Annotated in this window: 53 protein-coding genes and 1 pseudogene (1 of these 54 running past the window's edge); 50 read left to right on the forward strand and 4 right to left on the reverse strand. The window is 27.1% G+C overall.

The features are described 5' to 3' along the window. Nucleotides 1-20: 20 nt before the first annotated feature. The 9 genes from yhfZ (at nt 21) to nagB (ending at nt 8803) form a co-directional block, all read left to right on the forward strand. Nucleotides 21-947 carry a GntR family transcriptional regulator YhfZ gene (gene yhfZ, locus ABDZ71_RS01335; RefSeq protein ID WP_343758067.1) on the forward strand — a complete coding sequence of 309 codons (927 nt, stop codon included), beginning with the start codon at nt 21-23 and terminating at the stop codon, nt 945-947. 119 nt (nt 948-1066) lie between these two features. Then, nucleotides 1067-1420: a PRD domain-containing protein gene (locus ABDZ71_RS01340; protein WP_343758069.1), complete on the forward strand. Its 354-nt coding sequence runs from the start codon at nt 1067-1069 to the stop codon at nt 1418-1420. Nucleotides 1421-1459: 39 nt separating this feature from the next. After that, nucleotides 1460-1819: a DUF2620 domain-containing protein gene (locus tag ABDZ71_RS01345; RefSeq protein WP_343758072.1), complete on the forward strand. Its 360-nt coding sequence runs from the start codon at nt 1460-1462 to the stop codon at nt 1817-1819. Nucleotides 1820-1847: 28 nt separating this feature from the next. Continuing rightward, nucleotides 1848-3143, forward strand: a complete 1296-nt coding sequence (locus ABDZ71_RS01350) for a YhfT family protein (protein WP_343758074.1) — start codon at nt 1848-1850, stop codon at nt 3141-3143. 69 nt (nt 3144-3212) lie between these two features. Continuing rightward, nucleotides 3213-4085, forward strand: coding sequence for a phosphotriesterase family protein (locus ABDZ71_RS01355; RefSeq protein ID WP_343758076.1), 873 nt, complete (start codon nt 3213-3215; stop codon nt 4083-4085). Nucleotides 4086-4133: 48 nt separating this feature from the next. After that, a complete protein-coding gene (locus ABDZ71_RS01360; protein ID WP_425544677.1) occupies nt 4134-5276 on the forward strand; it encodes an aminotransferase class V-fold PLP-dependent enzyme in 1143 nt (380 codons plus the stop codon). Nucleotides 5277-5321: 45 nt separating this feature from the next. Further along, nucleotides 5322-6482 (forward strand): YhfX family PLP-dependent enzyme, encoded by a 1161-nt coding sequence (locus tag ABDZ71_RS01365; RefSeq protein ID WP_343758078.1) that lies wholly within the window; start codon nt 5322-5324, stop codon nt 6480-6482. 120 nt (nt 6483-6602) lie between these two features. After that, nucleotides 6603-7811 (forward strand): phosphopentomutase, encoded by a 1209-nt coding sequence (locus tag ABDZ71_RS01370; RefSeq protein WP_343758080.1) that lies wholly within the window; start codon nt 6603-6605, stop codon nt 7809-7811. A 260-nt stretch (nt 7812-8071) separates the two neighbouring features. Next, nucleotides 8072-8803, forward strand: a complete 732-nt coding sequence (gene nagB / locus ABDZ71_RS01375; protein ID WP_343758082.1) for a glucosamine-6-phosphate deaminase — start codon at nt 8072-8074, stop codon at nt 8801-8803. A 54-nt stretch (nt 8804-8857) separates the two neighbouring features. On the opposite strand, the pseudogene ABDZ71_RS01380 reads toward nagB, so the two are convergent. Beyond that, a pseudogene (locus tag ABDZ71_RS01380) lies at nt 8858-8998 on the reverse strand (benzylsuccinate synthase); the annotation flags it as partial. Nucleotides 8999-9083: 85 nt separating this feature from the next. Between ABDZ71_RS01380 and ABDZ71_RS01385 the strand changes: the two are divergent. From ABDZ71_RS01385 to ABDZ71_RS01400, 4 genes are all read left to right on the forward strand, one after another. Then, nucleotides 9084-9503: an RrF2 family transcriptional regulator gene (locus tag ABDZ71_RS01385; protein ID WP_343758084.1), complete on the forward strand. Its 420-nt coding sequence runs from the start codon at nt 9084-9086 to the stop codon at nt 9501-9503. Nucleotides 9504-9669: 166 nt separating this feature from the next. Next, the gene (gene cooS, locus ABDZ71_RS01390; RefSeq protein ID WP_343758086.1) at nt 9670-11553 is read left to right on the forward strand and encodes an anaerobic carbon-monoxide dehydrogenase catalytic subunit; all 1884 of its coding nucleotides are present in this window, start codon (nt 9670-9672) and stop codon (nt 11551-11553) included. 284 nt (nt 11554-11837) lie between these two features. Continuing rightward, nucleotides 11838-12404 (forward strand): class I SAM-dependent methyltransferase, encoded by a 567-nt coding sequence (locus tag ABDZ71_RS01395; protein ID WP_343758089.1) that lies wholly within the window; start codon nt 11838-11840, stop codon nt 12402-12404. A gap of 112 nt (nt 12405-12516) precedes the next feature. Then, the gene (locus ABDZ71_RS01400) at nt 12517-12687 is read left to right on the forward strand and encodes a hypothetical protein (protein WP_343758091.1); all 171 of its coding nucleotides are present in this window, start codon (nt 12517-12519) and stop codon (nt 12685-12687) included. 69 nt (nt 12688-12756) lie between these two features. Here the strand turns inward: ABDZ71_RS01400 and ABDZ71_RS01405 are convergent, their stop codons facing one another. Continuing rightward, the gene (locus tag ABDZ71_RS01405) at nt 12757-13134 is read right to left on the reverse strand and encodes a hypothetical protein (protein WP_343758093.1); all 378 of its coding nucleotides are present in this window, start codon (nt 13132-13134) and stop codon (nt 12757-12759) included. A 305-nt stretch (nt 13135-13439) separates the two neighbouring features. On the opposite strand from ABDZ71_RS01405, the gene ABDZ71_RS01410 reads away from it, so the two are divergent. After that, nucleotides 13440-14273, forward strand: a complete 834-nt coding sequence (locus ABDZ71_RS01410; RefSeq protein ID WP_343758095.1) for a metallophosphoesterase — start codon at nt 13440-13442, stop codon at nt 14271-14273. 158 nt (nt 14274-14431) lie between these two features. Beyond that, entirely contained in the window at nt 14432-15751 is a 1320-nt protein-coding gene (locus ABDZ71_RS01415; RefSeq protein WP_343758097.1) for a hypothetical protein, read from the forward strand. 247 nt (nt 15752-15998) lie between these two features. On the opposite strand, the gene ABDZ71_RS01420 is transcribed toward ABDZ71_RS01415, so the two are convergent. Then, nucleotides 15999-16772, reverse strand: a complete 774-nt coding sequence (locus tag ABDZ71_RS01420) for a permease prefix domain 1-containing protein (RefSeq protein ID WP_343758099.1) — start codon at nt 16770-16772, stop codon at nt 15999-16001. Between the two features lies 1 nt (nt 16773). Next, nucleotides 16774-17106, reverse strand: a complete 333-nt coding sequence (locus ABDZ71_RS01425; protein WP_343758101.1) for a PadR family transcriptional regulator — start codon at nt 17104-17106, stop codon at nt 16774-16776. Nucleotides 17107-17354: 248 nt separating this feature from the next. Here ABDZ71_RS01425 and ABDZ71_RS01430 point away from each other — a divergent pair, with 248 nt between their 5' ends. The 35 genes from ABDZ71_RS01430 to ABDZ71_RS01600 all read left to right on the forward strand — a co-directional run. After that, on the forward strand, nt 17355-18167 hold the full coding sequence (locus ABDZ71_RS01430; protein WP_343758103.1) for a hypothetical protein: 813 nt from the start codon (nt 17355-17357) through the stop codon (nt 18165-18167). 974 nt (nt 18168-19141) lie between these two features. After that, nucleotides 19142-19666, forward strand: a complete 525-nt coding sequence (locus tag ABDZ71_RS01435; RefSeq protein WP_343758105.1) for a hypothetical protein — start codon at nt 19142-19144, stop codon at nt 19664-19666. 131 nt (nt 19667-19797) lie between these two features. After that, complete coding sequence (locus ABDZ71_RS01440) at nt 19798-24084, forward strand: hypothetical protein (RefSeq protein ID WP_343758107.1); 4287 nt, start codon at nt 19798-19800, stop codon at nt 24082-24084. A gap of 549 nt (nt 24085-24633) precedes the next feature. After that, a complete protein-coding gene (locus ABDZ71_RS01445; RefSeq protein ID WP_343758109.1) occupies nt 24634-25356 on the forward strand; it encodes a nitroreductase family protein in 723 nt (240 codons plus the stop codon). A gap of 270 nt (nt 25357-25626) precedes the next feature. Next, nucleotides 25627-25875 carry a hypothetical protein gene (locus tag ABDZ71_RS01450; RefSeq protein ID WP_343758111.1) on the forward strand — a complete coding sequence of 83 codons (249 nt, stop codon included), beginning with the start codon at nt 25627-25629 and terminating at the stop codon, nt 25873-25875. Then, nucleotides 25814-26206 (forward strand): hypothetical protein, encoded by a 393-nt coding sequence (locus ABDZ71_RS01455; protein WP_343758113.1) that lies wholly within the window; start codon nt 25814-25816, stop codon nt 26204-26206. Before ABDZ71_RS01450 ends, ABDZ71_RS01455 begins: the two co-directional genes overlap by 62 nt. A gap of 152 nt (nt 26207-26358) precedes the next feature. Beyond that, nucleotides 26359-26910 (forward strand): sugar O-acetyltransferase, encoded by a 552-nt coding sequence (locus ABDZ71_RS01460; protein WP_343758115.1) that lies wholly within the window; start codon nt 26359-26361, stop codon nt 26908-26910. A 351-nt stretch (nt 26911-27261) separates the two neighbouring features. Then, the gene (locus ABDZ71_RS01465) at nt 27262-27723 is read left to right on the forward strand and encodes a DUF1847 domain-containing protein (RefSeq protein WP_343758116.1); all 462 of its coding nucleotides are present in this window, start codon (nt 27262-27264) and stop codon (nt 27721-27723) included. Between the two features lie 768 nt (nt 27724-28491). Next, the gene (locus tag ABDZ71_RS01470; RefSeq protein WP_343758118.1) at nt 28492-30204 is read left to right on the forward strand and encodes a methyl-accepting chemotaxis protein; all 1713 of its coding nucleotides are present in this window, start codon (nt 28492-28494) and stop codon (nt 30202-30204) included. A 203-nt stretch (nt 30205-30407) separates the two neighbouring features. Then, complete coding sequence (gene rpsD / locus ABDZ71_RS01475; RefSeq protein ID WP_343758120.1) at nt 30408-31007, forward strand: 30S ribosomal protein S4; 600 nt, start codon at nt 30408-30410, stop codon at nt 31005-31007. Between the two features lie 137 nt (nt 31008-31144). Next, on the forward strand, nt 31145-31819 hold the full coding sequence (locus ABDZ71_RS01480) for a hypothetical protein (RefSeq protein ID WP_343758121.1): 675 nt from the start codon (nt 31145-31147) through the stop codon (nt 31817-31819). A gap of 274 nt (nt 31820-32093) precedes the next feature. Next, nucleotides 32094-32930: an MBL fold metallo-hydrolase gene (locus tag ABDZ71_RS01485; protein ID WP_343758123.1), complete on the forward strand. Its 837-nt coding sequence runs from the start codon at nt 32094-32096 to the stop codon at nt 32928-32930. Nucleotides 32931-33286: 356 nt separating this feature from the next. Beyond that, nucleotides 33287-33583, forward strand: coding sequence for a DUF1648 domain-containing protein (locus ABDZ71_RS01490; RefSeq protein ID WP_343758125.1), 297 nt, complete (start codon nt 33287-33289; stop codon nt 33581-33583). Nucleotides 33584-33781: 198 nt separating this feature from the next. Next, complete coding sequence (locus ABDZ71_RS01495) at nt 33782-34321, forward strand: nitroreductase family protein (protein WP_343758127.1); 540 nt, start codon at nt 33782-33784, stop codon at nt 34319-34321. 258 nt (nt 34322-34579) lie between these two features. Continuing rightward, nucleotides 34580-35569 (forward strand): hypothetical protein, encoded by a 990-nt coding sequence (locus ABDZ71_RS01500; protein WP_343758129.1) that lies wholly within the window; start codon nt 34580-34582, stop codon nt 35567-35569. Nucleotides 35570-35732: 163 nt separating this feature from the next. Then, entirely contained in the window at nt 35733-36122 is a 390-nt protein-coding gene (locus ABDZ71_RS01505; RefSeq protein ID WP_343758130.1) for a hypothetical protein, read from the forward strand. 1 nt (nt 36123) lies between these two features. Further along, nucleotides 36124-36339, forward strand: a complete 216-nt coding sequence (locus tag ABDZ71_RS01510; protein WP_343758132.1) for a helix-turn-helix transcriptional regulator — start codon at nt 36124-36126, stop codon at nt 36337-36339. Between the two features lie 234 nt (nt 36340-36573). Then, nucleotides 36574-38526 carry a GTP-binding protein gene (locus ABDZ71_RS01515; protein WP_343758134.1) on the forward strand — a complete coding sequence of 651 codons (1953 nt, stop codon included), beginning with the start codon at nt 36574-36576 and terminating at the stop codon, nt 38524-38526. A 105-nt stretch (nt 38527-38631) separates the two neighbouring features. Further along, on the forward strand, nt 38632-39624 hold the full coding sequence (locus ABDZ71_RS01520) for a DUF4003 domain-containing protein (protein ID WP_343758136.1): 993 nt from the start codon (nt 38632-38634) through the stop codon (nt 39622-39624). 292 nt (nt 39625-39916) lie between these two features. Next, nucleotides 39917-41650 carry a sigma-54 interaction domain-containing protein gene (locus ABDZ71_RS01525; RefSeq protein ID WP_343758138.1) on the forward strand — a complete coding sequence of 578 codons (1734 nt, stop codon included), beginning with the start codon at nt 39917-39919 and terminating at the stop codon, nt 41648-41650. 446 nt (nt 41651-42096) lie between these two features. Further along, nucleotides 42097-43437 (forward strand): aminotransferase class III-fold pyridoxal phosphate-dependent enzyme, encoded by a 1341-nt coding sequence (locus ABDZ71_RS01530; protein WP_343758140.1) that lies wholly within the window; start codon nt 42097-42099, stop codon nt 43435-43437. 170 nt (nt 43438-43607) lie between these two features. Continuing rightward, the gene (locus tag ABDZ71_RS01535; RefSeq protein WP_343758142.1) at nt 43608-44099 is read left to right on the forward strand and encodes a helix-turn-helix domain-containing protein; all 492 of its coding nucleotides are present in this window, start codon (nt 43608-43610) and stop codon (nt 44097-44099) included. 184 nt (nt 44100-44283) lie between these two features. After that, nucleotides 44284-44661, forward strand: a complete 378-nt coding sequence (locus ABDZ71_RS01540) for a metal-dependent transcriptional regulator (protein WP_343758144.1) — start codon at nt 44284-44286, stop codon at nt 44659-44661. Between the two features lie 39 nt (nt 44662-44700). Next, on the forward strand, nt 44701-44985 hold the full coding sequence (locus tag ABDZ71_RS01545) for a FeoA family protein (protein ID WP_343758146.1): 285 nt from the start codon (nt 44701-44703) through the stop codon (nt 44983-44985). Between the two features lie 288 nt (nt 44986-45273). Beyond that, entirely contained in the window at nt 45274-47280 is a 2007-nt protein-coding gene (gene feoB / locus ABDZ71_RS01550) for a ferrous iron transporter B (RefSeq protein ID WP_343758148.1), read from the forward strand. Between the two features lie 12 nt (nt 47281-47292). Next, a complete protein-coding gene (locus ABDZ71_RS01555) occupies nt 47293-47445 on the forward strand; it encodes a FeoB-associated Cys-rich membrane protein (protein WP_343758149.1) in 153 nt (50 codons plus the stop codon). 525 nt (nt 47446-47970) lie between these two features. Further along, nucleotides 47971-48774 (forward strand): transporter substrate-binding domain-containing protein, encoded by an 804-nt coding sequence (locus ABDZ71_RS01560; protein ID WP_343758150.1) that lies wholly within the window; start codon nt 47971-47973, stop codon nt 48772-48774. Nucleotides 48775-48885: 111 nt separating this feature from the next. Then, entirely contained in the window at nt 48886-49536 is a 651-nt protein-coding gene (locus ABDZ71_RS01565; RefSeq protein ID WP_343758155.1) for an amino acid ABC transporter permease, read from the forward strand. Then, complete coding sequence (locus ABDZ71_RS01570) at nt 49529-50251, forward strand: amino acid ABC transporter ATP-binding protein (RefSeq protein ID WP_343758156.1); 723 nt, start codon at nt 49529-49531, stop codon at nt 50249-50251. The genes ABDZ71_RS01565 and ABDZ71_RS01570 overlap by 8 nt, the downstream gene beginning before the upstream one ends. A gap of 149 nt (nt 50252-50400) precedes the next feature. Next, the gene (locus ABDZ71_RS01575; protein WP_343758159.1) at nt 50401-51486 is read left to right on the forward strand and encodes an NAD/NADP-dependent octopine/nopaline dehydrogenase family protein; all 1086 of its coding nucleotides are present in this window, start codon (nt 50401-50403) and stop codon (nt 51484-51486) included. 457 nt (nt 51487-51943) lie between these two features. Then, nucleotides 51944-52897, forward strand: coding sequence for an aldo/keto reductase (locus tag ABDZ71_RS01580; protein ID WP_343758161.1), 954 nt, complete (start codon nt 51944-51946; stop codon nt 52895-52897). Nucleotides 52898-52993: 96 nt separating this feature from the next. Further along, nucleotides 52994-55129 carry an ADP-ribosylglycohydrolase family protein gene (locus ABDZ71_RS01585; protein WP_343758163.1) on the forward strand — a complete coding sequence of 712 codons (2136 nt, stop codon included), beginning with the start codon at nt 52994-52996 and terminating at the stop codon, nt 55127-55129. 31 nt (nt 55130-55160) lie between these two features. Continuing rightward, nucleotides 55161-56270 carry an ABC transporter substrate-binding protein gene (locus ABDZ71_RS01590; protein ID WP_343758165.1) on the forward strand — a complete coding sequence of 370 codons (1110 nt, stop codon included), beginning with the start codon at nt 55161-55163 and terminating at the stop codon, nt 56268-56270. 14 nt (nt 56271-56284) lie between these two features. After that, nucleotides 56285-57280, forward strand: coding sequence for a FecCD family ABC transporter permease (locus ABDZ71_RS01595; RefSeq protein ID WP_343758167.1), 996 nt, complete (start codon nt 56285-56287; stop codon nt 57278-57280). Further along, on the forward strand, nt 57273-57671 hold the 5' end (the start) of the coding sequence (locus ABDZ71_RS01600; protein WP_343758169.1) for an ABC transporter ATP-binding protein. The gene runs 405 nt beyond the window's last position; only the first 399 of its 804 coding nucleotides appear in the window; the start codon lies at nt 57273-57275; its stop codon lies beyond the right edge, outside the window. The genes ABDZ71_RS01595 and ABDZ71_RS01600 overlap by 8 nt, the downstream gene beginning before the upstream one ends.

The following is a 57671-nucleotide window of genomic DNA, read 5'->3' on the forward strand; positions in this document are numbered from 1 at the left end:
TACATTGAAAGAGTGAGTATATGGATATAAAATCAAAGCTAATGCAAAAAAATGGATTAATGGCTATGACTTTGGCAAAAGAATTTTTGCCTATGGAGGAAGGAGATAGAATCCTTACAGTAGCCCAAATATCTGAAAAATACAAGACTGCTAGGGGAACAGTGCAGTCAGCTTTGAAATTCTTACAAGAGAATGATGCAATTGTATTAGAACCAAGAGGTCATTTAGGAACTTTTATAAATAGAATATCTTATGAAAAATTATTAGAAATAGCAGATATAAAAACTATAGTAGGTGTTATGCCATTACCTTATTCTAAAGGTTATGAAGGATTAGCAACTGGTCTTTATAATACTTTAAGTGGTACATCTTTTGATATATCTTTAGCATATATGAGAGGAGCTAACAATAGACTTCAAGCTTTAAAAGAAGAAAGATATGATTTTGTAGTTATGTCTAAACTAGCTGCTCAGCATTATATAGATGCTGGTGAAGATATAGAAATAGTTTTAGGATTCGAACCTCATAGTTATGTAAATGAGCATGTAATTGTATTTAAAAGTAAAGAGGATGAACAAATAAAAGATGGAATGAGTGTAGGAATAGATTATTCTTCCATAGACCATCAGATTTTATCTCATTATGAATGTGGAAATAAAAAAGTTAAATATGTGTCTATGATTTATAGTCAAATTTTAAATAAAATTTTAAGCGGTGAAATAGATGCAGCTATATGGAATAAAGATGATGTAAAAGATAGTGGTAAGAAGTTTAATTTTCATTCAATTAGTAATGAAAAATTTAAGTATGCTGATACAGAAGCAGTTATAGTGGCAAATAAAAGTAAAGAATATTTAATAAAAATATTGAATAAATTTATAGATAAAAGTCAAATACTAGATATACAAAAGAAAGTTGTAAATGAAGAAATGATTCCTAATTATTAAAGTGTTAAATTATCCGATTATTAAAAAAAAAAAGAAAAAGAAGTTATTAATTCAATTTAGTTAATTTTTTTAAAATTAATATACAAAATTCAGTATATTGTACAAAAGGAGGAGAGAGAATGGATTTAACGGTAAGATTACAAATATTAAAGGATTCAGGACAAATTGATGAAGAGATTTATAATAATTTATTAAAAGTAATTGAGAGTTTTAATAACAATTTTCAAATCAAGCTTTTAGAAGAAAATGGTGGTATGTTTATAACTCATCTTGCAGTAGCATTAGCTAGAATAAAAAATAAGGAATTAGTAGAACCTATAGAAGAACTTATATTTGAAGAAATTAGAAACGATAGTAATTTTGAAAAAGCTAAGGAAATCTTAACTAAAATGGAAGAAGACATAAATATTTCAATTCCTGAAGTAGAAAAAACTTTTATTTTAATGCATATAGTAACTCTTCTTAGTAAATAAAATATTTAATTTAATATATAAATTTAGGAGGAATTATAAATGGTGAAAATAGTTATTGGGGGACAGATAGACAAAGAAAAAGTTGCAAATATTACAAGACAAATAGCTGGTGATAAGGCAACTGTAGAAGTGAAAACAGATATTGAAGCTGCAATGGCAGTAAAAAATGGGCAGGCAGATTATTATTTAGGTGCTTGTAATACTGGAGGGGGAGGAGCATTAGCAATGGCTATAGCACTTTTAGGTATGAATCTTTGTGCTACAGTTTCTATGCCTGGCAATGTAAGAAGCGATGAAGAAATCATTAAAGAAATAGAGTCTGGTAAAAAAGCTTTTGGATTTACACCACAACATGCAGAACAAGTAATACCTGTAATAATAAATAAAATTTTAACTTAAAGATAAAAAATAGGAGGAGGATTTTCTTATGGAGTTTGTATTAAAATATGTAATCATAGCTTTATTAGGTGCATTGGCATCAATTCTTGCCAATAAGGGTGTTGCAGTATTTAATGATGGATTAAGACCAATAGTTCCAGAATATCTTGAAGGAAGAATGGACAAAAAAGCTTTAGCAGCTACTTCCTTTGCATTAAGTTTTGGATTGGTTATTGGATTTGGTATACCAGTTTCAGTAGCAGCTTCTATAATACTAGTACACAGTATATTATTAGGAACAGATATTATAGGAACTTGGTGTCCTAAAGGAAAAACTGGAATAGTTGTAGCTGGTGTAGTGGGAGCTTTATATGGAGTAGGTCTTGTATCAGGACTTGAATTTATAGTAGATGCTTTTGCAAAACTACCAGTTAACTTTTTACCTCAACTTGGACAAGTTGGATCACCAGTAATTGCAGCTTTTGCTGTATTCCCAGCATTAGTTGTAGCTTACCAATATGGGGCTAAAAAAGGTGCTATAACTTTAGTAATATCATTTTTAGTAAGACAATTCACTTTATATTATGGAAAATTGAATTTTGATGGAGCTACAATAAAAATTGATCAAGAAGGAATGGCATTACTTGCAGGTATGATAATAATGCTTGTTTTTGCAATAAGAGAAAAACCAGACCCTAATGCACCTAAAGTAGATTTAGTTTCTATATTTAGTGAAAGGGTTGCAAAAATTAAGAAAAATCTTCCTATATTAGCTGTTATGGGCGGATTAATTTCAGCAGCTACAAGCTTGACTTTATTAGCAGGAGATCCTATCTCATTAAATCTTCTTAAAGAAGGAAAAAACATAGAAGCAGCTATGACAGCTTTTGCAAGAGGTATTGGATTTATACCATTAGTTGCAACTACAGGTATAACTACAGGAGTTTATGCTCCAGCAGGAATGACTTTTGTATTTGTAGTAGGTCTTTTAGTTAAAAACCCAATAATATCTTTTGTTGGTGGTGCAGCAGTAATGGCTCTAGAAATACTTTTACTTGATGTTTTAGCAAAAATGTTAGATAAATTCCCAGGAGTTAAAAAATGTGGTGACAATATAAGAACTGCTATGAGTAGAGTTTTAGAAGCAGCATTACTCTTCGGTGGTATGATGGCAGCAAATGCTATGGCTCCAGGATTAGGATTATTCGTAGTTGTAGGTATATACGTTATAAACAAAACTTCTAAGAAACCAATTGTTGATATGGCAGTAGGTCCAGTTGGAGCAATATTTGTAGGTATATTAATAAACGTACTTTATATATTAGGATTATACTTACCAGTTTAATAGAGAGTAAAAATAATATATTAGGGGGTGGATTCACCTCCTAATATTATGAAATTAGGAGAGAGTGCTATGAAACTAAAGGATGGTATAACTTTTCATCATGAGCATGTAACTATAGATTTGTCTGGTGTAAAGAAAAATGATGATTGTAATGTAAATTGTTTTGATGAAACAGCTACTGAATTTAAAGAATTAAAAAGTAAAAATGTAAATAACATTATTGATGTTACTAATAGAGGGATTGGAAGAAATATAGAATATATTTTAAAGATGGAAAAAGAAACAGGAATGAATATTTTATGTTCAACTGGATATTATAAAGAACCTTTTTTCCCTAAGGAAGTTTACGATTTATCGGAAAAAGAGTTATCTAAAACAATGATAAAAGAGATAACTTGCGGTATTGAAAATACAGAAATAAAAGCAGATGTTATTGGTGAAATAGGTACTAGTAAAGATAAAATTACAGAATCAGAAAAAAAAGTATTTAAAGCAAGTTCAATGGCACATGTTGAAACAGGGAATCCAATAGTAACTCATACAACTTTAGGAACTTTTGGGTTAGAACAAATAGAAATTTTTAATAGTTATGGAGTTAATTTAGATAAGGTAATAATTAGCCATGTAGATTTAACTGGTGATTTAGAATATATTTTAAGATTAATAGATAAAGGCGTTAATGTGGCTTTTGATACTATTGGAAAAGAAAATTATAAGCCAGATAAACTTAGAGTAGATTTACTTAAAGAAATATGTAGAAGAGGGCTTAGCGAAAGAGTTTTAATGTCTATGGATATAACTAGAAAATCTAATTTAAAAACAAGAGGTGGAATAGGATATTCTTATTTAATAGATAACTTTATTCCAAAATTAAAAGAAGCAGGATTAACTTCTAAAGAAATAGACAATATGACAAAAAATAATATTAGGAGAATCATATAATCTATAACATAAAACCAATAATCTGAGAATACACAAGGATTTTTCAAGGTGGATTACAGAAAGGAATGGATAAAAATGAAGACATATCCCTTAGAATCTATATCACTACAGGATGCAAAAACTTTTCAATTTAAAATGGTAGATATAATAAGTAAACATTTTAGAGGTAAGGAAATTTTATCTTTAGGTGACTTAGGTGTGGTAAAAGGATTAAATAAACCTAGGTACACAAAAAAAGCAGAGAGGGTTTTAGCAGAATTTTTTAATGGAGAAAGTGCAGCTTTTGTTAGGGGAGCTGGTACAGGAGCATTAAGATGGGGAATTATTAGTTTTATGGAAAGTAAAGATACAATTCTAGTACATGACGCTCCAATTTATCCAACTACTGAAGTTACTATTAAAACTATGGGTATTAAAGTAGTTAAAGCTAATTTTAATGATAAAGATGAAATAAAAAGAGTGCTTTCCAAAAATAAAGATATAAAAGGAGCTTTAGTACAATATACAAGACAGAAAATTGATGATAGCTATAGCATGGAAGATGTAATAAAAACTATAAAAGAATTTAATAATGATATAAAAATAATTACTGATGATAACTATGCTGTTATGAAGGTTAACAAAATAGGAACTCAATGTGGAGCTGATTTATCTGCATTTTCATCTTTTAAGCTACTAGGTCCTGAAGGTGTTGGTATATTAGTTGGAAAAAAAGATCTTATAGATAAAGTAATAAGTTTGAATTATTCAGGAGGAAGCCAAGTACAAGGGTTTGAAGCTATGGAAGCTTTACGAGGATTAGTATATGCTCCAGTATCTTTGGCACTTCAAGCAGAAGTTAATGAAGAACTTGTAAGTAGATTAAATTCTGGTGAAATAGAAGGAGTAAAGAGTGCTTTTCTTGCTAATGCACAATCAAAGGTTTTATTAGTTGAACTAGAAGAAGAAATTGCAAAGGATGTTCTTTTAGAAGCAGAAAAACTTGGGGCAGCACCAAATCCTGTAGGTGCAGAATCAAAATATGAATTTGTTCCTATGGTTTATAGAGTTTCTGGAACATTTAGAGCTGCTGATAGTAGTTTAGAAAAAAGAATGATAAGAATTAACCCAATGAGAAGTGGAGCAGATACAGTTATAAGAATTTTAAAAGAAAGCATTGAAAAAGTTAGTAAAGATAGAGCCGTTAACTAGAATGTTAGGAATAGATAATACTACTACAGAAAAGGAGTTAAAATAATGTTTTTAGATATAACTAAAAAGAGAAACCCAAATTTAATAAAAACCGCATTTGAGCTTCATCAAAATGGATTGATTCAGCCAGATACTTATATTATAGATTTAGATAATATAGTAGATAATGCAAGAAAAATAAAAAAAGAAGCAGATGAATATGGTATTAATTTATATTTTATGACAAAACAAGTTGGAAGAAATCCAATTGTATGTAAGGAATTAATGAAATTAGGTTATAGCGGTGCTGTTGCAGTAGATTTTAAAGAAGCTATGGGGCTAAAAGAAAATGGTATAAAGCTTGGTCATGTAGGACACCTTGTTCAAATACCTACTAACTTAGTAGAAGATATAGTTTCAGCTAAACCAGAAGTAATTACAGTATATTCAGTGGAGAAGGCTTTAGAAATATCAAAAGCAGCAGAAAAACTTGGATTTGTTCAAAATATAATGCTTAGAGTGTTAGATGAGGGTGATAATTTATATCCTGCTCAATATGGAGGATTTTATCTAAATGAACTTTTAGATAAAGCTAAAAAAATAAAAGAACTTTCTAATATAAATATTTGTGGTGTAACTTCTTTTCCATGTTTCTTATATGATTCAAAAGAAAAATATATAAAAGAAACTCCTAATGTTGAAACTTTGAAAAAAGCACAAAAACTATTAGAAGATAATTTAAAAATAAAAATACAGCAATTAAATATGCCATCAGCTACTTGTGTTTCAAGCATAAAGAATATAGCAAAACAAGGTGGAACACATGGGGAACCAGGACATGGGTTAACAGGTACTACACCTTATCATGCAGAAAATCAAGGAGAAGAAATTCCTTGCTTAGTTTATGTTAGTGAAATATCTCACAATTTAAAAGAAGAAAGTTTTTGCTATGGTGGAGGAAACTATAGAAGATCTCATATGAGCAATGCATTAGTTGGTAAAAGTTTTGAAGACGCTACTAATGTTAAAACTAAAAGTCCTTCTTTAGAAAGTATAGATTATTATATTACTTTAAAAAGCAATGCTAATGTAGGAGATACTGTGGTTATGTCCTATAGAACACAAATATTTGTAACACGTAGCAGTGTAGCTGTAGTTAAAGGAATTAAAGAAGGTAAACCAGAGGTATTAGGAATATATGATTCTCAAGGCAGAAAAATCAAGTAGTATCACTATATAGAAAGCATTAATATATGCATTACTTAATAAAATAGCAGATCTATTAGTGATATAGGATTCCAAAATGAAAAAAATAAATAGCATACTATCTTAAAAGGAGGTAGAAATTTGAATAGATTTATAGTGATAGTTTTAGATGGGTTTGGTGTTGGATATATGAATGATGCAAAAGTAGTAAGACCATCAGATGTAGGTGCAAATACTTGCAAACATATATTAGAAAAAAATCCACAGCTTAAGTTGCCTAATCTAGAAAAATTAGGACTAATGGATGCTTTAGGTGAAGAAGTTGGAAGCTTAAAACTTCAGAAAAAAGCTACTTTTGGAAAAGCTGAATTAGCTCATTTAGGTGCAGATACTTTTATGGGACATCAAGAAATTATGGGAACACTGCCTAAACCTCCTATAAAAGAATCTTTCATGGCTGTAATTAATAAAGTTTATGAAGGGTTAGAAAATAAGGGATATAAAGTTCAAGTAAAAGAAGGTAAAGAAGGAAAATTCCTTATAGTTAATGATGCCCTTACAATTGCAGATAACATTGAGGCGGACTTAGGACAGGCTTATAATGTTACAGCAGCTTTAGATATAATGCCTTTTAAAGATGTACTTGCTGTAGGGAAAATAGTTAGAGAATATTCTAGAGTATCAAGAGTTATTACTTTTGGAGGGGAAAATGTAACCCTTGAAAATATCTTAAATGCTGTAGAGGAAAAAGGTAATGGATTTATTGGTATAAATGCTCCTAAATCTGGAGTTTATAACAAAGGATATCAATGCATTCATTTAGGATATGGTATAGATCCAGAAGTTCAAATTCCTACTATACTAGGGAAAAGTGGAATAAATGTAACTCTTTTAGGTAAAGTTGCTGATATAGTTTCTAATGAATATGGAAAAAGTATTTCTTGTGTAGATACTGAAGAGGTGCTTAAACTAACTATTAAAGAAATGAATTCTATGGACAAAGGATTTATTTGTACTAATGTTCAAGAAACAGATCTTTGTGGACATAGAGAAAATGTTGAAGAATACTTTAAAAAGCTTTCTATAGCAGATAAATATATAGGTCAAATAATAGAAAAACTTAAAGAAGATGATATACTGTTAGTTATGGCGGATCATGGAAATGATCCAACTATAGGTCATAGTAAGCATACTAGAGAAATGGTACCTCTTTTAATTTCTGGAGAGAAAGTTAAAAAAGTATCTTTAGGAATAAGAAACACATTGTCAGATGTAGGAGCTACTGTAGCAGACTACTTTGGATTTACTTGTCCAGAGCACGGAACATCATTTTTAGATAACATTGTTTAAATACTTTTAAAAATATATATGTGATTGTTAGAGGAGATTGCTTAAAATATTTTAATATATGTGTAGTTATGTATGAAATTAAATAAAAATTTAAAATCAATATACAAAATTACGTATATTCTTTTACGATTGGAACCTATTAATAGACAAACTATTATAAGGTTCCAAGTGGTTTTAGTTTATAAAATTTATATAGTAATTTGATTTATTGTTTGTTTTTATATGACAATTGAAATTGTTATGGAAAGGTGATTTAAATTATGAGAATAATAGTTGTAGATAATTATAAAGAAATGAGTAAAAAAGCGGCAGCAATGATAGCAAGTCAAATAATTTTAAAACCTAATAGCGTATTAGGATTAGCTACAGGAGATACACCTCTTGGGATGTACAAAGAATTAATAGAAATGTATGATATGAAACAAATAGATTTTAGAGAAGTAAAAAGCTTTAATTTAGATGAATATTATGGCTTAGAAAAAGAAAATAGTCAAAGTTATCATCATTATATGATAAAAAATTTCTTCAGCAATATAAATATAGATAAAGAAAAAATAAATATCCCAAATGGAAAAGCTAAAAATATTAAAAAAGAGTGTGAAAATTATGATAAAAAAATAAGTGATTCTGGAAATATAGATATTCAAGTACTAGGAATTGGTGTAAATGGTCATATAGGTTTTAATGAACCTTCCGTTGATTTTAAAGCTGGAACTCATCTTGTAGAGCTTGATGAAAAAACTATTAAATCTAATTCAAGATTTTTTAATTCAATAGAAGATGTACCTACAAAAGCTATAAGTATGGGAATAAAAACTATAATGAATTCTAAAAAGATAGTTTTATTAGCAAATGGAAAAGGAAAAGCAGATGCTATATTTAAGACAGTAAAGGGAAAAATATGCCCAGAAGTTCCAGCTTCAGTTTTACAGTTTCATAATGATGTTACAATAATTTTAGATAAAGAAGCAGCAGGGAAATTAGAGTCTTAATATAAAATAAAAATAAGACAGTAATTATTCGCTGTCTTATTTTGCATAATAAATTTAAGCTTTTAAGTTGCTATTGTTATTTACATTTGATTGATTATTTATGTTCTTTTGTTTTGCATATACTACAAATCCTAATATCATGCTTGGAATAACGAGGAATATATAAGGAATAAACATAACTCCTGCAAAGATAAAAAATTACCAGTAATTACTTGACAAGAAAATAAAAAAGTAATATATTAAATGTGTACCAAATAAGTATAGTATTAAAGGAGTAGTTATGAAGATTACACAAGAAGCTGATTATGCTCTTAGAGTAGTACTTTATTTATCTAATTTAGGATATGGAAAGAAAGTTGAAGCTAAGGTTATATCAGATGCAGAAAAAATACCATTGAGATTCTTATTAAAATTATTAAGAAAGCTTATAAAAGCAGATATAATAAAATCTTATAGAGGAAAAAGTGGTGGATATTCATTAGACAAATTTCCCGAATCTATAACTTTAAAAGATGTAGTAGAGGCTATAGATGGGCCTATATGCATAAACAGATGTTTAAAGGATCCGTCTCTTTGTAATGCAAACAAACAAGGAAAGTGTATGGTTCATAATGCTTTGTGTAAAATACAAAAGGTTATAGAAGAGGAATTTGAAAAAGTTACTTTTGAAGATATAATCACTGAAAATAAGGTATTATAATTATAGTAATAGTTCAAATTGTTTATACATCATTAAGATAGTTAATTACATAATTAAAATATTATAAGTAGTAATATAAAATTTTAAAAGAACTTTTAAATATAGAAGTTCTTAAATTTTTAAAATAAAAGTATACCAAAAAGGTAAACATAAGGAGGGGCATTTCATGTCAGATTGTTCAAGTTGTAATATGTGTCAAATAGCAGATAGTAAACTTAAAGGTTTTATAAAAACTAAGGATGTTGAAACATCTTTTAATAGGATGATAGATCAAAAAACAAAATGCAAATTTGGAAAAGAAGGAGTATGTTGTAAGCTTTGTGCTAATGGACCTTGTAAGATAACACCAAAGTCTCCAAGAGGAGTTTGTGGTGCAGACGCTGATACTATAGTTTCAAGAAATTTTCTAAGAGCAGTAGGGGCAGGAGCAGCTTGCTATCTACATATAGTTGAAACAACTGCAAGAAACTTAAAAAAAGTTGGAGAAAGCAAAGGAAAAATAAAAGGGATAAAAACTTTAGATGAATTAGCTAGAATATTTGAAATAGAAGAAAAAAATGCCCATGAAAAAGCAGTGAAAGTAGCAGATATGGTTTTAAAGGACATATATAAACCAAGATTTGAAAAAATGCAGCTTGTAGAAAAATTAGGTTATGCTCCAAGAGTTCAAAAATGGAAAGAGCTAAATATAATGCCAGGAGGAGCAAAATCAGAAGTTTTTGATGCTATGGTTAAAACTTCTACTAATTTAAACAGTGATCCAGTAAATATGCTTATGCACTCTTTAAATTTAGGAATATCTACAGGATTATATGGACTTACTCTTACTAATTTACTTAATGATGTTATTCTTGGAGAGCCAGTAATAAGAAAGGCTCAAGTTGGATTTAAAGTTGTAGATGAAGATTATATAAACATAATGATAACAGGACACCAACATTCAAGTATAGCTCATCTTCAAGAAAGATTATTAGATGATGATGTAGTAGAAAAAGCTAAAGAAATTGGAGCAAAGGGATTTAAAATTGTTGGATGTACTTGTGTTGGACAAGATTTACAATTAAGAGGAGAGCATTACAAAGAAGTTTTCTCAGGACATGCAGGAAATAATTTTACAAGTGAAGCTTTATTAGCTACAGGTGGAATAGATTTAATGGTTTCTGAATTTAATTGTACTGTTCCAGGAATTGAAAAAGTTGCAGATAAGTTTAAGGTTAAAATGATTTGCATTGATGATGTTGCTAAAAAATCTAATGCAGATTATCTTGAATATTCTTTTGAACAAAGACAGAATATAAGTGAGACTATTATAAATGAAGCTTTAAATAATTATAAAAATAGAAGAGATAAGGTTAATATAGAGATTCCAAAGGATCATGGATGTGATGATGTTATAACTGGAGTTAGTGAAAAATCATTAAAGGATTTTTTAGGTGGAACATGGAAAGGTCTTGTTGAATTAATTGCTTCTGGAAAAATAAAAGGAATTGCTGGAGTTGTAGGTTGTTCCAATCTTTCAGCAAAAGGACATGATGTATTTACGGTAGAACTTACAAAGGAACTTATAAAAAGAGATATACTTGTTCTATCAGCAGGATGTTCAAGCGGTGGACTTGAAAATATAGGCTTAATGTCCCCTAGTGCTGCAAATTTAGCTGGAGATAGTTTAAAAGAAGTTTGTCAAAGTCTTGGCATTCCACCAGTTTTAAACTTTGGACCTTGCCTTGCTATAGGAAGACTTGAAATAGTAGCAACAGAACTTGCTCACTTTTTAAATATTGATATACCGCAGCTTCCATTAGTCTTATCAGCACCACAATGGTTAGAAGAGCAAGCACTTGCAGATGGAGCTTTTGGTTTAGCTTTAGGTCTTCCACTTCATTTAGCAATACCACCATTTATAACTGGAAGTAAAACTGTAACAAAAGTTCTAACAGAAGATCTTGAAAATATAACTGGTGGAAAAATGATTTTAGAAGATGATATAATTAAAGCAGCAGATAAACTAGAAGAAATAGTATTAAAAAGAAGAGATGGTTTAGGAATATAATAAAAAATAATCAGTTATAACAAAAAAATATAATGTAGAGTTGAATTTACTAAAAAATTACAACTCTACATTATATTGCTAATAAATGATAATATAAATTATAATACAAAGATAAAAATAAGTCAATAGTAGAACTAAGAACAGAGTTATATATTTCTAAAGAGTTTTTTGTTTTATTAATGAATATTAACCTATTTTTAATTTAACAATTATAAGTTTTTTAATTATGTAAATAGCTGAAGTAAAAAATATAAATAGTAAAATTAAATGAAGGAGAAATTTATATGAACTATTTCAATGATGAAAGAAAGGTTAAAGAATATATAAAAATGTGTGAAGATACAAATAGCAAAGAACTTATAGATATTTTGAAAAATTATTTAGAAAAAGATTCTTTGCTATTAGAACTTGGCATGGGTCCAGGGAAAGACTTAAATTTATTAAAAAAGTATTATAATACTATTGGTTCTGATAATTCACAACTATTTTTAGATATATATAAAGAAAAGAATAAAGATAGTGAGCTTTTATTTTTAGATGCAGTAACCATAAATACAGAAAAAAAGTTTGATTGTATATATTCTAATAAGGTCTTGCAGCATTTAACAAGAGAAGAACTTTCTAATTCTATATTAAGGCAAAAGGAAGTTCTAAATGATGAAGGTATACTATTTCATACCTTTTGGAGAGGGAATTCAGAAGAAATATATGATGGATTAAGGTTTGTTTATTATGAGAAAGAAGAACTTATAAATATTTTTGAAAAGTATTTTAATATAATTGAAATAAACTATTATTGTGAAGAGAAAGAAAAAGATTCTATATATATAATATTGAAGAAAAAATTATAATATTTTTTTATTAGATATTAAGTACTATATAAAAACTTCGAATTTATTAGTAAATAAGGTAATAATAGGAAGTTGATTCATATGTTTATATCTAAAGAAAGAAGTGAATTTTATGGGTAAACCAAATAACAACAAAGCTAAAATTTCTAAGTTTATTAAATTAAAAGATATTTTAAAAAGAAGAGTAAAAATATATATAGGCAGTCCTGAAAACAAAACTAAAGAAGTTAAAAGAGAAACTACCTTTGGTATATTAGAAATACTAAGTTGGATTGGAGCCTAGGCTTTTTCTCTATTAAATAGAATAAATATAAGAAAAAACCTATTTCAATTATTGAAATAGGTTTTAATTTTAAAGTCTGTTAAATTGTAAATTTAATTTACCTTCGCCGGACTTGTTAATATTTTCAAATTTTAAAGTCCATTTTCCAACTTTTTTATTAAATTTCTTTGTTTCTTTTAGCGGTTTATTAGAAGTTACTGTTTCACTCCATTGTATATTTCCCTCAGGGTCTTTAAGGGTGAATTTAACTTTACCTTTAGTAAGAATTAAGTTTATTTTTAATTTCATTCCTTTAAAATTATCTTCAACAGTATAATCATAAGTATCAGTAATTTTAGATCCTTTTTTAAGGGTGTAATGAGCTGAACTTTCATTTTTTATGATGCAGCCTGTTAATGATAAAAGAAAAATTGATAGTATTACTAATAATGTTAATTTTCTTTTCATTGTAGTTCCTCCTGAAATAATATAGTTAGTAATTAAGATGTATAAATAATAAGTATATTGTAACTAATTATATTTTTAATTTCAAATTATTGGTATAAAAATAATGATTCTTAGTATAGACTAAAAATAAAATAGAATTTTTTAGTAAAGTGAAAGTTTTTACTAACAATATATTCTTTTGGTTAAAACTGCTTTTGTTTTAAAGTGCATATAATTATTTTTGTAATATTATATAATTATTCATATTGCTTTAATATCCATCCTTTATTATTAGATAAAGAAAGAACATACTGGAGGATGAACAAATGACGAAATTATTTAAGGGTATTTTAATAGCAATTATTTGTGGGGTTCTAGTTTTAGTCTATTCCTTATATATAGAACCTAAAATTTTAGTGAACCATGAGTATGATTTAAATAAAGAAAAATCAGGTGAAAGCCAAAATATAAAAGTAGTACAGCTATCAGATATACATATTAGTGAGAATTATACAGAAAAGCAATTGGAAAAGATGGTTGAAAAGGTAAATAAATTAGAACCGGATATTATTACTTTTACAGGAGATTTATTTGATAACTATTCTAAATATGGACCTGTAAAAGAAACAGTAGAAGCTTTAGGAAAGCTAAAAGCCAAATATGGGAAATATTCTGTATGGGGAAACCGTGATTACGGTGGAGGAGCAAGTAGGCAGTATGAAAACATCATGAGAGATTCAGGATTTACATTGTTGAAAAATGAAGGAGTAAATATTCATATTGAAAATGGAAAAAAGATATTTATTGGAGGATTAGATGATGCTTTATTAGGAAACTTAGATGTAGATAATGCACTTAGAAAAATGAAAAAAGATTCAGATTATAAAATAATGCTTATGCATGAACCAGACAAAGCAGATGTTTTGAAAGATAGTGAGTTGAATTTAATATTAGCAGGTCATAGCCATGGAGGACAAGTTAAGATTCCTCTTTTAAAAAGGACTAAAACAGCTTTAGCTAAAAAATATATAAGTGGTTTTTATACAATTAACGAAAAAACACAGTTAAAGCTTTATGTTAATACTGGAATTGGAACAACTCGTATTCCAGTTAGATTTATGGTTCCACCTGAAATTAGTATATTTAATATTGCTATATAAAAACATTAAAGATTCATATTTTATTAACGTTTAAAACAAAATATTTTAAAAATTAACTTTTTACGACATAATTTCAAACATTTAAGACAAAATGTTCCCAAGTTTTACACTATTTTGGTATTATTTTATTAATATCTAGAATGTGGGGGGATAAAACTATGATAAACAAAAAGAATGTAAGATTAAAAAGAGCCTTAGCAGTAGCATCTGTATTAACGATACTTGCAGGAGGTCCAGCAACTAAAGTCCTTGCTAGCAGTAATACTGGAAATGCAATTGTAGAAAATGAAGTAACTGTAGACAATCATCAAAAGGCAGAACAATTGGTGAAAGAAGTTGTTGCCAAAGCAGATAACATCATTGTTACTAAAAATGTGAGAGAAATGAACAATATAATTGATGAGCTAGTTCAACTTAGAAGGAATATGGTTAAAAGAATGGGGATAAGTACAGAAGATAGCTTAGTTAATCAAGTAAAAGATAAAACACAAGCTTTAAGAGATAGGGCTAGAGAGGTTATCCAAAATAAAGTAGAAAAAGAACAACAAAGATTAAGTAATACTTATAAAAATGCTACAACTATTCCTTTAGTAGAAAATCCTAACTGGTATAATGAAGGACTTCCAGAAGAAGTAAAAGTTAGAGAAGTAGAAAGTATACCTGAAAATGTTATAATTGATGTAGTAGCACAAGAAGATAAGGAGTTAAAAGGGGATGGCCTTTTTTATGCAGCAAATCCTATAGATGTTATGGGAAAAGATTATTATAGTCATACTCCTATGCAATTAGTATTACTATCTGATACTGCAGGAAGAGGAGATATAAAAGGATATTTGGACAAAAATGGAAACTTCTATGAAAAACCTGAAGCTTTACCTAGTGGGTATTTTAAAAGCGGAGAAGTTATGTTTAGTGTAGTAGTAGATGGTAACAGTCCTATGGTTAAAGGAACAAAAGTAATAAATAGATCTTATTGGAAGCGTTGCAAAGCTGCTAGCTTAGGAGAAAATGAAAGTACTAATTTAACAAAAACTACTACTTATGGAGTAAATAATTCAGAAGCTATAAGTATTGCAAAAACTACAGGAACTAATTTTTCAATAAATGGAGATTTAGGAGCAAGTAATATTGGATCTGGAAAAGTTGGTATAAACTATTCTGTTGAAAATAGTTTAACTAAAACATTTAATAGAACAATTTCCATTTCTAATAGTGTGACAGATAGTATTAGACACGTATTTGAGAAAAATGGCAAAAATCGTAAGGTTGGATTATATCAATTCGTAGAGAGATTTGAACAAGTTCCTAAGAGTGAATATAATATACATTATGATACTACAAACTTTGAAATGGCACAAAGATATGCTGAAGATAAAAAAATAAAACTTGTATTTAATAGACGAAGCCAATTAAATACATCAGAGTTTACTAGTGTAGACATTGAAGAAGGACAAACTTCAATCCATTCTGTAAGATAAAGAAAAAGGGATAGATTACTTTAAAGATTATATTTTATATTAAAATAAAAAATATTAATTAATTTTAAAGATAAAGAGCTTTCTATGATTAAAATTATTATGGAAAGCTCTTTTAAAAGTATATTTATATTAAGTTAGAATTTTACTAATAAATATTAAATACTAATTACTAAAAATTTAATAAAAAGGTTAATATAAAATTATGAGATTAGAATTTATTAGTAAGAAATTCTTTTACGATAGATATTTATTTAGAAACAGTATCTTTTTCAACTATCATATCAAAACCTTTTATAGCAACAATGGTTAAAGGATCACCTTTTTTTATTATACCATTTTTAGAGTATACAGTTTTTTCTCTATCTCCAATAAAAGCTTTACCTTTATAGTTAAAGTCTTTAGAAGCTACCCCACTTTTCAATAAAAATTGTTCTTCTTTTTTTATTCTTTTATTTTCAATAAATTTTCTTTCAATAGCTACAAGTGGGGTAAGAATACATAGTAATATTATAGTTTGAATGAAAGAATGTGATATCATTATAATTCCTAATGCCAAGATAAAGGTACCATTTGCGTTTGAACCTCCTCTTTGACTTCTTCCATAAAAGAAAGGAAGATCTGAATATTTTTCAATTCCTAGCCATATGAATCCATATATTGATGCAAATATACCTAATATTCTTAAGATATCGATTGGAGCTATAGCCATAAGACTCATATCATTAAATTTCTCAAATAAAATTTTTAGAATTTGTAATCCTATTGTGCATAAAATGAGCATAACAATGTGAAACCAATCAATAGTTGGAGGGTGCACAGAATCTAACATCTTTCCAGCAGTTTTTGGATCTCCCATGTCTTTAACAGCAGCTTTTTCTGCTTCATCTTTAGAATATCCCATCTTTAGATAGGCTTCCTTTTGATCGGTAATGTGATCTTTAATTTCCATACAAATCTCCTTTCTCATTTTTCTATTAGATATACTTTTACTCAAAATTTTTAAATATTCAGCTTCCATCATATTACTGTACCTCTATTTCTAGCACAGAGGCCATAGTTTTAGCATACTTTTGCCATAAAGATTTTTTATCTTCTAGTAACTTATTCCCTTCAGCCGTCAAAGAATAGTATTTGCGTCTTTTGCCTTTAATTTCTTTTTCATAAGATGTTAAATATTTTTGCTTAACTAAACCGTGAAGTAGAGGGTACAAGGTACCTGCTTTAAACTGAAACATATCATTAGACATAATTTGTAATGTTTCAATCATTTCATAACCATACATATCTTTCTTCTGTAATAATTTTAGTATAAGCATACTCATATTCCCAGAATATAAATTCTTATCAGTAGCCATTTATTTCACCTCTTTCATATATAGGTAATCTATACATATATTGGTTAATTCAATTGTATATCGATAATCTATATAAGTCAATAGAAAAATTTGAAAAATTTAGCAGTGGATAGTTTTAAATATAGGGTTAACATATTATTAATTTTTAATATAATTTAATATAGCTTTAAGTTTATTTTATATAATTTATATGATGCAGAAATTAATTACAATAGAACAGCATTTATTTTAGGGAGATGACTTATATTATGAGTATTATAATTTTGAGTTTAAAAATGTCTATAATACAAATACTTTATTTTTTAGGAATATTTATAGGTATAGGTATAATACTGGGGTTTTTAGAAAAGAAAATAAATAAAAACATGCAAAGAGCTTTTGGATGGAATGGAGTTTTAATGACTGCTGTAATAGGTACACCGGTTCATGAAATTGGTCATATGCTAATGTGTTTAATATTTAATCATAGAGTAAATAAAGTATGCTTGCTTAATACATCTGGTAAAAATGGTTACTTAGGATATGTTCAGCATTCTTTTAATAGATCAAGTATATATCAAAGAATAGGTAACTTTTTTATAGCAATGGGGCCTTTGTTTAGCGGTTTAATTGTTTTATTAACTTCAATGTATTTTTTCATTCCAAAATCATTTAAATTGTTTGTAAATTATTTGAAAAATATAAATCCAGAAACTATTTCTTTAGAGAAATTTTTAAGTAATTCTTTTAGTATTTATAAGTACATATTTAATATGGAAAACATAAAATCAGTAAATTTTTGGATATTCTTATTTATAGCTATTAGTTTGTCTGCACATATTGCATTAAGTTTAGTTGATATGAAAAATCAAATTGAAGGGCTAAAGTTTATATTTGCAGTTATATTTATGGTTAATATAGTAATATACTCTTTAAATTTAAAAATAGTAGCTTATTTACGATTTGTAATATACTATAATCAGATAATATTTGCTTTATTCTCAATAACTTTAATATTTTCAGTTTTAACTTATTTGATAAGTAAAATATTAGCACTTGTAAAATCTAGAAATGTTTATTAAATTCCAGATTTCTTAAATGCTTTGTTATGAATTTATTCATTAAAAGATAAAGAATGTCACTTGAAAATAAAATTAAACACTAGATGTATAATGAAGTATACCCTTTAAAGTATTATAGAGGATTTTTTCACCTATATATATTTTAAAGGGTTATTTTTGTTTAATGGATAGGTTGTAGTAAATAATAATTTTTATAATAAATCAATATTTAAAATGTTAAAAAAATTTAAACTTTTTATATTTAAAGAAAGATGTAAAAAGCTATAAAACATCGTAAATGTTAGAAACTTTAAGATTAAAAGACTTGATGGCTTCTTTTTCATATTTAACATATAATTAACAGTTCATATGGATAAAATGTGTTAAAATGGGTAACAAGGAAAAATAATAATAAAAATTAACAATATTACATGTTATTATTTAAATAGGTTTTATACAAGATAATTTATTGACTTCAAGGAGATAGTTTGAGCATTATTAACTATAAAATACTATTCTTTTTTAACAGAGTAAATTTGTAATCATCTCTAAGCATAATTTTAAAATCACAGACATAATATCTTTTATTCAATATTATTTAATATAATGGGAAATATATAACTAATTAATAATAAACTTATAAAACTGTAGTCTAACTTTATAAGTATATAACTTTTGCTAGTTTCTTTAATCTAATGTTAAAGGACTAATTATTTTATCATAAGGTGTATTTACATATGTATACTATTTTTAGAAAAGTAAAGATATGAATTTAAAATTTAAGGATAAATTTAATTATATAAGTTTATTATATGTTGTAACTTATTAAGAAAAATCATATAAAAATTATGAATTTCAATTTAATAAAGTAAGTGTCTTGTACTACATTTTTTATTGTATACAATACATAAATCAGGATATTACTAGTTACTTTTATTAAAAACACGATTTTTAGTAGGTTATAACAAATTATATATAAAAAGGAGAAGTGAAAAATGAAAGATAAAATAGTAGTAAAGATAAATGACGAAGAAATAAAAGAGAGAGAACTTGAGTACATAATAGAAAATACTAAACCAAACAAAAAAATAAACCCTAAAGTTCAAAAGAAAGAATTTATAGAAGGGGTAATAGCAACAGAACTTTTAGTTCAATATGCTAAAAAAAATAAAATACACGAAGATGAAGAATTTAAAATTGCAATGAAATATCTTGAAAAAGAGACTCTTGCAAAAATAGTTATTCAAGAAGAATTAGATAGAATAGTTTCAAGTGGAGAAACAAAAGTTTCAGAAGATGAAATTGATGAATATTTGAAAAAGGATCCTAGTTTAGTAAGTCAATTTAAAAGTGTTGTAAACGAAAAACTTAAAGATATAAATGAAACAGAAAAAGAAACATATTGTGAAGAAAAATTAAGAGCTTATGTAAGAAATTTGCTTGAAAAAATGAAATTAGGTTTAAAACAAGGGGAATTTATAAAAAAACTAAGATCAGAGGCTAATATAGAATATAAATAGATTAATAATTATTGCTTTAGATTAGTAAGATATCTTTAGTGACTTGATTTGAATAAAATAGTTTGATAATCAAACTATTTTAAATAAATATTAAAACATCATTGAACTAACAAAAGAGGGGGATATTTTTTATGACAGCAGAAGAAATAAGAAGAATACGTGAACTACAAGAGCAAAACAGAAACAAAGATCCAGAACAAGTATTAATAGAAAAAGTTGAAAATTTAAGAGCTTTATATGAAGGACACCATGTAACACTAACACAGGTAATGAATGCAGAAAGAGAATTAAGAGAGTGGAGATTAAGAAATGAAGCTTCTAATCAGATTCAAGCATCTAACCAAAGACAAATGGAAGCTTATGATGAATTGAGAGAAAGAAATTTAAATCCAAATTATGATGAATTACAATCTTTAAGAGAAAGACGTGATACATTAATAGAGGAAATAGAAAATAGAAAAAGAGATTTAGGAGCACATGAAAAAGATTATTGGTCAACAGATGATGGCAAAGTATTATATGAAAGACATGTGGATGCAATATATGATTATGAAAGAGAACTTCCAGGTATTGAAGATAAAATAGAGCAACTTTATATGGAACCAAGAGAAATTTATCCAGATAGAGAATCAGTACAAGTCTATGATCCCTATGGAATCCTTAATTCTCAGGAAAAAGAACAAATAGTATCAAGAACATTTATTTTAAAATTAACTTCAGAAGAAGAAAGATTAATAGAAGAGAGAAGAGCATTAAATGAAAGATTAGATAGAGAGTTAGAAAGAGAATTTTTAAGACAAAGAAGACAAGAAATATATGATTTTTTAAACGTAGAACAATATTCTAAGTTTGATGCTTTAGTAAGTCAAGCAGAACAAAATATTGAATCACAGATTTTTGAAGGGAAAGTTACTTTAGCACAAGAAGATGAACAAGAATTACAAGACCAGGCTCAAATGATTTTTGATAATTTAGATTTAACTGAAGATCAAATGACTGAAATAAATCATTTAACTGGTAGAGAAAGAATTGGACTTGCAGCACTTATTAGTGGATCTATTAGTGGAGGTCTTCAAATAGGAGCTATAGCTTCTAATCGTCCTATAAGTAATGTTCCAGGACTTTATTCTAAATGGATAGGAGATACAGCAGGACTTGCTATGATAGGAAATGTAATTTATAGAGCAAGAAAACAAGCGGAAGATGGATTAGATACTGATGAAATTATGCTTCTTGTAAGTGATGGTACTAGAGTCATAGTATCTGCTGGTAAGATTGTATTAGGATGGGCACAGGTTGCTGTTACCCCTGGCGAAAATGGAGAAAGTTTCTTTAAAAGATTATCTGAATCATACACTACACCATCTACTTTAAATCCTAGACCATCAAAACCAACTACTAATGTTCTTGTTGATGCAGATTTAGGAAGAGTTTCTACTACTTCAGGAATAAATAGAGATAATTTTATGAATACACCAGATGAAGTTTTAACAAGAGTATTTCAAAAAAGGCCACCTTTAACACATAGTCAATCTATGACAAATCTTGGTGGAAATTCCATACCTAGTGGTGGAAGTACTTCTACAGGAGGAACAAGACCACATCTAACACATAGTCAGTCTATGCCTAATCTCCCAGGAGGAGGTTCTACTGGTGGTAGTAATACTGCATCAGGAAGAATAGGAAAAGCTGCAGGGGCTTTAAGTTTAATAGCAGATGTAGCTTGGCTAGCTCAAGCTGCTCAAGATTTAAGTGACGAAGGTTCTAATCCAGATGCTAGTAAAATAATGAATGTAGTAGGCGCTGGTTTATGTGTAATAGGAGACGCTATATCTTTTGCAGGTCCTGTTGGTGAAATAGTTGGAACTATAGTAGGTGGAATAGGTTGTGCAGTTGCATCTATAGGAAGCTTATGTGATTTAGGACCAAATTCGAGTAAAGAAGAAGTTTTAAAAGCCGTAGGTGATTTTGCTCTTTCTTTTGGAGGTCCTTTAATGCCTAATATAAATGCTGTGGAACAAGCAATTATGTATCAACATCTTAAAGATAATGCAGACAATGATATAGATGAAGATATATATGATTCTTTCCATAAAATATCATCATTAGATGCTACACCTATTATTAACTTTTTTCATGGAATTTATGATGATCAAATAAGAAGAGAACAAAGAGAAGAACTTATGGAAAGATACGGCAACTTTGATAATATGATGAAAGAATATATTATTAATGATTCAGAATTTCAAAATAATTTAAATAATGCCCATGATTTCTTAAAGGAAAATGCACATACTACTCACACTCAATTTTTAACAGCTTATCTTACACCAGAACAAATAAATCAATTATTTAAAGATGAACAATATCATAGGGCCGGGTATGATGTACGAAGTATCCAAGATAATTTACAAGTAAAAGGAGAAGAAGTTGACGGTGCATATAAATTAGAAACAGCAGCCGGTGTAAGTGTACTGCCAGCAGGAGCTAACTTGAAAAACATAGATGGAAGAGAAGTATTAGATACTGTTTCTTTAGGATATGGGAATGGAAGAAATACTATAACAGATCAAGAAGGAAATGAGGTAGAAAATCCTAGAGTTATAGATACTTCTACTCAAATATCTTATAGTAATGATCAATTACAAATGTTTAGTACAGAATTTAAACATAGACATAGAGAGAGATATGTATCAGGTTACACAAGTGGTGGTTGTATTCCAGGAGCTTGTAATGTTGGTAGAGATCCTATTTATAGTTATAGAGAGGATCCTAGATATGCAAGATTTAAATGTTGGATAGATGTAGTTGATGATATGAGCGGTATACAGAGAATAGCAAATCCTGGAGATTTAACACCGGAAGAAGTTAGTAGTCTACCAGAAAGCCAAAAAATGTTGTATTCTTATCATAATAGGACTATAAATGCAACACTTCTCCCTATAAATAACAGAGTTATATCTACTATATCAGACATTATATTCCCTAAAATCGAAACAAAAGCAGGGGATGATGATGTTATATTAGCTAATGTAGAAAGAGTTTATAATGATGGAACTGGAGATAGTGTAGTTAGAGTATTAGCAGATGGTGGAGAAGGAAACGATGTTTTAGATTTAACTAATGTTAAAGAAGAGGGTATAGAAGGTTTCAATTTTGAATATTCAATAAGAGATAATTATTTAGAATATAATAGGGAAAATAGTGATGGTAAAAATTATGACTTAGATTTTTATAATTTTGAACAGATAAGACTTGGAAAAGATTTAGATAATACTGTTACTATAAAAGACGGGTCTGATATTACTTTAGAAGATGATGAAAGTTTAGAACAAATAGGAATAGTAGGTACTGAATCTAGAACAAACAATATTGATTTTTCAGGAGTAACAGGTAAAAAACTTTATTTTGCAGGTAATATAGATTGTGAAAATACAGTTAAAGGTACAGAAAATTCTGATACAATAGTTATTCCAGACCTTAAACAAGATTCTCAGGGAAACGGATTTGCTAATATAGAAGCAGGAGCTGGAAATGACTTTATAATAGGGGGTAACTTCAAAAACAGCGTAGAATCTAAAATAGGAAATACAATTCACGGAGGAGATGGAACTGATTATATAAAAGGTTCTGGAAATTACAATTTACTTTATGGAGATTCTGGAGATGATGTAATCCATGGAAGTAATAAAGAAGGATCTTATAATGAACTCTTTGGTGGCGAAGGTGTTGATATTCTTGTAGCTGGAGAATATGGATCCATACTAAGAGGACAAGATGATAATGATGTTATTATAGGAAAAGATAGTGCTGATGAACTTTATGGAGATTCGGGAAGTGATTATCTTATGGGTGGAAAAGGAAATGATCAAATCTATGGAGATATAGGGAATGATTATATTGAAGGCCAAAATGGAAATGATATGATAAATGGTGGAGAAGGAAATGATTATCTAAAAGGAAATGAAGGACAAGATACATTCTGTTTTGGAAATAATTTTGGAACTGATGTAATTGCAGATTATGAAGAAGGCGATGTTATAAAATTTGAAGATGATTTAGGTCGTGCAGGAAATGACATGCTTTCAGTATATATCTTGAAAAGTGAAGAAAAAGATTTTGTAGCATTACTTACAGACCAAGGTTGTATAAAAATAAAAGGAGTAGATAGCGCAGATTACTTAAGTTTTAATTTTGGAGATTATTATTTATCAACTCCTTCAGATGTAGAAACAAGATTAGGTGAATGTATGACATTTGAAGAATACTCAGCACCGTTCTTACCACTTGAAGAAGAATCACAAATAGCAGCAGCACCACCAGTATCAACCTCTCTATCATATTCAACAGAAAATCAATATACAGAAGCTTTTAGTGGAAATAATTTAGAAACACCATCAAATCTTCTTGTTAGCTAATATACTTTTATGATTTTATAAAATAACTATATTAAATTTTAAAATATGTTAATAATAAAAGTTTGGCTTTAATTGGAAATAGGATTAAAGTAATTAGCTTATTATTTATAAAGCTTAACTAAAAATTTAAAACGTTAATTTATGTTTGTCTTATATGCTTTTGAAAATCTCGGGTCTAGATAGAGGGATTAACGTTTTTAAATCCATAAAAAATCATATTATTACTAAAACTAATTGTATACATTATTCTAATAATTTAAGTATAAATAAGTAGGTGAATTTGTGTGAAAAGCAAGTTTACCTACTTATTTTAACTTTTTTAAACTTTATACTATCCTTAAAAGTTCAATTTTTCAGTAAAATATATAGCTTTTATTAAAGATTTATATGATTTTTTACTTATTATTTATTTTAATATGCCTAAATTATAAGTTTACAAAAAAGCTTTAGTGCTTTTTTGATATAATATTTATATGATATTTGTATTTTGCGCATAATTATAATTGAATGTAGTTTTAGTTTATTATCCTAAGAAAGGAGATAAAGGATATGCAAGAAGCTATAATAAAAAGAGTTTCAAGAAGAACTTATAAAGATGTATATATAGACAAAGAGAAAAAAGATCAAATACAAAAATGGATTAAAGAAATAAATAAAAAATCAGGATTAGCAATTATATATGTAGAAGATGGTAGCAAAGCTTTTCAGTCTTTTTCTAAAACTTATGGAATGTTTAATAATGTTCGTAGTATTATTTTACTTAAAGGTAAGAAAGATGATGAAAATCTAAAAGAAAAAGTAGGATATTATGGTGAAGAGCTAATTCTTAATATAACAGATATTAATCTTGGAACATGCTGGGTAGGCGGAACCTTTGATGAAAAAAATATTAATAAAATAGATAATGATGAAAAACTTGAATGTATTATAACTGTAGGAGTTGTTGAAAACAGAAAATCATTTAAAGAAAAGCTTATAGGATCACTAACTCATATAAAAAGAAAACCAATAAATAAGAGGTTTGAAAGCAAAGAAACACCTCCAAGTTGGTTTATGGAAGGAATGAAAGCAGTTGAATTAGCTCCAAGTGCATTAAATTCTCAAAAAACCATTTTTACATATGAAAATGGAGATGTGAAAGCAAAAATAGAAAATAACTATAGATTTGATATGATTGATTTAGGTATAGCTAAAAAACATTTTGAAATTGAAGCAGATGGAAAGTTTGACTTTGGAAATGGAGGAAAGTTTCATAAAAATAATAAATATTAGTAGATTAATAATCTATATTAAGTTTTGAAAATGAAAATTTAATATAGATTTTTTTGAAAAAAATAAAAGTATTCTATATTAATTTACATAATTATAATTATGTAAATTAGATTAAATGTAAACTTAATATTAAACCTAAAATTAAAATAATAACTAAAATTGAAAGTATTAAACTTAAATAAATCATCTTCTAAATGTTGTAAAATAAAGAATCTTGTGGTATTATTTATATTAAAATTTATATAAAACTCATAAAAAAGGAGAGCTATTATGAAATTAGCAAATTTAATAGGAATTATTTTGGTTGCTTTTTTAGCAGGTGGATTCTTAACTTTTTTAGGGGCTATAATAAGGTTTTTTAATGCAGGAGATATGCTTAATTTTTTTGATGATAAAAAACATGATAAATATAAAACCTTAAAATCTAGTAGTATTCAAAGAAAGGGTTATGACATTAATGAATTACTTTTATGGAACTTTGATTGCAGAGTTAATTTTTTTTACTTTAATTATGTATAAAATAATAGATGTTTTAAAATTATTTTTAAAAAATAAGAAAAAACGATATTTAGTATTATTAGTTGTATTAATTCCATTATGGTTAAGTCTTTTTTATCAAAATACATTTCCAAAAATTAAAGATATAAATAATGCTTTCAATAAAAATATATTAGTATATAAAGGCACTGTAGAAAAAACTTATATATCAGGACAATTTAATTCATTTATTTTAGACGGTAAAAAATATCAGTATAATCCTTGGAAATTTAAGCCTAGAGAGGGGAATAAATATAAACTTTTTTATTTACCTAATAGTAAATTTGTTATGAAATATGAAAAGAAGAACTAAAAAAGTATATTTGAATTTTGTGTAATAACTAAATAATATTATTAAATTATTATATAAAATACATTAAAAAAGGTAGTTAAACTATAATATATAATAGTATTTTAAAAACTAGTACACTTACTAAATATACTATAAAGAAAGGTTTTGGATTTATGAAAAGCGAAAAAGAAAAAATGTTAACTGGAGTTTATTATAATGCCTGTGATGAAGAATTAGTTAAAGAACGAGAATATGCCCAGGATTTAAACTTTGATCTTAATAATATAAGGCCAAGTGAAAGAGAGAAAAGACAAGAAATCTTGAAAAAATTAATCATTGCTAAAGGAGCAGTTCATATTGAATCACCTTTTAATTGTGATTATGGTTATAACATTGAAGTAGGTGAGAATTTTTATGCTAATTATGGATGTACTATACTTGATTGCAATAAGGTTAAAATAGGAGATAATGTACTTTTAGCTCCTAATGTACAAATTTATGCTGCAACTCATCCAACTAATCCTATAGAAAGGCTTGCTGGTAAGGAATATTCTAAACCAATTAGTATAGGAAACAATGTTTGGGTTGGCGGTGGAACAATAATATGCCCAGGAGTTAAAATTGGCGATAACGTAACTATAGGAGCCGGTAGTGTTGTAACTAAAGACATTCCTAACAATGTAATAGCCCTAGGAAATCCATGTAAAGTTATTAAAAGTATTTAATTTTAATGTTTTAGGTAACCTTTTAATATCTGTGTATTTTAAAGTTATTAACTATTTTTATAAAAAAACAGAAAAAATTACGAAAAATCAATAATAACGTTTACATACAGTATATGTTTTAACAGTGAAAGCATATACTGTATTTGGGTAAATAAAATAATAAATTTCTTTTTTATAGTTAGTTTATTTAATTAGCAGAATAATTTGGATGGTAAAGATAGGCTAGTTTTAAATCCCTTTTACATATAAATTAAAACTAAAATTAAAGTTTATTAAATTGGTTTTAGTTGACAAAAGAACAACAAACATTTAGGATAGTTTATATGTGAAAAAGAAATGGAGATGAAATATTTGGACAGTTATATTGGACTTTATAATAGGGATGATTTAAACACTATGAAATTAGCTCAAACATGCAAATCTACAGGAGCAAGCAGAATTGAGGAAATAAAAAGATTTGCAATTCAAGCAGGATATAAAAAAATTGGTATAGCATATTGTGTATCAGTAAGTAAATATGCTGAGCTTTTAGAAGATTATTTAAAAGATACTTTTGAAGTAATTAAAATTGATTGTAGATGTGGTAAGATACCTTCTTCAGAATTTGTTAGTGGAGGAAAGGGATTGTCTTGTAATCCGGCAGGACAAGCAAAAATACTTGAAGAAAATGATACAGATTTTAATATAGTTATGGGGCTTTGTTTAGGACATGATATTATTTTTAATAATAAATCAAAAGCACCTACTACAACATTATTTGTAAAGGATAGAACTAATAATCATAATACAATTGAAGGATTTAATAATTTATAAAAAGAATATTATAAAAATTTTTGGACAAAATATAAAACCAAATTTATTTTGATGTTGTTGTTTGTAAAATATGAAATATAATTATTTTTATACTCAAAATGTATCTTAGTTACAAAAAACTAACCTTAGATTTTATTTTTAAAACTTAAGGTTAGTTTTTTTATATTTAAAATCTATACTTATCATAATAGAAAATATTTATTTAAAATGGTAGAATATAGAATGATTTTATTAATATAATGAATTTATATATTTAAGCAATGTTTAACAAGAGACAAATCTTAAATTAATTTGTAATAGTAATTTATTGATTTTATTATTAAAATGTACTGTTCTCTATGTTATTTGTACTTAATATTTACTTAGCATTATCAATTAATCATATCAAAAAAATGTTTTAATGGAATACATAACTTGATTAGAAATTAACGTCTTACTTTAATTTTTATTATTAAAAGTTAAAGTAAGGCTATTTTATTTGCCATTTTTTAAATTTGATTCTAAATTACAATGAAAACAAATAAAAATAATTTATTTAATTTAAAAATGTATAACAAAATATGATATTTTTATATAAAATTCTTCCTATAATAATTATTTTATGGTATATTATGTATATAATGGATTATTATAATATGAAAACTTTGTAGATTTAAGTGCTTTATGTTTAATTATTTTAAAAGGATTAATTTTAAATAACTGACACATAGTTTTATATTAAAAATTCAAGTACTTTATAAAAAATTGAATAATGGGAAGGTGACCATCGTGAAAAACTTAACAATTAAAGCTAAATTAATATCAGTCTTTACTTTTTTATTAATTATTTTGATGGGAGTAGGTTTTTACTCCATAAAAACCCTTAAAGAAGTAAGTAATAATTCTTCAGAAATATCAGATTTAGCTATTCCGGCAATTAAATATTCAGGTAATATTAATACTATGACTTCAGATTATAGAATTTTAGAATTAGAACATATTATAGCTACTTCTAATGAAGAAATGAATGATTTAGAAAAGAAAATGGATGAAAAAAACACTGAGATAACTAAAGCATTATCTGAATATGAAAAGACAATTATTACATCAGAAGATAGAGAGATATATAGTTTAGTTGAGAGTGAATGGGACAAGTACTTGAAGGTTCATGAAAAAACATCAGCGTTAAGTAGAAAATTAAAAACAGAAGAAGCTATGAGCTTAACTAGAACAGAAGGTAAGAAAGCCTTTGATACAGCTAGTAATGCACTATTGAAATTAAGTGAATTTAATGATGATTATGCTGAAAAGACAGTTGATAAAGGGAATTCAGCTTATAATGAAGCTAAAAATTTTCTTATAGCTATTATAATTTTATCAGTAATACTGGCTGCTATTTCAGGATTTATAATAATAATGAGTATTTTAAAACCTATAAATATCTTGAAAAATGAAATAGAAGCCTTAGCGAGTAAAGGCGGAGATTTAACGCAAGAAATTAAAATTTCTTCAAAAGATGAATTTGCTGTTCTTGCAACTGCTGTAAATAAGTTTTTAGTTAACTTAAGAAATATAATAATTGAAGTAAATGAAAATACAGCTGATACTGTTAAAACTGTAGCTGACATTAATACAAATATGATAAATTTAAATGTTCAAATAGAAGATGTGTTTTCTACTACAGAGGAATTAGCCGCTGGTATGGAAGAAACAGCAGCTTCTACAGAAGAAATGGATGCAACTGCTAATGAAATTACTTCAGTTATAGAGGATATGGCAAGTAAAGCAAAAGATGGAGAAGATTCATCTAAAGAAATAAATGATAGAGCTTCAAGTTTAAAAGATAATGCAATACAATCACAACAGGATGCTAATACAATATATGTTAACGCAAAAACAAGACTTGAAAAGGCAATTGAAAATTCAAAAGTAGTTGAACAAATAAATGTACTTTCAGATACAATATTACAAATATCTTCACAAACAAATTTGTTAGCTCTTAATGCAGCAATAGAAGCTGCAAGGGCTGGAGAAGCAGGTAAAGGCTTTTCTGTAGTAGCAGATGAAATTAGAAAATTAGCAGAGCAATCAAATGATACTGTGGTAGAAATTCAAAAGGTTACAGGTACAGTAATAGAGGCAGTTTCTAATTTATCTAATGATTCTATAGAAGTATTAGATTTTATAGATACAAAGGTTGCAAAAGATTATGAATCTTTACTTGAAACTGGAGATCAGTATAGTAATGATGCTATCTTTGTTAATAATTTAGTATCTGAAATCAGTGAAAATTCACAGGAATTAACTACTTCAATGGAATGCATGGTAAAGACAATGGATGGAATATCTGCATCAGCTGTGGAGGGTGCTCAAGGAACTAATAATATTACAGAAAAACTTACAGAAGTTTCACAAAAGTCTAATGAAGTAATCGATGAAGCCAAAATTGCTAAAGAAAATTCAGATAGACTTTTAAGTGTATTATCTAAGTTTAAAGTGTAAATTTAATATATATTTTAAATTTTAAAATATCTCTTGAATCTTTTTATAAAAATTCAAGGGATATTTTTTATAAAATTTAAAAAATGATAATGATTTTCATTTTCAAATTATAAAATTTATGTTATACTATCTAAGTAAATTATATTAATTAAAATATTAATACTTACCGCGGCAATAGGTTATTTATATGGAGGTTTTTTATTATGGCAAAAATGATGGGCCCACGTTTTAAATTATGTAGAAGATTAGGATTAAATGTTTGTGGCCATCCTAAAGCAATGGATAGAGCAACAAAATTTAATAGTAGAGAAGCTAAGAAACTTTCTAATTATGGACAACAGCTTCTAGAAAAACAAAGATTGAGATCATATTATGGAGTTTTGGAAAAACAGTTAAAAAAATATGTAAAGAAAGCTATGAAAAGTTCAGAAGTAACAGGAGATGTTTTAGTTTGTAGCTTAGAAAGTAGATTAGATAACCTTGTTTATAGAATGGGATTTTCATCATCTATTCGTCAAGCAAGACAATTGGTTAATCATGGACATATATTAGTTAATGGTAAAAAAATAGATATACCCTCTTATGAAGTTAAAGTAGGAGATGAACTATGTCTTAAAGAAAAATCAAGAAAAAATAAAATGTTTGTAGATAATTTCCTTAATGGAAATGGATTTAATATAAGCTATATAGAACTAGATAAAGATAATTTTAAAGGGAAACTTGTAAAATCTCCACAAAGAGATGAAGTACCTATAAAAATTAACGATCAACTAGTAGTTGAGTTTTACTCAAAATCTCTTTAATTGACTAATCTTATTGACCTTACATTAAAAGTGAGGTCAATTCCTTTACTATGATTTAATAAAATATTTTAAATAATGAATAAAGAAAACTAAATTTTTAGGATTTTATGCTATTTTTAAGAAAGAGGGGAATAAGGGTGCAAAAAAGGTATGATAACTATTATTATTGGGAACATATGATAACTAACAATAAACCAGTATGGAAAGATTGTTTTGAAAACTTGTCTTTAACTAAGAATTCAAAATTTATTCATACTGGAATAATTAATTATGATAAAAATATTATAGAAGATAATTGGGCTTGTTATCCTAATGCTAAATCTATGCTAGGATTTATACAATATGTATTTATACCAACAGCATTTTTTACATGGCTAAATAATGAATTTGATGAAGTTGTTATACCTATTGCATCCTCTTATAATATATTAGATCAAATAAAAGAATTTGATAAGGAAAAAAATGAGTATCTAATATCTAATATGAAAGAAGATATAGAATCATTAAACAACTTTTGGACTTTAAATGAGGAAGAGTGTTTTAAATCTTTAAAGATTTTTACAAAAAAGTTTAATGAAAAATGGCATAAAGAAAACAAAAAAATATTAAAATTAAGTGTTTTTCAGAGTCCTAATGAAATAGAAGAGTATGTAATGCCTGAGAATGATGATATATTTATAGAAGTTTTAGAAGAAGAAATAGGTTTAAGTAAAAAAGAATGGCAAAATGTTTGTAAAAATGTATATCACAATGAATTTGTAAAAAGTAAATTTATAGATATACTAAACTATAAAGTAGGATGTTTAGTTTAATGTGTATAAGAGATATAAAAAAACTTAGTTTTTATATCTCTTTTTTTTGAGCAAGTTTATAATTTTTAAATTTATGCTTTTATTATAATTTCTTTAATAGACATCTTTACTTTAATTATTTTTATAGAGACTAATTACATTAAATATAATTGTTATCAATTCTATAAAACAAATATTTTTCTACCCTTTAGTAAGTGTGTTAAAATAAGATATATTTAAATTGTAAAATTAGCCAAATAATCAGTGTGCTATGTTTTATAAAGGAGGTATATTTATGAAAGTAATTGCACTTATAGAAAATAAAGCTAAAGGTCACCTTAAAAGTGAACATGGATTAGCTGTCTATATTGAGTATAATGATAAAAAGTATCTTTTAGATACAGGTAAGACAAATAAGTTTAGTGAAAATGCTGTTGAATTAGGTATAGATTTAAATGAAATAGATGTGGGAATACTTTCACATTCTCATTATGATCATTCTGGTGGATATAATGTGTTTTTTAGTAAGAACCAAAAGGCCAAAGTATATATTAGAAAAGAAGCTAAAGAATTATGTTATAGTAAACTAGGACCTTTGAAACGTTATGTTGGTATTCCAAAAGGGATTTTAAACAAGTATTCAGATAGATTTATTTATATAGATAAAGATTATAAAATTGATGAAGGTGTGTGGCTTATTTCACACAAATACAATAATTTAGAAAGTAAAGGTAAAAAAGCTCACATGTATCGTATGAGTAAATATGGATTAAAACCTGATGATTTTAAGCATGAGCAAAGTTTGGTATTTGAAACTAAGGAAGGCTTAGTAATATTAAATAGTTGTTCTCATATTGGTATAGATAATATTGTTAAAGAAGTAAAAAAGACTTTTAAAGATAAAAAAGTATTAGCTGTTATAGGAGGATTTCATTTAATGGGAATTATAGGACCAAGTTCTATGGGACCTACCAAAGAAGAAGTAGAATTTCTTGGAAAATCTTTGACTTCCCTTGGGATAGAGCATGTTTATACTTGTCACTGTACAGGAACCCCTGCTTATAAGGTGCTCAAAAATACATTAGGAAATAAAGTAGAGTATTTTAGTACTGGAACTGTTATAGAATTTTAAGTGGGAAAATAGTATTTTTAATATATATGGTTATTATGGTATTATACATTTTACTAGAATTATATAGAGTGATTAATTACATCTTAGTTTGTGAAATTATAGTAGCTATTGCAAGAGCTATAGTATTTGCTATTATAATATTTATAGGTACATATAAGATTAAGAAAATATTATATGATTAGATAAATCTGTAAGTAAGTGTAAGTTAAAAAGATATATAACCCTATAAAGATAAAATATATCTAATTAATAATATTAATTAAGTAGTGTAACTAAGATCTTGTTATAAGTTAACTTAAATATTTAAAATATACTTAATAAGCAACTTATTAATAGAATAAAGAGGTGCTAATATAATGAAAAAAGGCAGAATGTTTGAATTAATAGTTTTAATATTAATAATTTTAATTAATATAATCTCATATAAATATGTTCCAGAAAATATGGCAATTAATTTTTCTTTAACAGGTAAGGTGAATTACAGTGTAAATAAAATTATAGGATTAAGTATAATTCCAATGGTAGCATTATTAATGTTTTTAATAGGATTTTTACCTTCAGAAAAAAATGATAATAAATTAGCTACATATGGTATTTACGGTATAATATTATTTTTGAATATAGTTATGATAAAAGTAAATATGTCACTATAAGTTGCTATAAAATTTAAGAATTTAATAGTTCTTTATTTGAGAAGCAATTAAATTTAAGGTTAATAAGGATTTCTTTAATTGCTTAAATACTGGCATTAATTCTATTAGTTATATAGTTTTAATTTAATATTAAAAACAAAAGACTTAACTATAATCAATTAAAAATTCAATATATATTGAAGGGAGAATTTTAGTGATATGCTTAAAGAAATTGAAATGAGAAGAAGTATAAGAAAATATATTGATAAGGAAGTTGAAGAAGAAAAACTAACCCAAATACTTAATAGCGCAAGGCTTGCTCCTTCAGGGAATAATACACAACCTTGGCACTTCATTGTGATAAAATCAGAAAAGAATAGACAAAAATTAGCCTATGCATCCCATAATCAAAAATGGATGATGTCCGCTCCAATTTTTATAGTATGTGTAGCAGACATATCCTCTAGAATAAAAGATACTAAAGAAATATGTTTAGATGAAAATACTAAAGAAAAAGAACTAAAAAAAATAATAAGAGATACATCAATTTCAATTGAACATATGGTTTTAGAAGCTGAAAATTTAGGATTAGGTACTTGCTGGGTAGCTTGGTTTACCCAAGACGAAATTAGACCACTTTTAAATATACCTTCGGATAAATATGTAGTTAGTATTATCACTCTTGGCTATAAAGATGAAAATCCAAAAGCTAGACCAAGAAAAAAGCTTGAAGAAATAGTTCATTATGAAAAATGGTAAAAATTCATAAATGGTAATATATCCAGCAATTTTTAAAAAGAAGATTGCTGGATATATTTAATTTTACGAAAGTGAAATACGAATCAATAGTTGGAAAAATTTATTTTACTTTATCTAAAATTTAATTATTTTTTTAAAGAGGTTATAACTCAGATTAAACTTTAAAGGAAAATAATGTTTTGTTAATAATCTATTTACAAATAAATAAAAAATATGTATAATTACCATATATTATACACATTTAAGGGGGAAGCTAGAATGTTAAATGCACTTACAGGAATATTATTCTTTATAGGATTGATTGGTTTTGCAGTTATGACTATAAGAATGATTATTAACCATATAAGAAAAATGGATAATAAAAAAAATAAAAAGTTGTTGTTTGGATTTTTAGGAGTAATGTTTGTTTCTATATTTATCAGTGCTCTTCTACCAAACTCATCTAATGAACTATCAGCTAGTAAATCTGCTAATATATCAAGTAATGATGAAAAATTACTAACAGCAAGTGATAAAAAATTATTGAAAAAGAATTATAGCCAATTTAATGGTTACGAAAGAACTCAATTTTCTGAAATAGAAGATAAGTATAAAAAAATGAAAGAGAAGGATAAAAAAAATATTAAATCTGATTATGAGAGACTATTAAAAGAAAAAGAAGTTCAAATAAAAAAATGGGAAGAAGAAGAAAAGAAAAAAGAACAACAAAAAAAAGAAGAGGAAAAAAAGAAAAAAGAGGAATTCATCAAAAAAAATACCAAAACATTATCAGCAGGTCAATATACAGTTGGAGAACATTTAGATGAAGGTCAATATATGATAACATTTAATGGGTCAGGAAACTTATTTGTATATGGTAGTGATGGGCAATCAGTAGTAAATGAAATAGGTGGTAGCGATTTAGGAATAAGTCAATATAAAGTTACACTAGTAAATGGATGGAAAATAAAAATTTCAAGCATGTCTATAAATATTAAGCCTATTGAAAGTCAATTACGTTCATATAGCAATTTTGAACTTCATGCAGGTTACTGGATTGTTGGTCAGGATGTAACAGCAGGTAGATATAAAGCCTCTGTAGATAGTGGATCAGGTAATTTCTTTGTGTATGATGAAAATGGGGCACCTAAGACAAATGAAATTTTGGGAAGTGATTTAGGTGTAAAAGAAGTTATTATTGATTTAGAAGATGGAGATTTAATAAATATAAGTTCTTTGAATCATGTTAAATTTTCACCTGAAGAATAAAAATAATTACATAATAAATATAATACAAAAAAGTGTCTTATTATAAAATAAAAGGCACTTTTTTATTTTGAATTTATTTACAAATAAGCCTGAATGTTATATAATTCTAACATGAGTTATAAATACATAACATTTGTTAGAATTATGTAACAGGAGGAATGACATGAAAAGAGTACTTAGGTTAAAAGAAAAAACAATATTAAGAAATGGAATGTTAGCATTTATTTGGATCGTTTTAGGACTAGTTCGAATTTTTAAACATAGCATGGTTTTAAATGTTTTAATGTTTACAGGTTTATTAGCGCTTTTAGGATCGTTTTTTATAGGAAATCTTATAAAAACAGAATCACAAGATGAAATGTCAAAATATAATGAGAGTAAAGCTAAACTAAAAGTATATAAGATTTTATTTTATTTGAGTATGGGAATTTTTATAGTTACTGCAAAAGGAGCATGGTTTCTTGATTTTAAATTAATATTACCATTCTTTATAGGAGCAGCTTATTTACTTGAATTTATTCTTTTCCTTTTTTATGAAGAGGTTGGTGCTTAATATGGTAAAACTAAAGACCAAGATACATGAACTCCGAAAAGAAGCTAATATGAAGCAAGGAGAACTAGCAAAATTAGTAGGAGTAAGAAGAGAAACTATAGGACATTTAGAAAATGGGAAATACAATCCTTCATTAAAACTAGGAATGGATATTGCTAAAGTTTTTGGGAAATCAGTAGAAGAAGTTTTTCAGTTTATAGAAGATGAAAATGATTAAAATAAATTATATATAAAAAAGTCCTGATTACAGTATGGGGCTTTTTTAATATATACAAATTTATAAAATAAAAACATATACAATATTTATTTAAAATCTATTAACTAGGCTTTTTTATGTATATGCTATACTAGTATTAAAATCAAATAAGAATTAAGACTTATGTTTTTTTATAATTGTTATTTGATATCTATTAATTATTAGATTGTAATAAAAGTTAGGATGATACAAGTTATGAATAAGACAATAGGAATACTAGCTCATGTAGATGCAGGTAAAACTACATTGGGAGAACAGATATTATACCACACAAAGAGTATTAGAAAGAGAGGAAGAGTAGATCACAAAGACTCTTTTTTAGATAATCATACAATTGAAAAAGAAAGAGGAATAACAGTATTTTCACAGCAGGGAAAATTTAATTATAAAGATTCTACATATTATCTTATAGATACTCCAGGCCATATAGATTTTTCATCTGAAATGGAAAGAGCAATTGAAGTTATGGATTATGCTGTAATTATAATAAGTGCAGTTGAAGGAATTCAAGGCCATACAGAAACAGTATGGCAACTTTTAAGAAAAGATAAAGTTCCAACATTTTTCTTTATAAATAAGATAGATAGAGTTGGAGCAAATACTGAAAGTGTAATAGAAGATATAAAACTTAATTTTACAGAGGAAACATTTCTTATACCTAAATCTTTAAATAGTGATATTTCTTCTCAGCTTATAGAATTTATTGCAGAGCGAGATGAGGTATTATTTGAAAAATACTTAGAGGATGAGTATGAAAAAAATCTATGGATAAATTCAATGAAAAAACTCATCAAGGAAAATAAATTTTTTCCTTGTTTTAGTGGCTCTGCACTTCAGGACATAGGTATAGAGGATTTTTTAGAGAATCTGCATACTTTAACTTATACAAAATATAAAAAAGAAGAAGAATTTAGTGGAAGAGTATATAAAATAGCTCATGATGAAAAAGAAAGCAGATTAACTTTTATAAAAGCATTAAGTGGTAGGTTAAAAGTTAAGGATGAAATTTATATAGAAAAGGATCAAGGTAAATTTTATGAAAAAGTTAACGAAATAAGAATATATAATGGTGATAAATTTGTAAAAGCAGATGAGGCTAAAGCTGGAGAAATTTTTGCAGTAACGGGGATAACTTCTCTTAATACTGGAGATGGAGTAGGAACGTTAAATGATAAAGCGATTTATGATATGGTTCCAACTTTAAAATCAAAGGTTATATTTGATAAAAGTTTAAATGTAAAAGAGGTTTTATGTAAATTTAAAATATTAGAAGCGGAAGATCCTGCTTTAAATATAGTTTGGCATGAAAAACTTCAAGAAATTCAAGTTTATATTATGGGAATTATTCAATTAGAAGTTTTAAAAAACTTAGTAGAAGAAAGATTTAACTTATCAGTAGATTTTGGTCCTTGTGAAATCTTATATAAAGAAACTATTTTAGATACTGTTACAGGTTATGGACATTTTGAACCTTTAAAACATTACTCAGAAGTACATCTTAAATTAGAACCTGCTAAGAGAAATAGTGGTATTTCCTTTGAAAACTCATGCCATACAGATGATTTAATAGTAGGACATCAAAATCTAGTAAAAACTCATATTTTTGAAAAAGATCACCATGGAATTTTAACAGGATCCCCTATAACAGATATAAAGATAACACTTTTAACTGGTAGAGCTCACAATAAACATACTAGCGGAGGAGATTTTAGAGAGGCTACATATAGAGCCTTAAGACAAGGACTTGAAAAGGCTAAAAATGTTTTATTAGAGCCTTATTATTCTTTTAAAATGGAAGCTTCCTTAGATTCAATGGGAAGAATTTTATCAGACATACAAAAGCTAAAAGGTACCTTTGATCCTCCAAAAACAATTAAGGATAGAGTTATTGTAAAGGGAAGAGGTCCTGTTGTAACTTTTATGAATTATCCTGTAGAGTTTAATTCATATACAAAAGGGAAAGGAAAAATTAGTTTTACATTTGAAGGATATGACGTTTGTCATAATGAAGAAGAGGTTATAGAAAAAATAGACTATGACAAAAATGCAGATATTGATTATACATCAACTTCAGTATTTTGCTCTAAAGGACAAGCATTTTTAGTAAAATGGGATGAGGTAGAAAAATATATGCATTGTTTAAAATAGAATACTTGGTAAATGTATTGATGTGTTAAATAATTTTTATAGATAAGTATTTTTTAATATATGTAACTTATTAATAATCTAAATAACTATATATGAGGTGACACTATGGATTTATTATTAAAACAAAAAGTAGATTTAATGGTAGAAAATTATTATGAAATTAGAGATTCTTTTGCATTTGAATACAGTATAGTAAAACATTTTATAGCTATGAATTTAGCATCTAAAAATAAGAGCGTAAATATTGATGAAATTAAAGAGATAAAAAGTTATATAAAAAAAGAAGTAGGGCTATTTTCTAATTTTAGAGGTACAAATTTATTAACTTTAAGTAGTCTTTTGTATTTAGAATATGATTACAAAACATACTTTAAAAACATGCAAAATGTATATAAAAAGATGAATGATGTAGGTTTTAGAAAAACTCAATATTTACCTTTAGCTGCCTATTCTTTAGTTAAATACTGTTCTATGTATATGTGGGATGAAAAGATTAGTCGAATGAAGAGTTTTTATTGTAAAATGAAAAAAAATCATTTTTGGTTAACTTCATCAGATGACTATGTTCTTGCAGCGGTTCTCGCTACTTCAGATTTAGATATAGAAAAAAGTACTGAAGAAATGGAAAAATGCTATAAATTTTTAAATAAAAAGGGATTTTCTAAAAGCGATGGTCTTCAAACTCTTTCACAAATACTTACTTTTGGAGAAGAAGATTCTGAAATTAAGTGTAATAAAGCCTTATCTTTATTTACTAAATTAAAGAATGAAAAATGTAAATTAAGATATGATGGGTTAGGATCTTTAGGTGTATTAACTCTTATATCTCTTGATGAAAACAAAATAGTAGAAGAAATAAAAGAAGTTTATAATTATATAAAAAGTAAAAAAGGATATGGAATGTTTAGCATTCAAAAATCCTATGTATCTATGCTAGCCGCTTCTTTAGTGGCAGATTTTTATGTAGAAAAGGCTAAAGATGGATTAATGGATATAACTTTGGCCAATAGTATAAATGCTATAGTGATTGCACAACAACAAGCAGCTTTAGTAGCAGTTTGTGCAGCATCTGCAGCAGCTTCATCATCAAGTTCATAATGTGCTAAATTATAATAAAGAGTAGTTTGAAAATAATAAACTACCCTTTATTATAAAAAGATACATAGTTTGTTATTTTTAAATTAATTAGGAAATAATAATTTGTATACAACATAATACTTATGTTGTATATTATTAATAGATTTTTTCTAATAAAATAATAAAATCGATTTAATTATAAAATATTTTTAAATGGTATCTTCTGCATTAGAAGGATCCATATGTTTAACTAGAGATAAAATAAAAGAATTTGTTATAATTAATTAATATTTGATAATTAGGAGAATATGCTATGAAAAATACTAAAGATTACGATTGTCTTTTTTCTCAAAAATATATTTTAAAGAATGATGAAAATAAGACTTTATATAATTATGAAAAGTTTGATCTTTTAAAGGACTGTTTTAATTTTGCAATTGAAAATATTAAATCTATTCCTAATGAAGGGCTTTTAATACTTTCTACAGAAAGAGGATATTTGATTTCTGCTTATGATTTTAAAAATAAATCTTTAGTTTATGAATATGAAGGAATGAGTTTTAAAGAAAAAGCTACTTTATCTTTAAATATACATATAAGAAATAAAGAAATCAATATGGTAGATGAAAATAAATATGTTCTACATTTTATTTCAAATGAAAAACTTAATTATATAGAAAATATGCTAAATGATATTTCAAAATCCATTGAAGGAATAGTTAAAATATCAAGGAAGCATTCCTATTATGGAGATATGCTTTTAAAAGCTATTGATAATGTAGATGATGCTATTACATACTGTGATAAGAATGGTATTGTAAGGTATGCAAATAAAGGATGTCTTGAAATATTAGATACAAATAAAGAGGATGTTATAGGTAAAGACCTTAGAGAAATAACTACAGGAAAACCTATTTTACTTGAAGTACTTAAAAATAAAAAAAGTATAATAGATATTGAATATATTCTTAAATATAGAGGAAAAGCATTTCGATTTATAAACTCAGGATATCCAGTATATTCAGATAAAGGTGAAATACTTGGAGCTATTGATATATATAGAACTATAGAACGTTCAAGAAAGTTTGTAAGTAATATGGCAGGATATCAAGCTTTCTTTAGTTTTGACCATATAATAGGAGAAGATAGAAAGACTGTTGAGCTTTTAAATATTGCAAAGATATTTGCTAAAAGTGATGAAACAATCCTTATACTTGGTGAAAGTGGAACAGGAAAAGAGCTAATTGCTCAATCTATACATAATTATAGTAATAGAAAAGATGGGCCTTTTATTGCACTTAATTGTGCTAATTTTCCTAATGATCTTATAGATAGCGAATTGTTTGGATATAGTGAAGGAGCATTTACAGGAGCTAAAAAAGGAGGAAAGCAAGGAAAGTTTGAACTTGCAAGTGGAGGAACGCTTTTTTTAGACGAGATTGGAGAAATGCAAATTCATCTTCAAGCAAAACTCTTAAGGGTACTTGAAACAAAATGTATAACTAGAATAGGTGGAAATAATCAAGTTAAGATTGATGTAAGAATAATTGCTGCTACAAATAAAAATCTTGAGAAATTAGTTGAAGAAGGTAAATTTAGACGTGATCTTTATTATAGGCTTAAGGTACTTTGTCTTGAAACACCGAATCTTAGAGAACGTGGAAATGATATAATTCTTTTAGCAGAATATTTTATAAGACACATTTCTAGTAAATTAAATAAAAAGAATGTAAAAATCACTGATAAGGGAAAAGATCTTCTTTTAAAATATTCTTGGCCAGGAAATATTAGAGAACTTGAAAATGCAATGTCAAGAGCGCTTTTTATATGTGATACAAATCTAATAACAGAAGAAACTTTGATTAAAGCAGGTATAAAAGATTCTGAGTATCATGAAATAATAAAGAGAGATAGAATAAAAATAAATAGACAAATTCTTATTGAAACTATGAAAAAAGTTAAAGGAAACAAGAAAAAGGCAGCAGAAAAGCTTGGCATTTCAAGACCAACATTATATAAAATGCTAAAAAGATATGATTTAGATTAATATCAGATTATTGAGAATTAAACTTACAAGCCTATTTAGCGCAGTTTATAAGTAGAATTCATTTTTAAAATAGATAATCATTTGATTTTTAGTGTAAATACATTACATGTAAACTATTTACACTAATATAATATTTAAATATAAGGAATTAAAAACATAAGAAACCATATAGGGTGTAAACACTTTACACTCTATATGGTTTCTTATGTTTTTTTAATATAAAAGATATTTATAAAAAATAAGACTATAGGTGCTTTTAAGCTATGCTAAAAAGAGTATTTTTATCTTTGGCATAAAAGTTGCTTTTAAAGATAAAAAAGAAAAATATTATTGAAAATTATTTTTAAGATAACATGTTTTTATCTAAAAAATATACTTATCTGATTATAAAATAATCTATTAGATGAAAAAAACATAGTTTCTTAAAACAAATTAGGAGGTACACTATGAAATCAAGTAAGAGTATTATTTCAAATGAGAAAAAGTATATAGCTAAAGCTCAGAAGCTACCATATTATCCAGTAGCCTTTAAAAAAGGAAAAGGAGCATTACTATATGATTATGAAGGCAGAGAATATATAGATTTTTTATCAAGTGCATCCTCAGCAAATATAGGTCATGGAAACAAAGAAATAGCACAGGTTGTAAAAAAACAAATGGAAAGTTTGGTTCAGTATGTTGTAGCTTACTTCTATTCTAGCCTTCCGGTTAAGTTAGCAGAAAAATTAGTAAGTATAGCACCAGGGGATAAGGATAAAAAAGTAATGTTTAGTACCACGGGGTCTGCGTCTATAGATGGAGCTATAAAACTTGCAAAAGCCTATACAAAAAGAAGTAAAATAATATCTTTTCATGGATCTTATCATGGAAGCACATATGGAGCTTTATCAATATCTGCAATAAATACAAATATGAGAAGAAATATAGGGCCGAATCTTCCAGAAGTATATCACTTTAGCTATCCAAATTGTTTAAGATGTAAGTATGGAAAAGATAAAAATAGTTGTGAAATGGAATGTTTAAAGGAAATAGAATACGCATTTGATAACTATTTACCACCAGATGATGTTGCTGCTGTATTTATAGAACCTATAGCTGGTGATTCAGGGCTTATTGTTCCTCCAAAGAAATATATAAAGGCTTTATATAACCTATGTAAAAAGTATGGAATACTTTTAGTTTCTGATGAAATTCAGCAAGGACTTGGAAGAACAGGTAAATGGTTTGCAATAGAACATTTTGATATAGAACCAGATTTGATAGTTATGGGAAAATCTATAGGAGCAGGACTTCCTTTAGGAGTTGTAATAGGGAAAACTGATATATTAAATAGCTTAGATGCTCCAGCACATGTGTTTTCCATGTCAGGAAATTCAACAGTTTGTGCAGCATCTTTAAAAATGCTTGAAATATTTGAAAGAGAAAATTTAAATGAAAGATCAGAAAAAATGGGAAAATACATTAAAAATAAACTTATAAAGCTTAAAGATAAATACGAAATAATAGGAGAGGTTCGAGGATTAGGTATGTCTATTGGAGTTGATATTGTAACAGATAGAATTTCTATGGACAAAAATCATGAAGCTGCTGCAAAAATATGCTATAGATCCATTGAAAAAGGTTTAGTACTAGTATTTATAGGAAAGTCAGTATTGAGGATACAACCACCTTTAGTAATAACAAAAGAAGAAGTGGACAAGGGCATTAATATAATAGAAGAGTCGATAAATGAATATCTAAAAGGTGAAATTGGAGATGAAGTATTTGATTTTGCTAAGGGATGGTAGCATTTAATCTTATATATTATTTATGTAACTTAATATAAAAACATTAAATTATATGAAATAAAATAAATTTTAAATAAACAATATTCTAAACTTCAGATAAAGATTTTATTGTATCTGAAGTTTAGAACTAGAAGTATAATAATAAAAATTTATAATAAAGGATGAACGTGATGAATAAGAATATTGATAAAGAAAAAGCCTTACATTTAATGAAATCAACTACAGATAAAAGAATGTTTGAAAGATATCAATCAATATATTTACTTCTTTCAAATATGAAAATAAACGAAGTAGCAAGTATAGTTGGTCGTAGTCCTCGTACAATAAAAAACTATAAAAAATCATATAGTATTTCTGGATTAGAAGGATTGACTATAGGTAAACCTACAGGACGTCCTAAACGTTTAACGGAAAAACAACTTAAACAATTAAGAAATTTAATTTTGACTAAATTACCAGCTGATGTTAATTTTCCAACTGAATTTAACTGGACAGCTAATACAGTTTGTAAGTGGATAAAAAATGAATATGGAGTAAAATATACTATACCTGGAGTTGCAAATATTTTAAAAAGATTAGGCTTAAGTCATACAAGAATATATACATTACCTAAAATTAATTTTAAAAAACAAGAAAATTTTAAATCAGCATTTAAAAATTAAAAAAGGCTTATAGATTAGAATGAAAATTATTCTCAAAAGTTATTGACAATCATAATCCATTAGTATAAAATAAAATTATTAACTGAGGTTAACATTTTTACATATTTAATTGATAGTTTTATATTAATTAAGATATAATGTTAAATATACATTAATGTTAAACTAAGGTTATGGAGTGATATTTATGAATAATAATGAATCAATGGAAATGTATCTTGAAACTATCTATATATTAGAAAGAGATTATAACCATGCACATGGTGTTGAAATAGCAAAAAGATTGGGAGTATCAAAGCCTAGTGTAACAAAGGCTATGAATCTTCTAAAAGAAAAAGGATTAATAAATAAAGAGCATTATGGAACTATAACTTTAACTAAAGAAGGTAGAGAAATATCAAAAAAAATATATAATAATCATAAGTTAATCTCTATGTTTTTACAAAAATCACTTAATTTAGATTTTGATGAGGCATCTGAAAATGCATGTAGAATTGAACATATAATAAGTGATAAAATGTTAAATGCTATTAAACAATATCTAGATTTACCTAAATGTCGATAATACATATATTAAAGCTAAAATAGAACAGGGGGAGTAGATATGGATCATATTATAAATAGTAATGCAGTTATAAATGGATATGATAAAGTAGATCAATACCAAGGAGAAGAAATTACTTTATCTAAAGCGGAGATTGATAAACAATATATAATTAAAGAAATTAAAACTGATGATGAAGAACTTAAAGATTTTTTATTCACATTAGGTTGCTATGAAGGAGAAGAAGTTACAGTTATTTCTGTTTTAGCAGAAAATTATGTTATCAATGTTAAAGATGCAAGATATAGTATTGATACAGAGTTAGCAGGAGCAATTGTTGTTTAATACTTAAATTAATCAAGGTTAACTTAATTATATTTATTTTAATCAAGATATTTTAGTTTCTATGATTTTTATTAATAATATAATAAATAATAGTATATCTTATGTTTTTTTATCCATAAAGTTAGCTTATGCTAATTTTATAGATTCATAAGTTTACTATACTACAAAAGTTAGTCTAAGCTAACTTAATTATATTTATTTTTTTAATTAAAGGAGTACTACAGACTAAAAGTTAGCTTAAGCTAATTTTAAATATATATTTTATAGAGAGTATGGAGGAAGTTGGAAATGAAGATAGCACTTACAGGTAATCCTAATAGTGGAAAAACCACATTGTTCAATGCTATTACAGGAAAGATAGAACGTGTTGGTAACTGGGCAGGAGTAACAATAGACAAAAAAGAGGGGGACGTTAAAAAGAGTCTTAATGACACAAACAAAAATATTACAGTTGTTGACCTTCCAGGTGCATATTCTATGTCGCCATTTACATCGGAAGAAAGTATAACAAGTGAATTTGTTAAAAATGAAAAACCAGATGTAATAATTAATATTGTTGATGCTACTAACTTAAGTAGAAGTTTATTCTTTACTACGCAACTTTTAGAATTAGGAATTCCATTAGTTGTAGCATTAAATAAAAGTGATTTAAATGAAAAAAAAGGAACAACTATTAATGTAAATGAACTATCTAAACAATTAGGTTGTCCTGTTGTACAAACTATTGCTACAAAAAGTAGTAATAATGGCTTGAATGAATTAATTTCTAGATCATCAGAAGTAAGTGGTAAATCACAAAGATCACCTTTTAAAGTTTCTAATGTAAACTTAAATGACAAAAATTCTGTAAAAGCTTCTGACAAAAAAAGATTTGAATTTGTTAATGGAATAGTAACTAAAGTAGAAAATAAAAAAATAAAAAGTAACAAACAAACTAAACAAGATGGTATTGATAGAATTTTAGCTCATAAATGGCTTGGAATTCCTATATTTGTACTTATCATGTGGGCAGTATTTTCAATATCACAAACATACTTAGGACCATTTTTAGCAGATACATTTGTTGGATGGATTGATTCATTTAATGAATTTGTAGGAAACTCATTAGGAAATGGAGTGTCACCATTACTTAAAGCATTATTATTAGATGGTATTATAGGTGGTGTTTCAGCAGTAGTTGGATTCCTTCCACTTATTATGGTATTATTCTTTTTACTTGCATTACTTGAAGATTGTGGTTACATGGCCCGTGTTGCTGTTATCATGGATAGATTCTTTAAAAAAGTTGGTTTATCAGGTAAATCAATCATACCAATGGTTATTGGTACAGGCTGCTCTATTCCAGGTATTATGGCAACAAGAACTATAAAAAATGAAAGACAAAGAAGAACAACTGCAATGCTTACACCTTTTATGCCATGTGGAGCTAAGCTTCCAGTTATAGCTTTATTTGCAGGAGTGTTTTTTAATGATGCATCTTGGGTAGGTACATCAATGTATTTCTTAGGTATTATAATTATTATATTAGCCGCTTTAGTTATAGTTAGAATAACAGGCGAGAAAAATAAAAGATCATTTTTTATAATGGAATTACCAGAATATAGATTCCCAAGTATAAAAAGAGCAACAATATCTATGTTCTCTAGAGCAAAGGCTTTTATTAAAAAGGCTGCAACTATAATTCTTCTTTGTAACGCAGCAGTACAAATTATGCAAACATTCAATTGGTCATTCCAAGTTGTTCCAGAAGGAGCCCAAGACACAAGTATTCTTGCAAGTATAGCATCACCTTTTTCAATAATATTAATACCACTTGGATTTGGTGTATGGCAACTTGCAGCAGCAGCTATAACTGGATTTATAGCTAAGGAGAATGTTGTTGGAACACTTGCTGTTGTATATTCAATTACTAACTTTATAGATCCTGAGGAACTTGCTCTTGTATCTGGAAAAGCTAATGTTGCAGATATAATGGGACTTACTTCAGTAGCAGCACTTGCATATTTAACATTTAACTTATTTACTCCTCCATGTTTTGCAGCTATTGGTGCAATGAATGCTGAAATGGAAAATAAGAAATGGTTATGGAGTGGTATTGCATTCCAATTTGGAATGGGATATACAATTGCATTCCTTGTATATCAAATAGGAACTTTAATAACAACAGGTTCTGTTGGAACAGGTTTTATACCAGGATTAATTGTAGTAGCTATATTAATTAGTATTGTTGTCTATCTTGTTAAAAAAGGTAATCAAAAAAGTCAAAGCAAAAGTGATTTAAAATTAAGTGCTTAGGAGTTGATATATATGTCAAACATAGTAGTACTAGTAATTATACTTACAATCATAGCAGCTTCAATTACTAAGATTGTAATTGAAAAGAAAAAAGGCGTTAAATGTATTGGTTGTCCTTGTAGCGGTTCAAAGGATAGCAAATGTAATTGTCACATATCAAAATAGATAAATAAAAATACTTATATAAGAGTATCTTAGGTTATTTATAACCTAAGATACTCTTTTTATTATCTAAGAAATTATAAATTTAAAATAAGTGATTTTAATAAATAAAAGCATTATGTAAAATCACTTAGGGAAGTTTATATTATTTTAGGATAAAAAAATATTTTTAATTATAGTAAGTTATTATTTTAAAATAGTATGAACTGCTAAAAAATAATATATTTTTTAACAAGATGAAATTAAACAAATAATAGTAATTATTTGCATAAATATACATATGAATAATTAAACGGAAAAAATATAAAAAAATATGTATTTTCAAAAATAAACATTTGATAATATTTCAATTATATATTATAATAATTGATAACATATTGTAGCTATTTTATAACAATTTATTAAAAGTACAGAGGGGCGGATGAGAAAATAAAAAAACAAAATTGTAAAATTGTTGCATAATAATATTAAATTGTATATAATTATGCAAAAGATAGTGAACCATAAAAATTTTAGGGGGCAAATAAAATGAAAAAAAATTTAAAAAGGATTATAGCGGTATCATTAGTAACTATTTCTATGTTTGCATTTAGTGCCTGTGGCAGTAAGAAAAAATCGTCTTTAGAAAATATAAAGGAAAAGAAAGAATTAGTACTTGGAACAAGCGCAGATTTTCCACCTTATGAATTTCATAAATCAGTAAATGGAAAAGATGAGATTTTAGGTGCTGATATTGAAATCGCAAAACAAGTTGCAAAGGATCTAGGGGTAAAACTTACAATCAAAGATATGAAATTCGATGGACTACTTGCATCTTTAGATCAAGGGAAAGTAGATATGGTTATTTCAGGTATGACACCAACAGAAGAAAGAAAGAAAAATGTGGATTTCTCAGATATTTATTATAAATCTGTTCAAACAATAGTTGTAAAAAAATCTGATAAAGATAAATTTAAAGGAATTAAAGATTTTGATGGTAAAAAAATAGGAGTTCAAAAAGGTTCAATTCAAGAAGGTATAGCAGAAAAACAACTTCCAAAGGCTAAACCAGTAGCACTTAGTAAAATATCTGATTTAGTGTTAGCTTTAAATAGTGGAAGAATTGATGGAGCAATAATTGAATTCCCTGTTGCCACTTCATATACAAATTCAAATAAAGATTTAGTTATATCTGACATAAAAGTTACAACAGAAGAAGCAGGATCTGCTGTAGCAATGAAAAAGGGTAGTGAAGATTTAGTTAAAGAAGTAAATAAAACACTAGACAAGCTTAAAAAAGATAAACTTATAGATAAATATATTACAGAGGCAAGTAAATTAGTAGAGCAATAAGTTTAAATTAAAAATAAAATATTTGTTAGGCATAACAGTTGCCTAACATTTGTTTTATAAAGCTATATTAGACAACAGTGTGATTACAAAAGTATAAGGGAGGAAATACAATTGGACTTTAGTTTTTTATCTAAGTATTACATGTTTTTCTTTGATGGAGTTAAAATAACAATAGTTTTAGCATTTTTTACAGTATTAATAGGATCTATATTAGGATTGTTACTTGCAATAATGAAACTATCTAAAAATAAGGTGTTAAATATCATATCAGCATCTTATATTGAATTTATAAGAGGTACTCCTACACTTGTGCAATTATATATTGTATATTATGGACTTCCTAATTTAGGCATTACTCTTCCAGATATTGCTGCAGGTATTATAGCTTTATCAGTAAATAGTTCCGCCTATATTGCTGAAATAATCCGTGCAGGTATACAATCAGTTCATAAAGGACAAATGGAAGCTGCAAGATCATTAGGTATGCCAAATTCAATGGGTATGAGATTTATTATTATACCTCAGTCAATAAAAAATATTTTACCGGCACTTGGTAATGAATTTATTGTAGTTGTTAAAGAATCATCTGTAGCTTCTATAATAGGTATTCATGAACTTATGTATAATGCAGATACGGTTAGAGGTAATATATTTAAGCCTTTTGAGCCATTAATAGTAGCAGCTATTATGTATTTTATATTAACATTCTTATTATCTAAATTAGTAGGTTCTCTTGAAAGGAGATTGAAAACAGGTGCTTAGAGTTAAAAATTTACACAAAAAGTTTGGTAAACTTGAAGTTTTAAAAGGAATAGATGCAGAAATTGAAAAAGGAGAAGTTGTTGTTGTTATTGGACCAAGTGGTTCTGGTAAAAGTACTTTTTTAAGATGCTTAAATCTACTTGAAACTCCAACAGATGGAGAAATAATTTTTGAAAATAAAAATATAACAGACAAAAAAATTGATATTAATAAAATAAGACAAGGAATGGGAATGGTTTTTCAACAGTTTAATTTATTCCCTAATTTATCTATATTAGATAACATTACTATAGCTCCAAGAAAAGTTAAAGGAATAGCTCAAGATGAAGCTAATAAAATAGCTCTTAATCTTTTAAAAAGAGTAGGCCTTGAGGATAAAGCTAATAGCTATCCATCTCAACTTTCAGGGGGGCAAAAGCAAAGAATTGCAATAGCAAGAGCCGTTGCCATGCAACCTAAAGTAATGTTATTTGATGAACCTACATCAGCCCTTGACCCAGAAATGGTAGGAGAAGTTCTAGAAGTTATGAAAAAATTAGCTTCAGAAGGGATGACTATGGTAGTGGTAACACATGAAATGGGATTTGCTAAAGAAGTTGGAGATAGAGTTATATTTATGGATGGTGGAGTAATCGTTGAAGAAAATTCTCCAAAGGAATTTTTCGATAATCCAAAGCATGAAAGAACAAAAGCATTTTTATCTAAAATACTATAATAATTGAAAGTTTCTTTTAAAAGTAAATGTGTATTTTAATATATCATTAATAATTTTAAAATATACTTAGATTAAGGGATTTAAATTACTTATGAAACTTAATACAAAATATATAATATGTAAAAGGCTAAGTAAGGGGGCATTTTTATATGAACAAAAACTTAAAATGGGCAATAATAGGAGCGGGAAATGGTGGACAATCAGTATCAGGTCATTTGGGGTTAATGGGATTTGATGTGAAAATCTATGATATATTTAAAGAGCCTATAGATATAATAAATAAGCAAGGTGGTATATTTTTAGAAGGAGCAGTTGAAGGATTTGGTAAAGTACATGCTACAAATAATTTAGATGAAGCAGTTAGCAATGCAGATATTGTAATGGTAATTGCACCAGCACTAGCACACAATGATATTGCTAAAGCATGTGCTCCATATTTAAAAGATGGGCAAGTTGTTGTACTTCATCCTGGAGCTACTTTTGGCGCATTAGCATTTAGAAAAGTTTTATTAGATGAAAATTGTACAGCAGATATAACAATTGCTGAAACTAGTACATTAATTTATGCATGTAGAGCAATAAAGATAGGTACAGCACGGATACTTGGAATAAAAGATAGATTACAAGTAGCTACATTACCGGCAGTTAGAACAAAAAAAGTAGTAGAACTTTTAAGATGTGCATATCCTCAAATTGAACCGCTCCCAAATGTAATGTTAACTAGTTTAGATAATACAAATCCAATTATTCATCCAGCAGCAACACTTCTTAACACTTCAATGATAGAATCTGGAAAAGAATGGCTTTTTTATTGGGACGGAATAACTAAGTCTGTTGGTGATTTAATAGAAGAATTGGACAATGAAAGATTAAATATAGCTAAAAAATTAGGATATGAAATGGATGCTATTAAAGATCAGTATAGAGTAGAATATCATGCTGAAGGAAAAAATATAAGTGAGATTTTTAGAAACACAAAAGCTTATGAAGGTGTATATGGTCAAAAATCTCTTGATACTAGATATATTACAGAAGATATTCCTATGGGATTAGTACCTTTTATATCTTTAGGTAAAAAGCTAGGATTAAAAGTAGAGAGAATGGAACTTATAGCTAAATTGTGTGAATTTATGCTTCATAAAGATTTAACAAGTAATGCCCGTTCACTTGAAAATCTTGGTCTTTCTAATATGACTATAGATGAAATAATGAAGCTTATAATTGAAGGGGAATAAATAAATTAATAGTCTATAAAAAATAGCTAATAAAAACAATTGTTTTTATTAGCTATTTTTTTATTAAAATTTATGTTTTACTATTAGTTTTAATAATACATTTAAGTAACATTATTAAAGTTATATTCTGTAAATTTACTATTTATAAGTTTAAAAACCCAATATTTAATAAAGTATTAGAATAAAATTTAAAGTATAGTTTAAAAATATTTTATATTTTTTATATTTTAAGTAATAGCACTTATATCAACAATGTAACAACCTTCTGTATCTTTCAAAAATGATTTATTATGTGGATTTAGTTGAAAATGAAAATCATTACCATTGACATTAAATATATAAATTGCTAAACTAAAAAAAATTGATGTATATACATCATTTAAAATTATTCAAACAAAATTTTATGGAATAATTTAAATTGGCTTTTAAATATAGTCAAAGACTTAGGAGGAGATTTATGCAATATATCAAATTAGAGAGAGCAAATATTGAAATATCCAAAATTGCTTTTGGAGCACAACGTTTTGAAAATGCTAAAAATCATGAAGAACATGTAGAAACTATTTTACATGCCTACAAGAAAGGTATTAATTTTTTTGATACAGCAGTGCTTTATTGTGAGGATCAATCTGAAATTATATTAGGAAAAGCTATTAAAGAAATGAAAAAAGGAGATTTACCCTTTTACATTTCTTCTAAATGCTTAGATGGTGATCATAATAATTTTAGGAAAAGATTAGAAACTAGTTTAAAAAGACTAAATTTAGATAGTCTAGATTTCTTTACATGCTTTTGGGGAGTTAAAAGCTTTTTAGATTGGGAAGGTGTAAAATCTTTTGGAGCACTTAAAGAAATGGAAAAAGCAAAAGAAGAAGGGCTAATAAAACATATATGTATAACTACACATATGAAAAATGAAGATTTGAAAAAGGTTGTAAAAGATTATCCTTTTGATATTAATATAGTTGGATATAATTTAATAAATTCAAAAGCAAGGATAGATGGTTTAAAAGCATCTTATGAAAGTGGAATAAGTAATATTAGCATGAATCCACTGGGTACAGGTATAATACCACAATTTAAAGAAGTTTTTGATGTAATTAAGATTAGAGAAAATCAAACACTTGTACAGGCTGCTTATGATTATCTTTTATCAAATCCATATATCCACTCAGTATTAGGAGGCTTTAGTAATAAAAAACATGTAGATGATGCTGTTTTTGCACTAGAAAATCATGTTCCTTATTCAAAAGAGGAAATTCAATTAATTGATAAAAAAGTAAGAAAGAAAATAAATACTATACCACTTGAAAAAAGATATGAAATAGCAATGGAATTATGCAAAAAAATGTACATATTAAGAGACGAAGTTGCAGAATTTATGAATGTATATCCTATGCGCATATGGTAGAAATATATTAAATTTATAATTATATCATTATAGAATTACTAATTTATTGTATAAAAATAAATATTAAGACGTGTAAAAAAGAGGTGAATAAATTATATGAATAAATTACCAAAGGATTATATAGAAAAAGTACATGCTGGTGTATTAGGAAAAGTTATAGGAGTATATTTAGGACATCCTGTAGAAGGAGCTTTGTATCAGGATATAATAAAGAAACATGGAGAAGTATGGTATTACCTTCAAGAAAAGGAAGAGGAAATTGTAGAACCAGATGATGATATTACAGGAACTTTTTTATTTCCAAGAGCTATAGAAGATTATGATTATAATGAAGATACTTTAGCACAAAATATAGGAAAAGTTTGGTTAAATGGACTTGTAGAACATGAATCAGCAGTAGCATGGTCCGGTAAAGGAGTATCTACAGAACACACAGCATATCTTAATTTGAAAAAAGGCATGATTCCACCACATACTGGTAGTATAGAAACTAATGGTTCTATAGTAGCTCAACAAGTGGGAGGACAAATCTTTATGGATTGTTGGGGATTATTATGCCCAGATGACCCAGCTTTAGCAGTTAAATTAGTATCAGAAGCTGTAAGTGTACATCATGATGGTGAGGCCATATATGGGGCTAGAATAATTGCAGCAATCATAGCTATGGCGTTTACTGAAAAGGATATGAAAAAAAATCTAGAAAGAGCTCTAAAATTTGTTCCAGAAGATAGCAATATTTATAAGATAAATAAAAAATTATTAGAGATTAGAGAAAAAACAGAAGACTTCCATGAAGCTTTTAAATATTTATATGAAAACCATAGTTATAATCATTACCCAGGCAAGTGCCCAACAGAGCCAAATCATGGAATAGTAATATTAGCATTACTTTATGGTGAAAACAAATTTTCTAAATCAATGATGATTGTAGATACTTGCGGATGGGATGCTGATGGGAATTCTGCAGTAGTTGGAACTATTTTAGGAGTATCAACAGGAGTAAAAGGAATTAATAAAGATGCAAACTATATTAAGCCAATGAAAGGATTAGTATATGTTCCTTATGCAGAAGGTGGAGAAGCAATTACAGATTGTACTAATTTAACCTATAGAATTGTTAATATGGCTAGAAAAATGAGAGGGATAAGTGAAGTTAATCCTAAGAATAATGCTAGATTTAATTTTAGCTTACCAGGATCTTTACACGGCTTTGAGTTAGCTAAAGGTAACTTATACTGCCCATATACAGAAATAATAGATACTACTTCTAAAGAAATAAATGACATCAAAGGATTAGAAATATGCTATAAAATGATGACTATATCAAGAAGTATAAGAGCGGAGGCCTTAACTCTTGAAGAATATGATAAAAGAGATTTACCTTATTATAAATTAACTGCCTCTCCAACTTTATATTCAGGACAAGTAATAAAAATGGGGTTGATTTCACCTAATAATGAAGTAGAAGCTAGATTATTTGTAAAGTTAAATGCTGATAAAGATGAATATATAACACTATATTCCTCATATAAAAAGATTGTTAAAGGAAATGATATAACAGAAATTACATACAAAATTCCAAATACTAAAGGAAGACCAATAGGTAAAGTAGGATTTGAAATAAAAGGTTCAAGAAAAGAAGAAACATTAGAAGGTAAGGTGATTATTAATTATATAGATTGGAAAAGTGAGCCTAATTCAATACTTATTCCTGAAGATAAAAAAATTTCATTAGAAAAATGGTGGAACTTTACTTGGATTGGAAATGTAAATATGACAGATAACTTAAGAAATTTTCTCCCTTATATTAGACTTTCTTTAACTGATGAAATAGCAGTATTAAGCCAAGGAACAAGAGATTGGGAAAATTATAAAGCATCTGCCGAAATAATGCCTCATAACTTTGTAAGTGGTGGTATAGGAATAAGGTGCAGAGGATTAAAAAGATATATTGCACTTTTACTTACTAATAAAAATACATTAAAGTTAGTTGCAAAATATGATGAAGAAGAAATTGTTATTGATGAAAAATCTTGTGATTTTGAATTCGATATAAAAAATATTGATTTTAACATTCAAATAATAGGGGATGAAATTAAAGGAGAAGCTTTAGGAATAGAAGTTAGTGGAATCAATCCTTATTCTAAAAAACTTAGTAGTGGTGCAGCTGCCATTATTGTGGAAGATGGAGCAATAAAAGTCAATAAATACAAAGTAACTCCAGCTAAATAATAGAAAATTGAAAACAAAGGAGAAATTATAAATGAAATTATTAAAAGATAAAAACTTAGTAAAAATAGTAGGATCAGTACTTGTAAGTAGTATAGTTTTAGCAGGTTGCGGAAATAAAGCTGCTGAAAATAAAGAGGTTAAGGTTAAAGATGGTAGAGGTAAAGAAGTAGTAATGGATAAATATGCAGATAGTTTTGTGCTTTTCCCAAAAGAAGCAACTGCAATGTTTTCTATTACTCAAACAACAGATGGATTCTTAGGAATGAATGCTGCAAATAAAGATTATCTTAAAGGATCAGTTTTAGCAAAACATTATCCAGAATTATTAAATATAAAAAGTGATATTAGTGCAAAAGGAACTAGTTTCAATCCAAATGTAGAAGAAATATTATCATTAAAACCAGATGTAGTATATCAATGGCATGTAGGTGGAAAAGAAAGATGGGAACCTTTAGAAAAAGCTGATATACCAGTAATTACAGTTAATTGGGGCGATTGGAATGATGATATTGAAAGATATAAAACTTATGCCCAAGGTATAGGTAAACAAAAAAGAATGGATGAATTATTAAAAAGACAAGATGAAGCTAGTAACAAAGTAAAAAAAGTTACTCAATCTATAAAAAAAGAAGAAAAATTAAATCATGTTTTTGTAGATGAAATAAACGGAAATGAAATTGGAGTTTGGGGAACTGTTCTTCCACATACATCAGTACATGGAGTAGAAAATGCAGCTTATACTATAGGTAAACTTAATAAACCAGGAGAAAAGATTAACACAGAAACACTTTTAAAATGGAATCCAGATATGATTATAATTAATTCAACGGCATTTAAATCAGGAAAAGTAACTCCTGAAAAAATAATGAATAATAGCTTATTTAAAAATCTAAAAGCAGTAAAAAATAAAAAAATTTATGTTGTTCCAGATGTATCTCAACTAGATAACCCAACTATATTATGGTATTGGTATGCTATGCTTGCTACACCAGATAAATTTGAAGATACAAATTTACGTAACATAGTTAAAGACGAATATAAATTCTTATATAATACTGATATAAATGAAGAAGAAGTAGATGAAATACTTAATATAAAAGCAAATAAAAATAGTGAAAATTACAAACAATTTATTAAATAGTTTAGGAGATAGGAATGAAAAAGAATTATAAGTTATTTTTTATAATAGCCACAATACTATTAGTTATAATGGTATTTGTAAGTATAGGTTTAGGAAGATATTCCATGAATCCAACAGCTTTTTTAAATGGACTTTTTCATCCAACAAAGAGTAGTACTTCTATGTTAGTTTTATGGAAAGTAAGAATTCCAAGAATAGTAATGGCTATATTAATAGGAAGTGGATTAGCAGTTTCAGGAGCAACACTGCAAGCTATTTTTGGGAATCCTCTTGTTAGTGAGCATATATTAGGTGTTTCATCAGGAGCAGGATTTGGAGCAGCTTTTGGAATACTATTTATAGGTAGTACTTTAGGAATTCAAATATCTTCTATTATATTTGGTTTATTATCCATGGCAATAGCATGCATGATAGCAAAGAAAAATGGAAGTATTAGTGTTTTAATGTTAGTTTTATCTGGAATTATTGTAAGTTCAGTTTTTTCATCTGGAATATCTTTACTTCAATATTTTGCAGACCCAGATAACCAATTACCAACAATTGTTTTTTGGTTGATGGGAGGTTTATCAAAAGTAACAGTAAGTACAGTTATAAGAACAGCTCCTATTATCCTTACTAGTATATTTATTTTATATAAAATAAGATGGCAGCTAAATATAGCTTCACTTAATGAAGAAGAAGCTATATCTTTAGGTGTAAATATAAAAAGAATAAGATTACTTTCAATTGTATTAGCTACAACTATTACAGCTACTTCAGTTGCTGCTTGTGGAATGATTACTTTTGTTGGACTTGTTATTCCACATTTCACTAGAATGCTGATAGGTAATAACAATAAAATTTTACTTCCTGGGGCTATGTTATTAGGAGCTATATTTTTATTAGTGGTAGATAATTTTGCTAGAACTATTACTTCTGCTGAAATTCCTTTATCTATATTAACATCAATTGTTGGTGCACCTTTTTTTGCTTACTTATTACATAAAACAGGAGGGGTATGGAATGATTAAAGTGTCTAAAGTAGCATTTAATTATGATAAAGGAAGAACCCTTTTTAAAGATTTGTCATTTGAAGTTAAAAAAGGTGAAACTTTAGCTGTATTAGGTCCAAATGGTACAGGTAAAACTACATTTATTAAATGTTTAATGGGATTTTTTAAGTTTAGAGTTGGAGAAGTTTTTATTAACAATATATCTAATAAAGATATTAATCAAAAGGATTTTTGGAAACAAGTTGGTTATGTTCCTCAAGCTAAAAATGTATCCTTCGGATTTTCAGTGCTAGAAATGGTTGTCATGGGATTATCTCCTTACATCGGAATGGGTAGATTGCCTAAAAAAGAAGAATATTCTAAAGCTAAAGAGATGCTAAAACAATTAGGTATTCTTCATCTTCAAAAT

Origin of the sequence: Clostridium oceanicum (assembly GCF_039521385.1) — a bacterium.
GTDB classification, from domain to species: Bacteria; Bacillota; Clostridia; order Clostridiales; family Clostridiaceae; genus Clostridium_F; species Clostridium_F oceanicum.

What these genes read in the sequence shown, in the direction of transcription:
- ABDZ71_RS01485 (WP_343758123.1), top strand. Translation starts at nt 32,094, where the DNA reads ATGAAAGTAATTGCACTTATAGAAAATAAAGCTAAAGGTCACCTTAAA.
- ABDZ71_RS01345 (WP_343758072.1), top strand. Translation starts at nt 1,460, where the DNA reads ATGGTGAAAATAGTTATTGGGGGACAGATAGACAAAGAAAAAGTTGCA.
- ABDZ71_RS01495 (WP_343758127.1), top strand. Translation starts at nt 33,782, where the DNA reads ATGCTTAAAGAAATTGAAATGAGAAGAAGTATAAGAAAATATATTGAT.
- ABDZ71_RS01435 (WP_343758105.1), top strand. Translation starts at nt 19,142, where the DNA reads ATGAAAGATAAAATAGTAGTAAAGATAAATGACGAAGAAATAAAAGAG.
- ABDZ71_RS01560 (WP_343758150.1), top strand. Translation starts at nt 47,971, where the DNA reads ATGAAAAAAAATTTAAAAAGGATTATAGCGGTATCATTAGTAACTATT.
- ABDZ71_RS01455 (WP_343758113.1), top strand. Translation starts at nt 25,814, where the DNA reads ATGAATTACTTTTATGGAACTTTGATTGCAGAGTTAATTTTTTTTACT.
- ABDZ71_RS01530 (WP_343758140.1), top strand. Translation starts at nt 42,097, where the DNA reads ATGAAATCAAGTAAGAGTATTATTTCAAATGAGAAAAAGTATATAGCT.
- ABDZ71_RS01395 (WP_343758089.1), top strand. Translation starts at nt 11,838, where the DNA reads ATGAACTATTTCAATGATGAAAGAAAGGTTAAAGAATATATAAAAATG.
- ABDZ71_RS01545 (WP_343758146.1), top strand. Translation starts at nt 44,701, where the DNA reads ATGGATCATATTATAAATAGTAATGCAGTTATAAATGGATATGATAAA.
- ABDZ71_RS01340 (WP_343758069.1), top strand. Translation starts at nt 1,067, where the DNA reads ATGGATTTAACGGTAAGATTACAAATATTAAAGGATTCAGGACAAATT.
- ABDZ71_RS01585 (WP_343758163.1), top strand. Translation starts at nt 52,994, where the DNA reads ATGAATAAATTACCAAAGGATTATATAGAAAAAGTACATGCTGGTGTA.
- ABDZ71_RS01540 (WP_343758144.1), top strand. Translation starts at nt 44,284, where the DNA reads ATGAATAATAATGAATCAATGGAAATGTATCTTGAAACTATCTATATA.
- ABDZ71_RS01385 (WP_343758084.1), top strand. Translation starts at nt 9,084, where the DNA reads ATGAAGATTACACAAGAAGCTGATTATGCTCTTAGAGTAGTACTTTAT.
- ABDZ71_RS01575 (WP_343758159.1), top strand. Translation starts at nt 50,401, where the DNA reads ATGAACAAAAACTTAAAATGGGCAATAATAGGAGCGGGAAATGGTGGA.
- ABDZ71_RS01405 (WP_343758093.1), bottom strand. Translation starts at nt 13,134, where the DNA reads ATGAAAAGAAAATTAACATTATTAGTAATACTATCAATTTTTCTTTTA.
- ABDZ71_RS01490 (WP_343758125.1), top strand. Translation starts at nt 33,287, where the DNA reads ATGAAAAAAGGCAGAATGTTTGAATTAATAGTTTTAATATTAATAATT.
- ABDZ71_RS01555 (WP_343758149.1), top strand. Translation starts at nt 47,293, where the DNA reads ATGTCAAACATAGTAGTACTAGTAATTATACTTACAATCATAGCAGCT.
- ABDZ71_RS01535 (WP_343758142.1), top strand. Translation starts at nt 43,608, where the DNA reads ATGAATAAGAATATTGATAAAGAAAAAGCCTTACATTTAATGAAATCA.
- ABDZ71_RS01350 (WP_343758074.1), top strand. Translation starts at nt 1,848, where the DNA reads ATGGAGTTTGTATTAAAATATGTAATCATAGCTTTATTAGGTGCATTG.
- feoB (WP_343758148.1), top strand. Translation starts at nt 45,274, where the DNA reads ATGAAGATAGCACTTACAGGTAATCCTAATAGTGGAAAAACCACATTG.
- ABDZ71_RS01355 (WP_343758076.1), top strand. Translation starts at nt 3,213, where the DNA reads ATGAAACTAAAGGATGGTATAACTTTTCATCATGAGCATGTAACTATA.
- rpsD (WP_343758120.1), top strand. Translation starts at nt 30,408, where the DNA reads ATGGCAAAAATGATGGGCCCACGTTTTAAATTATGTAGAAGATTAGGA.
- ABDZ71_RS01425 (WP_343758101.1), bottom strand. Translation starts at nt 17,106, where the DNA reads ATGGCTACTGATAAGAATTTATATTCTGGGAATATGAGTATGCTTATA.
- ABDZ71_RS01445 (WP_343758109.1), top strand. Translation starts at nt 24,634, where the DNA reads ATGCAAGAAGCTATAATAAAAAGAGTTTCAAGAAGAACTTATAAAGAT.
- ABDZ71_RS01460 (WP_343758115.1), top strand. Translation starts at nt 26,359, where the DNA reads ATGAAAAGCGAAAAAGAAAAAATGTTAACTGGAGTTTATTATAATGCC.
- ABDZ71_RS01440 (WP_343758107.1), top strand. Translation starts at nt 19,798, where the DNA reads ATGACAGCAGAAGAAATAAGAAGAATACGTGAACTACAAGAGCAAAAC.
- ABDZ71_RS01365 (WP_343758078.1), top strand. Translation starts at nt 5,322, where the DNA reads ATGTTTTTAGATATAACTAAAAAGAGAAACCCAAATTTAATAAAAACC.
- ABDZ71_RS01430 (WP_343758103.1), top strand. Translation starts at nt 17,355, where the DNA reads ATGAGTATTATAATTTTGAGTTTAAAAATGTCTATAATACAAATACTT.
- ABDZ71_RS01500 (WP_343758129.1), top strand. Translation starts at nt 34,580, where the DNA reads ATGTTAAATGCACTTACAGGAATATTATTCTTTATAGGATTGATTGGT.
- ABDZ71_RS01410 (WP_343758095.1), top strand. Translation starts at nt 13,440, where the DNA reads ATGACGAAATTATTTAAGGGTATTTTAATAGCAATTATTTGTGGGGTT.
- ABDZ71_RS01420 (WP_343758099.1), bottom strand. Translation starts at nt 16,772, where the DNA reads ATGATGGAAGCTGAATATTTAAAAATTTTGAGTAAAAGTATATCTAAT.
- ABDZ71_RS01595 (WP_343758167.1), top strand. Translation starts at nt 56,285, where the DNA reads ATGAAAAAGAATTATAAGTTATTTTTTATAATAGCCACAATACTATTA.
- ABDZ71_RS01525 (WP_343758138.1), top strand. Translation starts at nt 39,917, where the DNA reads ATGAAAAATACTAAAGATTACGATTGTCTTTTTTCTCAAAAATATATT.
- ABDZ71_RS01450 (WP_343758111.1), top strand. Translation starts at nt 25,627, where the DNA reads ATGAAATTAGCAAATTTAATAGGAATTATTTTGGTTGCTTTTTTAGCA.
- nagB (WP_343758082.1), top strand. Translation starts at nt 8,072, where the DNA reads ATGAGAATAATAGTTGTAGATAATTATAAAGAAATGAGTAAAAAAGCG.
- ABDZ71_RS01505 (WP_343758130.1), top strand. Translation starts at nt 35,733, where the DNA reads ATGAAAAGAGTACTTAGGTTAAAAGAAAAAACAATATTAAGAAATGGA.
- ABDZ71_RS01590 (WP_343758165.1), top strand. Translation starts at nt 55,161, where the DNA reads ATGAAATTATTAAAAGATAAAAACTTAGTAAAAATAGTAGGATCAGTA.
- ABDZ71_RS01580 (WP_343758161.1), top strand. Translation starts at nt 51,944, where the DNA reads ATGCAATATATCAAATTAGAGAGAGCAAATATTGAAATATCCAAAATT.
- ABDZ71_RS01400 (WP_343758091.1), top strand. Translation starts at nt 12,517, where the DNA reads ATGGGTAAACCAAATAACAACAAAGCTAAAATTTCTAAGTTTATTAAA.
- cooS (WP_343758086.1), top strand. Translation starts at nt 9,670, where the DNA reads ATGTCAGATTGTTCAAGTTGTAATATGTGTCAAATAGCAGATAGTAAA.
- ABDZ71_RS01520 (WP_343758136.1), top strand. Translation starts at nt 38,632, where the DNA reads ATGGATTTATTATTAAAACAAAAAGTAGATTTAATGGTAGAAAATTAT.
- ABDZ71_RS01415 (WP_343758097.1), top strand. Translation starts at nt 14,432, where the DNA reads ATGATAAACAAAAAGAATGTAAGATTAAAAAGAGCCTTAGCAGTAGCA.
- yhfZ (WP_343758067.1), top strand. Translation starts at nt 21, where the DNA reads ATGGATATAAAATCAAAGCTAATGCAAAAAAATGGATTAATGGCTATG.
- ABDZ71_RS01510 (WP_343758132.1), top strand. Translation starts at nt 36,124, where the DNA reads ATGGTAAAACTAAAGACCAAGATACATGAACTCCGAAAAGAAGCTAAT.
- ABDZ71_RS01515 (WP_343758134.1), top strand. Translation starts at nt 36,574, where the DNA reads ATGAATAAGACAATAGGAATACTAGCTCATGTAGATGCAGGTAAAACT.